This window comes from Comamonas testosteroni (genome assembly GCF_014076415.1).
Classification (GTDB): domain Bacteria; phylum Pseudomonadota; class Gammaproteobacteria; order Burkholderiales; family Burkholderiaceae_C; genus Comamonas; species Comamonas testosteroni_F.
On sequence record NZ_CP043568.1, the window covers coordinates 4,792,585 to 4,849,147 of the forward strand.

The window sequence follows — 56,563 nt, forward strand, 5'->3', positions numbered from 1 at the left end:
GGCGCTTGGCGAGGTTCTCGTAATAGATGTCGTTGGGAGCGGTCAGCAGCGGAATGCCGGCCATCTGCAGGCTGTCGATGGCCGTGGGCAGGTCTTCGCACAACAGCGCAATGTGCTGTATGCCCTCGCCGTTGAACTTCATCAGGAATTCCTCGATCTGGCCACCGCCCTGCTTGGCTTCTTCATTCAGAGGAATGCGGATCAGGCCATCAGGCGCAGTCATGGCCTTGGAGGTCAGGCCCGTGTACTCGCCCTGGATGTCGAAGTAGCGGATCTCCTGGAAGTTGAACAGCTTGTTGTAGAAGTCGGCCCAGTAGGCCATGCGGCCGCGGTAGACGTTGTGCGTGAGGTGATCGACGACCTGGAAGCCGTGGCCCTTGGGATTGCGGTCCACACCGGGTAGAAACTCGAAGTCGATGTCGTAGATGGACTTGCCGTCTTCGTAGCGGTCGATCAGGTACAGCGGCGCACCACCGATGCCCTTGATGGCGGGCAGGCGCAGCTCCATGGGGCCGGTGGGAATGTCCACGGGCTGCGCGCCCAGCTCCAGCGCGCGCTTGTAGGCCTTGTGCGCATCCTTGACACGGAAGGCCAGGCCACAGGCACTGGGACCGTGCTCGGCCGTGAAATAGGCCGCCTGGCTCTTGGGCTCGCGGTTGATGATGAAATTGATGCCACCCTGGCGATACAGCACCACGTCCTTGGAGCGATGCTTGGCCACCAGCGTGAAGCCCAGCTTCTCGAACAACGGCTCCAGCACGCCGTCGGCAGGCGAGGCGAACTCGACGAACTCAAAGCCGCACAGGCCCATGGGGTTTTCGAACAAATCGGTCATGACGAGGTTTCCTGCAAAAAAAATGAAATTGATGATGGCGCGATCAGGCGGTTTTATCCAGTGCCTGGACTTCGATCTCAACGCCAACGCCGAAAACCAGCTGGGCCTGCACCAGGCTGCGCACGGGATAACTGCCTTCCTTGAAATAGCTGGCGTAGACCTTGTTGAAGGCATCGAAATGAGCCAGGTCGCTGAGCCAGATATTGGCCTTCACCACGTCGTCCAGCGAGCTGCCCACGGCCTCCAGCCGCGCCGCGATAGCCTTGAGCACGGCATGAGTCTGCTCTTCGATGGGGCCGGTAAGCGGGCGCTTGTCCTCGCCGAAGGGGATCTGCCCCGACAGCATCAGAAAGCCGCCTGCGCGGACTGCGGAAGAGAAGGGCATGCCGCCGGGCGCGGGATAAAAGGTTGCAGTGGAGTTCATCGAAGGGCTCTCATGGTTCAGGGGTTACAACAGGCTGGCGCAAAGGTCTGCGCAAGTCCTCATTCACACGACTTACGCAAATCAGGTTCAGGCAAGCGCTTTTCCTCAAAAAAACAGTCCTGGCGCATCCTTGTTTGCGTAAGTCCTCTTTCAATCAAACCGCAGTCTGCACCAGCCGAACGGGCTGGCGAAAAACCATGCGGTACATGGCATAGACCGCCAGCACCCACACCGGAATTGCATAGGCGGAGGCACGTACTCCGGGCGTGAGCAGCATCACGACCACCACCAGCACCATGGCTGCCAGACAGATGTAGTTGGTCAGCGGGAACAGCGGCGCCTTGAAGCTGCGCGGCGTGCCCTTGGCATCATGCAGCTTGCGATAATTCAGGTGCGAAATGATGATGATGGTCCAGATGATCACTAACGCCGCCGTGATCAACGAGATCAGCAGCTCGATCACGCCGGCAGGCGCCACATAGTTCAGCACCACGCAGAAGGCAGTGACGATGCCGGGGTAGACGATGGCCTTCACGGGCACACCGCGTTTGTTGACTTCACCCAGCGACTTGGGAGCGTTGCCTTCCTGGGCCATGCCATACAGCAGACGGCTGGAGCTGTAGACCATGCTGTTGTAGACCGACAGCGTAGCGGTGAGGATCACGAAATTCAGCATATGCGCAGCCAGGTGCTCGCCCATACCCGAGAACACCAGCACAAAGGGACTGCTGCTGTAGGTGCCGCCACCGGCCTTGAGCTGGGCCACCAGGTCAGTCCAGGGCGTCAGCGACAGCAGCACGGCCATCGAGCCCACATAGAACAGCAGCACGCGCACCATGAGCTGGTTGATCGCCTTGGGAATGACCTTGCGCGGCTCTTCGGTTTCTGCAGCGGCAAAGCCCAGCATTTCCACGCCGCCGAAGGCGAACATGATGAAGGCAAAGGCCATGAACAGCCCCTTGAAGCCGTTCGGCAGGAAACCGCCTTGCGTCCACAGATTGCTGATCGTCTGCGTGGGGTTGTGCGTGGTGGACAGCAGGTAGATTCCGGTGGCGATCATCGCCACCACGGCCACGATCTTGATCAGCGCGAACCAGAACTCAAACTCGCCATAGGCCTTGACGTTGATGAAGTTCACGCCGTTGATAAGCACAAAGCAAACGGCTGCCGTCACCCAGACCGGGATATCGGGCCACCAGAACTGGATGAACTTGCCCACAGCGGTCAGCTCCAGCATGCCCACCAGCACATAGAGGGCCACGCAGTTCCAGCCCGACAGGAAACCGGCAAAGCGCCCCACGTAGCGGTTGGCGAAATAGCTGAACGAACCGGCAGAGGGCTCCTCGACCAGCATCTCGCCCAGGAAACGCATGATGAAGAAGATCAGCAGGCCGCCGATGGCATAGCCCAGCAACACGCCAGGGCCGGCCAGCTCGATGATGCCGGCCGATCCCAGAAACAGCCCGGTGCCTATGGTGCCGCCCAGCGCAATCAGCTGGATATGGCGGTTCTTGAGCTTGCGCTCCAGATGCCCGTTGGAAGAAGGGGTATGCATGGTTTGTCTCCTGTTATCTATATCTACCTATGCGGATCCGAAAAGCGCTTACTGCTCGGCCCGGCCACGCCACATATCCCATGCCAGCGTGAGTCCCACGCCGACGTCGCGCAGCGGGCGCGGCGGGATGTAGTTGGCAGTGCCCTCGATGAGGAAGTCGTCGATCAGCGGGTTCTTGCGGCCCAGCGCCAGGTCGGCGATGAGCATGCCGGCAGCGGTGTGGCGCACGATGCCCGATCCGTTGCAGCAGGACGCTGCCCAGGCGTTGTCGCCAATCCGGCCAAAGGCGGGCGCGTGGTTGTGCGAAACCGCCAGCCAGCCCATCCAGAAATGCTCAAGCTCGATGGCCCCGAGTTGTGGAAAGCGGCGGCGCAGCAGCGCCTGATTCATGGCCCTGGCCTTGGCGCGGCGCCCGTCAGTGGTGCGCAAGCTGGGTGAATACTCGAACCCCTGGCGGATCATCAGCCGCCGGTCGTGCGTCAGACGTACCGTGGAACCCGCCACGCCATGCGCGGGTGTCACACCCCAGGCTGCATCCGTTCCCAGCTGGGCGATCTGGGCATCGCTGAGCGGGTGAGTGAGGCTGGCGAACAGCAGAATCGGTACCTGGCGCTCCTGGTAGACGCCGAATGACTGCGAGAAAGCATTGACTGCCAGAATGGCCTTGCGCGCACGGATGCTGCCCTGGGCCGTGCGGACAAAGGGAGCCTCGCCTTCGAGCTTCGCCTCGATGACCGGCGAGTTCTCGAACAGCTGCACCTGGGACGGCAGGCTGTCGGCCAGACCACGCACCAGCGCCGCAGGATTCATGAGGCGCGTGCCCGGCGTGTAGACGGCTGCCGCGTAGTAATCGGAGCCTATGCGCTGGCGCAGCGCATCACGGTCCAGATATTCATGGGACTCCTGCCAGGCATCCAGATTGCGTGCATAAGGCTTGAGCGACTTTTGCGCCACCTCCTCCGTCACCGCCACGTGGTAGCGGCCCCGCTTTTGCCAGCCACAGGAGATGCTGTGCTCAGCCACCGCCCGCTCCAGGGCATCCACGGCAAAGCGGTTGACGCGGATCACGCGGCGGCCCGCCTCCACCGCGGCGTCCGATGGCGCCGAGCTGTGCGGCAGATCGATCGCGAAGCCCGAGTTGCGGCCCGAGGCGTTCTCCCCCACCACGCCCGCATCCACCACGGCGATGGAAGCATCAGGTTGCTGTTGCGCCAGCTGGCGTGCTGCCGCCAGCCCTGCATAGCCGGCGCCCACAATGACCCAGTCCACCGCCACATCGCCCTGCAGCGGCGCCTTCGGCTGACGAGTTCCCAGCAGCGCGCTCCATCCATTGGTGCGGTCGTCGGCGGGAAGGCGGTAAACAGAGCGTGACATGGCGGTTTCCAATAAGAGCCCTCGGAAGCTGACTCGCTCTCCAAGGTCGCTGATGAACAACAATGGAGGCGGAGTCTAAAACATAAAACATTAAACGTTTAATCTTTATTTATCATGGATTACCCGAGGGTGAAATTACCCAGACAGGCCCATCCAGCCATCAGAGCCGGAGCGTGTAGCATCTGGTGTGGTGCGTCATCGACGCCTTATGAATCACACACGCAGCCCATGAATCAAACAGGAAGCAAAACCGCCCCCCGCCGTACCCAGGCAGAACGCAGTCAGACCACCCAGCGCAAGATCATCAAATCCGCCATACGGCTGCTACAGAAAGTTGGGTTTCAGCAGACCAATCTGCAGGAAATTGCGCGTGGCGCCAAAGTCACGCTGGGGGCGGTGCAGCACCAGTTCGGCAGCCGCCAGGCGCTGATGGAGCAGGTGGTCGATGAAATCATGGCGCCGCTGGCGGCTGCGGGCGCAGGCTGGCCCGAAGATGCCGCGCAGCTGCCGCTGGAGCCGCGCGCTCGCGAATTCGTGCGCAGGGCCTGGCAAAGCGTCTATGCCCAACCCAGCTATGTGGCAACCTGGAGCATGTTTTTCGGCTGCAAGAGCACGCCGCTATTCGAGCGCATCAACGCGCACCGCTCCCAGCATGACCCCGCCTCCTTTGAGCACTTCGTGAAGGTTTTCCCGGAAATCGCCGAGCGCCATCCTCAGCCCAGCCACTTTGCATCTGTGGTGTTTGCTGCGCTGCGAGGCCTGGCCGTCATGCGCCTCTTCGAGATCGACGATGCAGCAGCCGAACATCAGTTGGAGGTGATCTCCCAGATGATCGTGAACGCAGGCACGATCAATCAGGCTTGAGCCGCAGGCAGCAGCGGCTTTCGTCCCCTGAACAAGCCAGGCCCATATTCAGCCAAAGCAAATTGAAACGCTTTCTGCAAAAGCGCTTCATGCCATCAAATATGAAGACCGACCTCAGGCTGTTGACCGACGCCCCCAGTTCATCACGGCCGTGCCCAGCACCGCCATGGCACCGCCGAGCACCATGGAGCCTTCAATGCTCTCGCCCAGCAGCAGGGCTGAAAGCAGAACGCCGATCACCGGCACCAGCGTGATATAGCCCGAGGCGGCACCCGCGCCCAGCGATTTGACGCCCGCGAAGTACCAGGCATAGGCCAGGGCCGTGGAGCCATAGGCCATGAAGACCATGGCAGTCCAGGCCGTGCCACTGGCCTGAAATGCCGAAACCAGCCCCTGCAGGCCTTCCAGCACCAGACTGGTGGCCAGAAGCAGCAAGGCACCGAAAATGGAAGTCACGGTGGTCGCAGCCAGCGCATCCACGCCTGCCAGCATGGCACGGCCGATCAGCGTGTAGCAAACCCAGCAGGCCACGCAGCCCAGAATCAGCATCTCGCCCACCCCTACCGTTCCGTTGAGCAATTGCATGGGATCGCCATGCGAGATGACCACCACGGCACCGCAGGCCGCCAACAACATGCCCAGCGCAATGGTGGCGTTGATGCGCTCCTTGAAGAGCCACACGGCGAACGCCAGCGTGACCACCGGATTGAGCGTGATGAGCAGCGCCGCCTTGCCCGCGGGCAGATGCTGCAGACCCGTGAGGAAAAAGCTGGCGTAGCCGAACACCCCGGTCGCGCCTGCGGCAAACATGCCCAGCCAGGTCTTGGCAGACCAGTGCCGGAGAGCCCCCAGCCCGCCCGAGAAATACAGCCAGGGCAGCAACAGGGTCGCGGCCAGCAAAAAGCGCAGCGCCGATGCTGCCAACGGCGGCATATTGAGCGCCAGAATGCGGCCTGCCGGCCAGGAAGCTCCCCACATCAGGGCCATGCCGAGCAGGCGCAGATGTGCGCTCATCAAAGAGCTCTTGACGGATTCGGAAGTCATGAAGATGGCCAATAAAAAAGCCGCGGCCATTCGATCGCGGGCAGCGGCTCAGATCAGGGATCTGAAAACCAATATACCCGCAACGGGCGCAGAGGCTGCTCTTTTTCAGTGCGCAGCGCTATGTCTGCACATGCCCCAGCATTGCCGCATGCTTGTGCAGCGCGTCGCGCACCAGAGGCCGCAGCTGCGCAGCCTCGGAAGGCTCATTCAAGGCCGCCAGAATCCGAAGCCGCATGCGCGGTTCCCAGAACTTCTGAATATGCTGGGCAACACCGTCGAGCGCTTCCTCATGTTCGGGCATGGCCTCGAAGAACTCGGCTATGCGATTGGCCATGCGGATCAGGTTGCTCACATCCATCACTGACTCCCCATCTCCAGCTGCGCCGCGGCCAGATGACCGAGCTGCTGGTCGTTGAAACGCTTGTAGCCTTGCTGCCAGCTTGAAGGCTGTGCCACGGGCAATACCTGCACGGCCGTCACCTTGTACTCGGGACAGTTGGTGGCCCAGTCCGAGCTGTCGGTGGTGATCACGTTCGCGCCCGACTCGGGGAAATGGAAGGTGGTGTAGACCACACCGGGCTGTATGCGCTCGGTCACCGTGGCGCGCAGCACCGTCTGGCCGGAGCGGCTTTCAATGCCCACCCAGTCGCCATCGCGGATGCCGCGATCCTGTGCGTCATGCGGATGAATCTCGAGTCTGTCTTCACCGTGCCACTGGCTGTTGGCCGTGCGCCGCGTCTGCGCGCCCACGTTGTACTGCGAGAGAATGCGCCCCGTGGTCAGCAGCAGCGGAAAGCGCTGCGTGACCTTTTCATCGGTGGCCACGTACTGCGTGATGATGAAGCGGCCCTTGCCACGCACGAACTGCTCCTTGTGCATGATGGCCGTTCCCGCCTCTTCGGTGCTGTCGTTGCACGGCCACTGCACGCTGCCCAGGCGCTCGATCTTCTCGTAGCTCACGCCTGCGAAAGTGGGGGTCAGCTCCGCAATCTCGGCCATGATTTCGCGCGGATGGCCGTAGTTCATGGGATAGCCCAGCGCCTTGGACAGGAGCTGCGTCACCTCCCAGTCGGCATAGCCGGCCAGCGGCTGCATGAGCTGGGTCACGCGCGAGATGCGGCGCTCGGCATTGGTGAAGGTGCCGTCCTTTTCCATGAAGGACGATCCGGGCAGGAACACATGGGCGTACTTGGCGGTTTCGTTGAGGAAGATGTCCTGCACCACCACGCACTCCATGGCCGACAGCGCTGCCGTCACATGCTGGGTGTTCGGGTCGGACTGCACGATGTCCTCGCCCTCGCAGTACAGACCCATGAAGCTGCCTTCCAGCGCGGCCTCGAACATATTGGGAATGCGCAAGCCCGGCTCGGGACTGAGCTTCACGCCCCAGGCGCCTTCAAACTCGGCGCGTGTGATGCTGTCCGAGATATGGCGATAGCCCGGCAGCTCATGCGGAAAGCTGCCCATGTCGCAGGAGCCCTGGACATTGTTCTGCCCGCGCAAGGGATTCACGCCCACACCTTCGCGCCCCACATTGCCCGTGGCCATGGCCAGATTGGCAATGCCCATGACCATGGTCGAGCCCTGCGCATGTTCGGTCACGCCCAGGCCGTAGTAGATGGCCGAGTTGACCTGCCTTCCCTGCGGATGATCCATCGCCCCTCGCGCATACAGCCGCGCCGCGCCGCGTACCAGCTCGGGAGCCACGCCGGTGATGTCGGCCGTGGCCTCGGGCGAGTTCTCCGGCCTGGCAACGAACTCCTTCCATTGCGCAAAGGACTTGGCATCGCAGCGCTCGTCAATATAGGCATCGGCCAGCCAGCCCTCAGTGACGATCACATGGGCCAGCGCCGTGATCATGGCCACATTGGTGCCGGGCTTCAGCTGCAGGTGGTAGTCGGCCTTGACATGGGGCGAGTTGACGAGTTCGATCTCGCGCGGGTCGATCACGATCAACCCGGCGCCGGCACGCCGGGCGTCGCCACGCAGCCGCTTTTTCATGCGCGAGCCAAACACAGGGTGCGCCGCCGTGGGATTGGCGCCGATCACCATGATCACATCGGAGTGCTCGACCGACTTGAAGGTCTGCGTGCCTGCCGACGTGCCATAGGTCTGGCCCAGGCCATAGCCCGTTGGCGAGTGACAGACACGCGCACAGGTATCGACATTGTTGTTGCCGAAGGCGGCGCGGATCAGCTTCTGCACCAGATAGGTTTCCTCGTTGGTGCAGCGCGACGAGGTGATGCCGCCAATCGAGTCCCTGCCATGCTTGGCCTGGATGCGGCGGAATTCGCTGGCGGCATGACCAATGGCCTCCTCCCAGCTCACTTCGCGCCAGGGGTCGGTGATCTTTGCGCGGATCATGGGTTGGGTGATGCGGTCCTTGTGCGTGGCATAGCCCCAGGCAAAACGCCCCTTGACGCAGGCATGGCCTTCGTTGGCCTTGCCGTCCTTCCAGGGCACCATGCGCACCACCTGCTCGCCCTTCATCTCGGCCTTGAAGCCGCAGCCCACGCCGCAGTATGCGCAGGTGGTGATCTCGCTGTGCTCGCTCTGGCCCAGCTCGACCACGGTCTTTTCCTGCAAGGTGGCCGTGGGGCAGGCCTGCACGCAGGCACCGCAGCTCACGCAGTCGCTGGCCATGAAGCCGTCGCCCTGGCCTGCCGTGATGCGTGACTCGAAACCGCGCCCGCTGATCGTCAGCGCAAACGTGCCCTGCGTTTCCTCGCAGGCGCGCACGCAGCGATTGCAGACAATGCACTTGCTGGGGTCGTAGTTGAAATAGGGATTGGAGGTATCGACCTCGGCCCTGGCTTCGCCCTTGAAGTGGTTGGCTCCATCCATGCCATAGCGCACCTCGCGCAGACCGACCACTCCGGCCATGTCCTGCAGCTCGCAGTCGCCGTTGGACGAGCAGGTCAGGCAATCGAGCGGGTGGTCGGAGATATAGAGCTCCATCACGCCCTTGCGCAGCTCCTGCAGCTGCGGGCTCTGGGTGCACACCTTCATGCCTGCTTCGGCAGGCGTGGTGCAGGACGCAGGAAAGCCCTTGCGCCCCTCGATCTGCACCAGACACAGCCGGCAGGAACCAAAGGGCTCCAGCGAATCCGTGGCACAGAGCCTGGGCACCTTGATGCCGCCATCGACAGCGGCACGCATCAGCGATGTGCCCTTGGGCACGGTGACCTCGCGGCCGTCGATATGCAGCGTGACCAGTTCCTCGGACAGGCTGGCAGGCGTTCCGCAATCGGTGTTCTTCAGATGTTCCAGCATGGCTCTCTCCTCAGGCGGGGTTCACGGTCTGCACGGGCTCGATACCGAAGTCCTGCGGATAATGCTGCAGCGCAGAGCGCACCGGATAGGGGGTCATGCCGCCCATGGCGCACAGGCTGCCGTGCTGCATGGTGTCGCACAGGCTCTCGAGCAGCGCCACATTGGCCGCATGCTCGGCGCCGCCTTGACGCGTGATGCGGTCTATCACCTCCACTCCCCGCGTGGAGCCAATGCGGCAGGGCGTGCATTTGCCGCAGGACTCGATGGCGCAGAACTCCATGGCGTAGCGCGCCAGCTGGGCCATATCGGCGCCGTCGTCATGCACGACCAGACCGCCATGGCCGACCACATTGCCTTTTGCGGCATAGGCTTCATAGTCCAGCGGATCGTCCCAGTCCTCGGGCGCCACATAGCTGCCCAACGGTCCGCCCACCTGAATGGCCTTGACGGGCCGGCCGCTGGCCGTGCCGCAGCCAAAATCCTGCACCAGCTCGCGCAGCGTAAGACCGAAGGCCTTTTCCACCAGGCCGCCTTGCGCAATATTGCCTGCCAGCTGGAACGGCAGCGTGCCACGCGAGCGACCCATGCCATAGCCCTGATAGAAGGCCGCGCCCCTGGCCAGGATGATGGGCACGGTCGCCAGCGTGATCACATTGTTGATCACCGTGGGCTTGCCGAACAGGCCTTCGATCGCGGGCAGCGGCGGCTTGGCACGCACAATGCCGCGCTTGCCTTCGATGCTCTCCAGCATGGCGGTCTCCTCGCCGCAGACATAGCTGCCCGCACCCTTGCGCACCTGCAGATAGAACGCCTTGCCGCTGCCGGCCACATTGCTGCCCAGCCAGCCCGCGGCACTGGCACGTGCAATCGCCTCGTTCAGCACCTCAATCGCATGCGGATATTCGCTGCGTACATAGATATAGCCCTGCGTCGCGCCGGCGGCCAGACCAGCGATCGCCATGCCCTCGATCAGGCAGAACGGGTCGCCCTCCATCAGCAAACGGTCGGCGAACGTGCCCGAATCGCCTTCGTCGGCATTGCAGGCAATGTATTTCTGCGGCTCGGGTGTAGCCGCAACGGTCTTCCATTTGATCCCCGCCGGAAATGCCGCCCCGCCGCGACCGCGCAGGCCGGAGTCCAGCACCTGCTGGACGATGGCTTCTGGCGCCATGGCCGCAGCGGCCCTGAGGCCTTGCCAGCCGCCATGGGCCTCGTAGTCCCGCAGGCTCAGCGGATCGACGATGCCCACGCGCGCAAAAGTCAGGCGCTCCTGGCGTGCCAGATAAGGGATTTGTTCGGTCAGCCCATGGCATAGCGCATGGGGCCGTCCCTGCAGCATGCCGGCATCCAGCAGACCCGACACATCAGCCACCTGAACCGGGCCGTAGGCCACGCGGCCCTGTGCAGTCTCGACCTCGACCAGGGTCTCCAGCCACAGCAAGCCGCGCGAGCCATTGCGTACCAGCTCCACCGCCAGGCCTCGCGCCGCGCACTCATGCTGCAGCGCCTGGGCCACGGCATCCGCGCCCACGGCCAGGGCTGCGGCATCGCGCGGCACATAGATGCGCGTGGCAGGAACAGCTTCACTTTCGATAGCCGGCTGCGTTTCATCGGCCTTGGTTTCAAGTTGGTTCTGCTGAATTTCCTCCAGCAGGGCATCAAACCGGTCCGCAGTCATCTGCGCATGGACTTTGCTCTCGTCGACCATCACGGCCGGCGACTGGGCACACAGCCCCAGGCAGTAAACCGGCTCAAGCGTCACGCTGCCATCGGCGCTCGTTCCATGGGCCTGGCAGCCCAGTGCCTCTTGCGCATGGGCGAACAGTGCATCGCCGCCACGCGACTTGCAGGCTTCGGCCCGGCAGATCTGGATCAGCGTCCTGCCGTGCGGCTGCTCGCGCAAATGCGGGTAATAGCTGACAACACCATGGACCTCGGCACGCGAAAGATTCAGGGCCTCCGCAATGACTGGCACGGCGGCACGCGGGATAAAGCCCAGCGCATTCTGCAGAGAGTGCAGCAGCTCGATCAGTGAACCGGGGCGCGATGCATGCTCGGCAATGGCGTGCTCGAGGGCTTCGCGTTCATGGCCACCGAGTGCAGAACCGGCACTGGCGGCTCCGTCGAAGGTGATGGGAATGATCTTCCCTTGAATGGCTGGCATGGGTGTCCCAACTGGCTTTCATTGTGGAAGCGAGGCGGCCTGTTCCGCAGACGCTTTGTCTCTCCTGCCATTTCAAGCCCTGACCGGCAAGCCGTCAAATTCATATTCCTGATTGCACCATTCAATGCGCGAATGAGCTGGCAGCCTGCGCCGATGTACTCTCAAGCCCCGCTGCTCCTCCTTGCTGCACGTGCTGCTTTGACGCGGTTTTGCAGCGTCTCGCCCATAGACCTGGCTTGTCGCAAATCACGGTAATTGGCGTGATTTTTGGTAAGCTCCAACGCATCATGATTCACCAGCCATCAGCCATGACGTCACAGGATGGCTATCACTTCTCGGACCAGATCGGCCATCTGCTGCGACGCGTCTATCAAAGGCATGCCGCGCTTTTCCAGCAGTACATTCCTGACTCTCAGCTCACGGCGGCGCAATTCGTGGTGCTGTGCTCCGTGCGTGACAACAAAGGCAGCTCGCTGGCCGACATCGTCAAGGCCACGGTGATCGACCAGGCCACCATACGCGGCGTGGTGGACCGGCTCAAGCAGCGCGAACTGGTGCAGGTGGAGCATGACCGCATAGACCGGCGCAAGGTCGTCATCAACCTCACCGAAGCCGGTCAGGATCTGGTGCACGACATGGAGCCCTTTGCCAAGCAGATCACCGAAAGCACATACGGCAAGCTCAATCCTGCGGAGCGTCTGGCGCTGGATTTCCTGCTCAGGAAGATGCTGGAAGGCAGCGACTCCGAATGAGCTGCTGCGGCCCCAAAAAAGCAAAGGCCAGAAGGAGCAATCCTTCTGGCCTTTTTGCTGAGCCGGCCGCTCAGACCGTCATCAGTCCAGCGCCCGGTTGCGCGACTCCACGTCCACCGCCCAGATCGACAGCGCACCACCGACCAGCATCGCCGACAGCACGGCCAGAGCCATGGTGAAGTGGGTGGCCATGATGGGCGCAATGATGGCCGGGGCGAACAGGCCACCGAAACGCGCCACGGCCCCCGCCATGCCCATGCCGCTGGCGCGCAGGTCGGTCGGGTAGACCTCGGGCGTGAAGGCATACAACGCGCCCCAGGTGCCCAGCAGCGAGAAGCTCATCAGCAGCGTCGATCCGATCACCACGAAGGGCGAGGAGCCCAGGCTGTAGAGCATGCAGCCCACGGCACTGAGCAGCAGAAACCCGATCAGCGTAGGCTTGCGGCCCCAGCGTTCCACGCCATAAGCCGACAGCGCAAATCCGGGCAGTTGCACCAGCGCCAGCACCACCAGGAAGACCTGGCCACGCATGAAGGCAAAGCCTTCGCTGCTGAGCTTGACGGGCAGGTAGACAAAGACGCCGTAGTAGGCGATGGAGATCAGCGCCCAGGCCAGGAACAGCGAGAAGCTGCGACGGCGCAGATCCTGCGAGAACAGGGCGAAAAGAGACTTGCGCTCCTGCTTTTCAGGCTGCAGGGCCGGGATGTCGACCGTGTTTCCGTTGACCTTGGCCACCCGTTGCAGCACCTTGCGCGCCTCTTCGGACTTGCCGTTGCGGTTCAGGTACATGGGCGATTCGGGGATGTAGAAGCGCAGCACCACGCCGATCAGCGCCGGCAGTCCGGTCACGAAAAAGATCACGCGCCAAGCATCCTCGCCCCAATATACGGCCACCAGCGCCAGGATGGCCAGGAAGATGGTGCCCACGGCCCAGAACGACTCCAGCAGCACCAGCCAGCGGCCACGGCGGTCGCTGGGCAGGAACTCGGCCATCATGGTGTAGTCCACGGGCAGCGTGCCGCCCACGCCGATGCCTGTGATGAAGCGAAGCACCAGCAGCCAGGCGAACTCTGGCGCAAAGGCCGAAGCCACCCCCGCAAGGGCGTCGATCACCACGGCCATCATCAGCACCGGGCGGCGGCCTATGCGGTCTGCCAGTCTGCCGAAGACGAAGGCACCGATCAGCATGCCGATGAAGAAGAAGGTGCCGGTCTGCAGCGCCTCGGGCACAGTCTTGCCGAAAGTCTTGGCAATGGACGGCGCACTGAAACCAATGGACAGCACCTGCATGGCGTCCGCCAGCCAGACCAGGCCGAAGATCACGAACAGCCGATACTGAAACTTGCCCACACCCGCAGTCTGGATGCCTTTTTCCACTGAAATATATGTAGATGACATGCAGGAACTCCTTTTTTAGCCATCGCAATTGTTGAATCTGTCTTTCTTGCAAGCACCGCCATTCGGCCCGGCCTATTCGTGCAGTGCTTCCCACCCATCACACATCCAGAGCGAACCACTCCCTCGGCGCCATTTCCATGGACCGATGAAAAAGATTCCAGATGTCGGTATCTGCATTCAGGCGATGGGCACAGTCCACACGGTCGGCATATCGATAGCTCCGTCCGTGGCTGTCCATCCCCTGTCCCCAGCATCAGATGTCCGGACCCAGACCCTGGAGAGATTCCAGGGCAAGAGATCCATATCCGCGGCATCGCCCGTGCCGCCGCCCATTGCAGCCCCTAGGGCGCATGCGCCTGCACCTTCGCGCGCAGCCGCTTAATCGTCTTCGTATCGTCTGGCCAAGCTTTCTCCTCCGGTGCAAATCGTTGACGCAAATATCCGAGCAGGTCCGCAATCTGCCTGTCGTCCAGGCTGTCCCTGAAGCCGGGCATATAGCCCAGCGCGTCGTCGGCTGGTGTCTGGACGCCGTTCAGGATGACCTGGAGCAGGTTGTCCGGGCTTGCTGCATGCAGGTTGGTGTTCAGCCCCAGCAGCGGCTTGACGCCGAACAATGTGGGACCGCTGCCCGCCTCATGGCAGACCGCGCAGGCGTTCTGGTAGATGCGCTCGCCATTGACCTGACGCTCCATCGCCGGGGCCGGCGTGGCCACGGGGGCGGCCACCGTTGTAGCAAGAGGAGCGACGGGCGCGGCCTGGGCCGGTGCGGACTGCGCATCCTGGCCCGGCAGCTCCATCAGATAAGTGGTCATGGCGCGCACATCGGCTTCAGGCAACTGAGCCAGGCCGTGGATGACGGGCGCCATGGGGCCTGCCGCCACGCCATGGCGGGCCGAGAAGCCGGTGCGCAGGTACTGGTAAAGCTCCTCACGGCTCCAGGGCAGCTTGCCGCCGGCCAGATGGTTGAGCGCGGGGGCGCTCCAGCCTTCGGCCTCGCCACCGCCCAGGTAGTGAATGCCGCTTTTTTCGGCACCCAGCGCATTGCGCGGCGAGTGGCAGGCCGCGCAATGCCCCGCGCCTTCGACCAGGTAGGCGCCCCGGTTCCATTCGGCACTGCGCGCGAGATCGGCCTTGAAAGGCGTGGCGTCGTGGAACAGCAGGTTCCAGCCCGCCATGGCCGGGCGCAGCTTGTAGGGGAAGGCCAGCTGCGTCTCGGGCGCCTTGGCCTTCACGGCGGGCTGGGACATCAGGTAGCCGTAGAGGGCCTGCAGATCGCCATCGCTGAGCTTGGCGAAGGCCGTGTACGGGAAGGCCGGATACAGCTGATGCCCATCCTGGTGGATGCCGTGACGCATGGCGCGCTCGAAGGCCGCGTAGGACCAGCGGCCGATGCCGGTTTCCTTGTCGGGTGTGATGTTGGTGGAGTAGATGGTGCCGAACGGCGTCTCCAGCCCCAAGCCGCCGGCATTGGCCGCGCCGCCCGGGGCGGTGTGGCAGACCACGCAATCGCCCGCAGCGGCCACCAGGCGGCCTCGCTCCAGGGCCTGCGGCGAGTACAGGGAAACGTCGGGCCCGTCGGTCAGCGGCAGGGCTGGCTTCAGTGGCCAGGCCATGGCGGCCATGCCGGCAAGGCCTGCGGCGCCTGCGGCCAGCCAGCCCCAGCCGCGCCCGGGCTTTGCCATGGAGGGCCTGCCCGCCACATCGCCCGCCAGCGCCAGGCGCAGCTGCTCGGGCTGGAAGGGCACTTCGCGCAGGCGTACGCCTGTTGCATGGCGGATGGCATTGGCAATGGCGGCGGCGGCGGGCAGCGTGGCCACGCCATCCAGCGCCAGATCGCCCTGGCGGATGACCGAGACATCGCCGGGCGCATGCTGCGCCAGGTCGGAGCCGGGCTTGGCGATCACATCGAAAGAAGCAGCAGAAGCTGTGGACCCTGCCCAGTCGTCAAAAGCGGGCACCGTGCCCAGCAGCCGGCGCGCATCGGCCAGCAATTGCGGGTCCTGCTGGACGATCTCGGGCCGCGTGCTGGCGGCCTGTACCGCCTGCAGGCTGCGACTGTCATGGCCGGCCACGACACGGATCACTTCGATCTCGCCCGTTTGCGGGTGCACGGCCACCTCGGCCACCCAGGCGCTCCAGGCATGCAGGTCGGCGCCTTGAGCATCCAGAGTCTGCAGCTGGGCAGTGGCGAAGCCCCGCCCCAGCAGGCGGCCACCGGCGTCCGGCTCGCTGGTGTCTTGCCGCGACGCCTGCGCACGATCGGCCACCTGCTGCGCCAGATCGCGCACCGGGCCTTCGGGCAGGTGCTGCAGACGCCATTGCAGCGGATCATGTCCCTGGGCCAGGGCCTGCTCATGCCAATCGCTTTCGCTCACGAAGATCTGGGCCGCATTCAGATCCTCAACACCGGCATGCCGCAGGCTGGCCAAGCCCTTGCGCTCGCGCACTTCGCCGGCATCGAGCACAGTGGCCAGCGCGACGGCATGCGTCAGATCGGGCTGACTCAACAGGCGCGCCATGCTGGGGCGCACGGCCCAGGGGGTGTCGGACAGCAGGTAGGGATGCGGCGATGCATTGCCTGCATGGGCCTGCACTGTCGTGCCGGCTTCAAGCGCCTGCGAAGACCGCAACTCCACGCGCAGCACGAGATCGCGGCTTTCGCCGACCCCCGCAGCCCCGACCTCGCAGGCCACGCTGACGGGCCGACCCACGGCATGTGACAACAGCACCGCGTCGGCGGCCGCATCCATGAGATCCAGCGGGTGCAGGCTGCCAGCCCCCGTCGTCGGCAGACTGAACAGCCGCAACGCGGATTCGGGCCATTGCAGCAGCGCGGCCAGTTCGCGGCCAATCATCTGCTGCACGTCGGCGCCGCAGGGCCGCAACCAGATGCTGGCATGGCCCTCCAGGCACCACGCGACCACGCGCGCAGGGCCTGCAGATCCGGCGTCTGCAGCGGCCATGCGCCAGACATAGCGGCCCGCTTCCGGAGACTCGGAGGAATGAGGAACGGGGCGGGCCGCCAAGGCCGCATGCGCGTCAAGCCAGACCGGTGCCAGGCCGGCAAGCGCCTGCCGCGCATGGACGGGCGCCACGGCCACCACGCCCAGAAAATGTTCACGCTGCACGGCGGCCACCACGCCAGCCATGGCCTGCGCCTGGTCCAGCCTCGCATGGGTGGGCACGCTGCCCTGGTAGCGCAGCCCGTCCCAGGCCGCGACGGGCGGGCGCAGCGTCAGGCCGTGCAGCAGGTCGGAAGGCAGGGCCGGGATGTTGTCGGCCGCGTTCATGGCTGGACCTCGCCCGTGCCGGAAGACGGAAAGCTCCGGGGTGCCTGCAGCGCGGCCCGTTCCGCACGCAGCTGCACGGCGCGCAGGGCTGCCTGCATGATTTCCACATGCGTTCCGCAGCGGCACAGGTTGTGGTGCAGCTCGTTGCGCAGTTCCTGCTCGGTGGGGTTCGGGTTGCGACGCAGCAAGGCCTCCACCGTCATGATCATGCCGCTCAGGCAGTAGCCACACTGGGCGGCCTGGCAGTCGATGAAGGCCTGCTGCGTGGGGCCAGGGCACTGGCGCGAGCCCAGACCTTCCAGCGTGGTCACTTCTCGGCCCACAACCGCCTTCACGGGAATCACACAGGAACGTGCGGCCACGCCGTCGATCAGCACCGTGCAGGCGCCGCACTCGCCCAGGCCGCAGCCGTACTTGGGCCCGTTCAGCTCCAGATCATTGCGCAGCACATGCAGCAGCGCCGTCCCGGGAGCGGCCGGTACCTCGCATGCGCGAGCGTTGACCTGCAGGGGAATGCGGTGGGTAAGACTGCTTGAGTGGACTGGGATTTCCATGGGACGAGGCTCTTGCAACTGCGGTTCAGGATGTCGGCGTTCTGCCGCCGGACAGGAGAGGGAGTCTCCCCTGCCCAGCTGGGCTGCGAGTATCAGGCAGTTGCCCTGACCTTGGGCTCGACCAGGGGCGCGTTGAACACGTCATAGCCGAAGCACCAGGACGGATCTTCGTTGGTTCGCAGCCAGGTGTTGTCGTGCGAGATGCGCTGCACCTTGCTGGCCCGCTCGGCGCGGTTGGCTTCATACAGCGCGAAGGCCAGTTCATGGTTGTGCGCGCCAACTTCCTTGAGGCAGCGCGCCAGCATGGCGCCGTCCTCGATGGCCATGGCCGCGCCCTGGGCCATGTGGGGCTTCATGGGATGGCAGGCATCGCCCAGCAGCACCAGGCGGCCACGGCTCCACAGCGGCAGCGGATCGCGTTCGAGCAGCGACCACTTGGTCACTTCCACGGTGGCGTCAATCAGCGCCTGAACTGTAGGGTGCCAGCCCGAGAAGGCCTCGCGCATCTCTTCCTTGCTGCTCTCCAGCCAGCGGTCGTTGAGGTCCCACTTCTCGACAGGCACGCCGGTCACGTAGTACAGCTCGTCGGCCTTGCCGGTAACGAAGTAGGTCATCATGTGGCGGTCATCGCTCCACCACTTCACGCAGGCGTCGAAGGGCAGCATGCCGGCCTTGACCTCGGGCGTGGGGAATACGGCACGGTGGGCCAGGTAGCCCGCGTACTTGGGCAGCTCGGGGCCCAGGAGTTCCTCGCGGATGCGGGAGTTCACGCCGTCGGCGCCGATAACGATGTCGGCCTCTTCGGTCGTGCCGTCGGCGAAGTGCATGACCACCACGTTGCCGCGGTCCTCCACCTTGGTGAGGAACTTGCCGTAGGCCATCACGCTGTCGGGCAGGGCCTCGACCAGCAGCGCATGGAAGTCGCCACGGTGCACGGTCAGGTAGCTGGCGCCGTATTCCTTGACGGCGTAGTCGCCCAGAGGGATCTGGGCCAGCACGTCGCCGGTCTGCCAGTGGCGGCTGTACCAGTAGTCAGGGTGGGAGCCCTGCTCGTTGAGCGCGTCCTCGATGCCAATGCGGCGCAGGATCTTCATCACATTGGGTCCGACGTGGATGCCGGCTCCCAGGCGAGAGAAGCTGGGCGCCTGCTCATAGACGCGGACATTGAAGCCTTCCTGGAGCAGCAGCTTGGCAGCAGCGGCCCCGCCGAGACCGGCACCGACAACGGCGATTCGAGGGGATTGAGACACAGTTTTTCTCCTTGCAGGAATGTTGAAAGCCAGACGGGGCAACCGTTGCTTCGGCGCGTCCATGAATGCTTAAAAGCAGGAAGCGTGCCAGGCAACAAAACGCTTAATTCAGGCGTATACACTTAAATTTTCAAAAATCATGCATGCACCATGGAGCGGCAGAATAAATTGGAATTCACCATTTTTGGTGCAATTTCCGCACCAAATAAGTACAAACACCGAGAAAACTCTCATTTGCAAGTCGGCATATCTTTTGCAAGAATAAAGCGTACACACTCAGTTGATTCTGATCAGAAACCCTCAAAACTCTGCAAAGGCAAGTCATGACCAAAACGTTCCGCATCGGCCAGATCGTCCCCAGCTCCAACACCACCATGGAGACCGAAGTGCCGGCCATGCTGCAGGCCCACTCCGCACTGCGCCCACAGGACCGCTTCACCTTCCACTCCAGCCGCATGCGCATGAAGAAGGTGCAAAAGGAAGAGCTGGCTGCCATGGACGCCGAGAGCGACCGCTGCGCGCTGGAGCTGAGCGATGCGCGGGTCGACGTACTGGGCTATGCCTGCCTGGTGGCCATCATGGCCATGGGCAAGGGCTACCACCGTGTCTCGCAGCAGCGCCTGACCGAGCGCACGGCCAGCAATGGCGCCATCGCCCCGGTGATCACCAGCGCCGGCGCGCTGGTGGAGGCGCTCAAGGTCATGGGCGCCAAGAAGATTGCATTGGTGGCGCCCTACATGATTCCGCTGACCCGGCTGGTCATGGACTACGTGGCCGCCGAAGGCTTCGAAATCGTGGACTGGCGTGCGCTGGAGATCCCCGACAACCTGGACGTGGGTCGCCATGACCCCGCCAAGCTGCCCGGCATCGTGGCCGACATGAACTACGCCGATGCCGATGTGATCGTGCTATCCGCCTGCGTGCAGATGCCCTCGCTGCCAGCCGTGGCCCAGGTCGAGGCCGAAACCGGCAAGCCCGTGCTGACCGCCTCCATCGCCACCACCTACGCCATCCTCAAGGAACTGGGTCTGGACCCCGTGGTGCCGGGCGCGGGCGCGCTGCTGTCGGGCGCCTATCCCTACGACAGCGGCACCAGCGCAGCCAAGGCCTGAGGAACACACGCATGACCAGCCACTCCAGCACCCCCAGCACATTCCGCTACGGCGGCAACGTCCACGCCAACGGCATCCGCCAGCACTACCTGCGCTACGGCGGCGCCGAGGGCGAACGCGCACAGCGCGACGCCGTCATCCTGATCCCCGGCATCACCAGCCCGGCCGTGACCTGGGGCTTCGTGGCCGAGCACCTGGGCCGCCAGTTCGACACCTATGTGCTCGATGTGCGCGGGCGCGGCCTGTCCTCGTCCGGCCCGGGCCTGGACTACAGCCTCGATGCCCAGGCCGCAGACGTGGCCGCCTTCGCCCAGGCCCTGGGCCTGCAGCGCTGGGCGCTGGTCGGCCACTCCATGGGCGGGCGCATCGCCGTGCGCGCCGCACGCAGCCAGCCGGCCGGGCTCACGCGCCTGGTCATCGTCGATCCGCCGGTCTCCGGCCCAGGCCGCCGCGCCTATCCGGCCGCCCTGCCCTGGTATGTGGACTCCATCCGCCAGGCCACGCTGGGCATGGATGCCGAGGCCATGCGCGCCTTCTGCCCCACCTGGACCGAAGAGCAACGCCAGCTGCGCGCCCAGTGGCTGCACACCTGCCACGAGCCCGCCATCGTGCAAAGCTTCGAGGACTTCGGCCGCGACGACATCCATGCCGATCTGCCCCGCATCCAGCACCCGCTGCTGCTGGTCACGGCCGAGCGCGGCGACGTGGTGCGCAGCGAGGACGTGGCCGAGTGGCAGGGCCTGGCCCCCCAGACCGAGCATGTACGCGTGCCCAATGCCGGCCACATGATTCCCTGGGACAACGAGGCCGGGTTCTACGTGGCCTTGGGCGATTTCCTCGGCGCGCGGGTGGACTGAATGTCCAACCGCAGCCCACTCCCATCCATCGCGACACCAAGGAGCCGACCATGTCCGTCAGCGATATCGATCTGATCCACGCCTGGAAGCAGGTGCTCACGCTGTCCCGGCTCGAAGCCGGCCAGACCGTCACCGTGCTCACGGGCGCCGACACGCACCCACAGACGCTGCGCTGCGCCATTGCCGCCTCCAGCGAAATGGGGGCGCGTGTCAACCGCCTGGACCTGCCGCCCGTCAATGCCGAAAAATCACTGAGCCGGGACTCGCTGGCCTACCTGGGGACGACGCCGCTGACCGGCAATCCCGCCGCCATCGCCGCGCTCAAGGCCAGCGACCTGGTGCTGGACCTGATGACGCTGCTGTTCTCGCCCGAGCAGCACGAGATCCTGCAGACCGGCACCAAGATCCTGCTGGCCGTGGAGCCGCCCGAGGTGCTGTGCCGACTGGTGCCCACCGAAGGCGACCGCGCGCGCATTCAGGCCGCGGCAAAGCTGATCGAGGCGGCCGGGCAGATGCACATCACATCCGCGGCGGGCACCGACCTGCGCTGCCGCCTGGGCAGCTTCCCTGCCATCTGCGAATACGGCTTCGTGGACCAGCCCGGCCGCTGGGACCACTGGCCCAGCGGCTTCGTGCTGACCTGGCCCGACGAGGGCGAGAGCAACGGCCGCGTGATCCTGGACCGGGGCGACATCCTGCTGCCCATGAAGGACTACGTGACCGAGCCCATCGAACTCGTCATCGAAAAGGGCTACGTCACGCGCATCAGCGGCGGCCTGCAGGCCGACATCCTCAAGGAGTACATGGCCTCCTACGAGGACCCCGAGGCCTATGCCGTCTCCCACATCGGCTGGGGCCTGCAGCCGCGCGCCCACTGGTCCATGCTGGCCCACTACAACAAGGAAACCCACATCGGCATGGACGCCCGCGCCTTCGAGGGCAACTTCCTGTGGTCCATGGGTCCCAACAACGAGGCCGGCGGCAGCCGCACCACGGCCTGCCACATCGACATCCCCATGCGCCACTGCTCGGTGGCGCTGGACGGCAAGCCCACCGTCATCGACGGCGTGGTGCAGGACGAGGAAGGACTGGCGCGCGCCACCAAAAGGTCCAAGCAAGGAAAGGACATCGCATGACTACGGCAACCACCAACGCGCAGAGCATCCCCACCAAGGGCGTGCAGGGCGACATCTCCGCCTACGCACGCCAGGGCTTCGGCACGCCGCTGCCGCTCAAGGCCCCCTTCGGCCTGCTCATCATCGACTTCGTCAACGGCTTTGCCGACCCGGCCGTCTTCGGCGGCGGCAACATCCACGAAGCCATAGTCCAGACGCAGCACCTGCTGGCCCATGCGCGCGAGCGTGGCTGGCCCGTGGCGCACAGCCGCATCGTGTTCTCGGACGACGATGCCGACCACAACATCTTCTGCCTGAAGGTGCCCGGCATGCTGACGCTGAAGGAAGACAGCCACCACAGCGCCATCGTGCCCGAGCTGGCCCCGGCCGCTGGCGAATACGTGGTGCGCAAGAGCACGCCCTCGGCCTTCTTCGGCACCATGCTCGCCCCCTGGCTGGCCCAGCGCGGCGTGCAGACCCTGCTGGTGGCAGGCTGCGTGACCAGCGGCTGCGTGCGCGCCAGCGTGGTCGATGCCATGCAGTCGGGCTTTCGCCCGCTGGTGGTGGCCGACTGCTGCGGCGACCGCGCCCTGGGCCCGCACGAGGCCAACCTGTTCGACATGGCCCAGAAGTACGCGGCCGTGATGCCGCTGAGCCAGGCCATCGCCGACACCGACGCCCTCTGCGCAGGCTGATCCCACCGCGCCAACGCGCCTATGGGGCCGGCCCTGCGCAGCCGGCCCCGGAGTGCATAACATGCACAGGGCACGCCTGAAAGCGTGCCTGCGAAGAACACTACCCCATGAACCTGCCCCAGCCCCAAGCCCTGCATGCGCAGTTGCTCACGCGCGCCGACACCCTGCTCGTGGTGCGCCAGCCCGTGGCGCCGCCGCTCCCTGCACCCGGCCAGCCCGGCACGGCCACCGACTATGTACAGTCCACGCCCGAAATCTTCGTCGCCGTACTGGCCGACGACAGTGCCCCGCAGGGCTGGCGCGCCCTGGCCTTCAACGGCCATGTGGACCTGGGTACGGGCATACGCACGGCGCTGGCGCAGGTCGTGGCGGAAGAACTCGAAGTGCCTTTGGCGCGCCTGGACATGGTGCTGGGCCACACGGCCGCCGCCCCCAACCAGGGCCCGACCATTGCCAGCGCCAGCATCCAGATCTCGGCCGTGCCGCTGCGCCGCGCCGCCGCCCAGGCGCGCGAGCAGCTGCTGGAGCTGGCCGCGCAGCAATGGAACGTGGCGGCGGACCGGCTCCAGGCACGGGATGGCGCGGTGCGCTTTGCCGATGGCAGCGATGCCCGCGAACTCGGCTATGGCGATCTGCTGCGCGGCCAGCAATTGCAGCTGACGCTGGCCCCGCCCGATCAGGAAGTGAAGCTCAAGCCCGCCAGCGAATACCGGCTCGTCGGCCGTGGCGCGGCGCGCGTGGACATTCCCGCCAAGGCCACGGGCGAACTGAGCTTTGTCCATGATGTGCGCGCGCCCGGCATGCGCCATGGCCGCGTAATCCGCCCTCCGCACCCGGGCCGCGACGGCGGCAGCTTCATCGGCCGCTGCCTGGTAGCCGTGGAGCGGGACTCCGTGGCCCACCTGCCCGGCAACGTACAGGTGGTCACCGAAGGTGACTTCGTCGGCGTGGTCGCCGACCGCGAGGAACAGGCCATTGCCGCCATGCGCGCGCTGCGCGTGCAATGGCAGGCCGTGCCGCCGGCGCCCGATCTGTCTGACCTGGCAAGCCTGGTAGGTGCCATCCGCGCCAACCCTGCCCAGCACCGCTCCCTGGTAGAGCAAGGACCCGTGGATGACGCCTTCACTGGCGCAGCCACCGTGCTGCGCCGCAGCTATGTCTGGCCCTACCAGATGCATGCCTCCATCGGCCCATCCTGCGCCGTGGCTGATTTCAGCGAGGGCCGCCTCAAGCTCTGGGCCGGCACGCAGAACCCCCACATGCTGCGCACCGACCTGGATCGCCTGCTGCAACTGGGCGAGGAGCGGATCGAGATCGTGCGCCTGGAAGCCGCGGGCTGCTATGGCCGAAACTGCGCCGACGACGTCTGCGCCGACGCCGCCCTGCTGTCCATGGCCGTGGGCGCGCCCGTGCGCGTGCAGCTCACGCGCGAGCAGGAGCACCAGTGGGAGCCCAAGGGCACGGCCCAGCTCATGGATGTGAGTGCTGCCATCGACGCCCGGGGCGAGCTGCTGGCCTACGACTTTGCCGTACGTTACCCCTCCAACGACGCGCCACTGCTGGCCCTGCTGCTCACGGGCCGCATACCGGGCCAGCCACGCACGCTGGAGATGGGCGACCGCACGGCCGTGCCGCCCTACCGCTATGCCAGCCAGCGCATCGCCTGCCATGACATGGCACCCATCGTGCGTTCGTCCTGGCTACGCGGCGTCTCGGCCCTGCCCAACTCCTTTGCCCACGACTGCATGATCGACGAGCTGGCCCACGCGGCCGGCGCCGACCCCGTGGACTACCGCGTTCGCCATCTGGACGATCCGCGCGCCGTCGAGCTGATCAATGCCACAGCCCGCCGTGCGCAATGGCAGCAAGGCCATCGCGGAAACCGGGGACAGCCCGGCGCCGACGGCCTGCTGCACGGGCGCGGCATAGCCTATGCGCGCTACATCCACAGCCGCTTTCCCGGCTTCGGCGCGGCCTGGGCGGCCTGGGTCATCGACATCACCGTAGACCCCGCCAGCGGACGCATAGCTGTGCGGCGACTGGTCGTGGGCCAGGACACGGGAATGATGGTCAACCCCGACGGCGTGCGCCACCAGATCCACGGCAACGTCATACAAACGCTGAGCCGCAGCCTGATGGAGAAGGTCGCCTTCAACGAGCAAGGCGTGGCCAGCCGCGAATGGGGTGGCTACCCCATCATCGGCTTCCGCGATCTGCCGCCCATAGAGGTCGTGCTGATGCCCCGCCAGGAGGAGCCGCCCATGGGCGCGGGCGAATCGGCCTCGGTGCCAGGACCCGCCGCCCTGGCCAATGCCTTGTTCGATGCCACGGGCCGGCGATTCTATGCAGCCCCGTTCACACCCGATGCGGTGCGTGCCGTGCTGCATTCCACGCCCCCACGCGGGCAAGGCCAGCCCGCCTGACCGCACTCACTCCTTCAGCGCACCCGCATGCCGCAGGCACTGCACGCGCCAATCGGCATCGTCCTGCAGCTCCAGCGCGGCCAACAGAGCCCGCGTGGGCGCCATGCCCTGCTGAGTCATGAAGCCTATAGGCGTGACCAACTCGGGCGATCGCAGCGGCCGTGCAATCAGGCCCGGCATGTGGCGCACAGTGGCCACCATGGCACCTGGCAGCACCGTAACCATGGCACTTCCATCCCCGGGGATGCTTTCGGCCACGGCCATGACCAGGCTCAGCACGGAATTCGTTTCCATGGCGGGCTGCACTTCGCGCTGCACGGCAGCGAAGGCCTCGTCGATCACCGCACGGTTGTGCATATCGGGCGTGAGCAGACACAGCGGCAGGGCTGCCACCTCGCTCCAGCCGATGTCGGCCCCAAAAGCAAAGGGGCGGCTGTCGCACTGCGTATCCCGGCACAGCAGATAGTAGTGCTCCTGGTACTGCAGCCAGGACTGCAGGCGCGGGCCACGCCTCGGCAGTCTGGCGCTGTAGCCCAGAGCCAGGTCAAGGGACAGATCCTCGAGCCCGGTTTCTATCTCGGCCGAACTCATGGACAGCACCACGGGCGTGATGCCGGGGTGGCGCTGGCGCAGCATGGCTGCAAAGCGCGTGAGCATGGGAATCGCCGTAGGCACCGCAGCCATGCGCAACAGCCCTTTGAGCTGGCCCGCCGCAGCACTCAGATCCTGCCTCAGCGCCTCCTCGGCCCTGAGCATGGACAGCGCCGTGGCCAGCACCTGCTCGCCCTCCGGAGTCAGCCCGCCAAACAGGCGACCGCGCCTGACGATGACGGCACCGAACTCATCCTCCAGCGCCTTGAGCGCATTGGACAGTGCGGGCTGCGTGATATGGCAGGCCTGCGCCGCCCTTGCGAAATGGCGGTGCTCATTGAGCGCCACCAGATAACGCATGGAGGTCAGAAGGTTCATCAGGTATTGCTGCTAACCGTGATCGTGGGGAACTTGCTGGAGAAGTCCTTGGCCTTGAGAGCCACCTTCACAGCCAGATCGCGCGCCACCTTTTTGTAGACCTGGGCGGCTTCGCTGTCGGGCTCGGCCACTACCGTGGGCTTGCCGCTGTCGGCCTGCAGGCGGATCTGCAGCGACAGGGGCAGCGCCCCCAGATAGTCGATGTTCTGCTCGCCGGCCATCTTCTTGCCGCCGTCGGCGCCAAAGATATGCTCGACATGGCCGCAGTTGGTGCAGACATGGGCGGCCATGTTTTCGACCAGACCGAGAATCGGCACGCCGACCTTCTCGAACATCTGAATGCCCTTCTTGGCATCGATCAGGGCGATGTCCTGTGGCGTGGTCACCACCACGGCGCCCGTCATGGGCACGCGCTGGGACAGCGTCAGCTGGATGTCACCGGTTCCGGGCGGCATGTCGACCAGCAGATAGTCCAGATCCTTCCAGTTGGTCTGGCGCAGCATCTGCTCCAGCGCCTGGGTGGCCATGGGTCCGCGCCAGATCATGGCCTGGTCGTTGTTGACCAGCAGACCGATGGACATGACCTGCACGCCATGGTTCTCCAGGGGCTCCATGGTCTTGCCGTCATGGCTTTCGGGCTTGCCCGAAACGCCCATCATCATGGGCTGGCTGGGGCCGTAGATGTCGGCGTCCAGAATGCCCACTCGGGCACCTTCTGCGGCCAGCGCCAGCGCCAGATTGGCCGTGGTCGTGCTCTTGCCCACGCCGCCCTTGCCGGAGGAGATGGCGATGATGTTCTTCACGCCGGGCAGCAGTTGCACGCCGCGCTGCACGGCATGCGAGGCCACCTTGGTGGTGATGTTGACCGAGACATTGCCCACGCCCGCCACGGTCCTGGCTGCAGCGATGAACTGGCTGCGCAGGGCAGGCTGCAGGCTCTGGGCCGGATAGCCCATCTCCACATCGAACGAGACATCGTCGCCGGCAATCTGCAGATTGCGCAGGGCGCGCGTGCTCACAAAGTCCTTGCCAGTGTGCGGATCAAGCACGGTGGCCAGCGCGCTCAGAAGCGCTTGTTCTGTAACAGCCATTGGATTTAGTTTTCCAGAGGTTTCTTCAATGATGGATAGTCTAGCGAAGCTGTCCAACCCCTGTGCACAGGAGACAATGCAGCCCTTTGCCCAAGATTTGAGAGACAGCCCGTGAAATTGAAGATGGCCGAAAATTCCCTGTTTGCAGTCCTGATGCGCTCGCGCTGGTGGATCAGCTTTGCGATCTGCGCTGCGGTGGTACTGGTGTCGCTGGCTGTGTTCCCCAAGGACATTTCGCCTTTTGCCGCTCTGGGAGCCTTCCCGTTCTTCGTCGTCGGCTGCATTGCCTGCTACAGGCAGCTGCGGGCCCCCAGCCCGGCAAGGCTGGAACAGATTCAACAGGTGATCGCAGAGCAGTCCTGGGCCGACTTCAGCGCACAGTTGCAGACGGCCTGGCAATCCGAAGGCTATGAGGTTCAGCGCCTGAACCAGGCCGGCGCCGACCTGCTGCTGACGCGCAACGGCCAGACCAGCGTGGTCGGTGCGCGCCGCTGGAAAGCCGCCGCCCATGGCGTGGAGCCGCTGCGCGAGCTGCAGGCCGCACAACACAAGCTGAAAGCCGATCTCTGCGTTTACGTGGCTCTGCAGCCTCTGGGCGAGAATGCCGCCAGCTGGGCCGCGCAGAATCAGTTGGTGGTGCTGGATGCCAAGTCCATCGCCACGCTGATTGCCAAGAACCAGAAAAAGAGCTGACAGCCACCGAAGTCGTCATCAGGATCGCCCGCGCCCCCAGGCACTATCCCTTGCCTTGAGCACCTACCGCCTGCGGTCCAATCCGGGCACACTGCTGCCATGGCGGCAGTGCAGTTCTCTCCCACCCTCCCCCCCAGTCTTGCCGAAGCAGAGCGGCAGAACTCCGTAGGCCCGAGCTCCAGCATCGGGCAGACCGGCCTGCTGCTCAGCGGCGGCGGCGCCCGGGCTGCCTATCAGGTCGGCGTGCTGGCCGCCATCGCCGAGCTGCGCCGCGCTCGCGGTCTGCAGCATGGCCCCAATCCCTTTCCAGTGCTTGCAGGCACATCGGCAGGCGCCATCAATGTCGCAGCCCTGGCTTGCCATGCCGATGCCTTTGACAGCGCAGTGCGGCGCATGCTGCATGTCTGGGGCCATATGCATACCGAGCAAATCTACAAGGCCGACTCGCTCAGCGTGCTGCGCAGCGGAGCACGCTGGCTGACGCTGTTGTCGCTGGGCTGGGCGCTGGCCCGCTGGAGCCGCATGCGCCCGCGCTCGCTGCTGGACAATACTCCGCTGAAAACCCTGATGAACAGCGGCCTCATGCCTTTCGAGCGCATTCCACAGCTCATCGACAGCGGTCATCTGCACGCCCTTGCCATCACCGCATCCAGCTACAGCAGCGGTCAGCACATCACTTTCTTTCAGACCCGCGAGGCCCTGAGCCCCTGGGTGCGCGACCAGCGCAAGGCCGTGCAGACCCTGCTGACCGCCGACCACCTGCTGGCCTCGTCGGCCCTGCCCTTCATCTTTCCAGCCATACCGCTGCCCATGGACGGACATCTCGAGCATTTCGGCGACGGCTCCATGCGCCAGACTGCGCCCCTGGCCCCAGCGATTCATCTAGGTGCCAGCAAACTGCTGGTCGTCGGCGCGGGCAGACGCCACGAGCCTGTGAGCAGCCAGCCGCAGGTCGATGCCAGCTATCCCACTCTGGCCCAGGTGGCCGGGCACGCGCTGTCCAGCATTTTTCTGGACACGCTGGCTGTGGACATAGAGCGTGCCGAACGCATCAATCACACACTGAGCCTGATTTCACCGGCAGAGCGCATTCACAGCCGGCTGCGCCCTATCGAGGTACTGGCCATCACCCCCAGCGAGCGCATCGACGATATTGCCACGCGCCACATCGACAAGCTGCCGCGGCCGGTGCGCACCCTGCTGGCCACGCTGGGCGTGCGCGCCGGCACGGGCAACCCCATGCGCGATGGCGCGCTGGCGAGCTACCTGCTGTTTGAGCAAGGCTATACCCGTGAACTGATAGCACTGGGCCGCAAAGACGCGCTGGCCCGAAGTGAGGAGCTGTGCGCCTTCCTGGGTTGGCCTCAAGAATGTAACAAATGTTAATGATGCGAAAGAAACCAGGCAAATGATGCGTGAGACACTTTGCATGATCTGCATCATCTTTTCTACAACCGCCTAGTGACTCCATCCCCACAGCCCATCCGCGCTTCCAAATCGCTCAAGCTTTCGCTGATCCTGCCTTTTGTTGCCCTGATTGCGCTGCTGACATCGGCCCTGGGCATGCTCTGGTACTGGACAGGCAGCAACACGGTGTCCGCCTTGTCCGAGCAGGTGATGGAAGAGAAAGCAGAGCGTATCGCGCTGATCGTGGATCGCCACCTGTACCCGTCCAGCGCCGTGCTGGAGGCTGCGTTTCCCAGCGGCCAGCCCGTAGCTGCCGATATCCGCGAACATATTCCCGACCTGATCTCCCGGCTGTGGGTGGCGACCTCGCTGCATACCCGGCCCAATGACTATGTGTACTACGCCAATATCGCGGGCCAGGGCATTGCTCTCAAGCGAGTGGCTCCAGAGCTGGGCCAGTTGCGCCTCAAGACTCAACCCGGCGAGCACCGCAGCTACTTCAAGGTCGCCGGCATGCATGCCGAGCCGATCTACGAATCCACCGAAACCAATCTGTTCGAGCCGCGCCAGCGCCCCTGGTTCAAGCTTGCGGCAGAGTCGGCCGATGTGATCTGGACTCCTGCCTATATCGACTTCAGTGCCAAGGACCTGGTGCTCACGCGCGCACGCCGCATTCTCTCCAGCAAGGGCAGTCTCGAGGGTGTGGTTGCCACTGATATTTCGCTTCGCGCGCTCAACGAATTCGTCAACCGATTGCACCTGAGCGAACATGGCCGAGCCTTCATCATCGAGGCCGACGGCTCCCTGATCGCCGCCACCGGCATGCCCAACATCCACCGGCGCGAGGACGGCAAGCTGGAGCGCATGAGCGTCGCCAACAGCCAGGACCCGCTGATTCAGGCGGTGTACGACAGAATCCAGGGTGCCTTCCAGTCCTCGCCGTCCAGCGGCGCCCCCGGCACGGCCCTGCTCGAGGATGACAGGCACAACCATATTCGCATTGCCTACCGGCGTCTGAGCAATGGAGCCGGTCAGGACTGGATGGCCGTGGTGGCCGTACCGCACAAGGACATGCTGGCCGGCGTCTACCGCCATATGGCCCTGGTGGGCAGTCTGGGCTTGCTGGCCCTGGTCGTGGCAGTCGTCATCGGAACCCGCATCTTCGGTGCCGTGGCCAACGATATGCGCTCGCTGACCCGCGCCGTGCGCAGCGTGGGCCAGGGCGAGATCGACACGCCGATCGAAGTGCAGCGCCGCGATGAAATTGGCGAGCTGGCCCACAATTTCCACCGCATGCGTCACAGCCTGTTTACCGATCCACTGACCGGAGCCAGCAACCGCAGCGCACTGCAGCATATTCTGACCACACTCACCCGCCCCCTGCCCGGCCAGAACATGGCCGCCCCATTCGCCCTGCTGTTTGTGGACCTGGACCGTTTCAAGCCGCTCAATGACCGCTGGGGCCATGACAACGGCGATCTGGCACTGGCCGAGATCAGCCTGCGCCTGCGCAATCTGCTGCGCCCCGACGATGTCGTTGCCCGCCTGGGCGGTGACGAGTTCATCCTCATCCTGCGCGGCGTCAGCGACGAGGAGCAGGTACAGGCCGTGCGCCTGAAGATAGAGCATGCGCTGCAACAGCCGCTGGGCACGCTCCAAGGCATTCCCGAGGGCGAAGCCGTGACCGTGGGCGCATCCGTGGGGCAGGCTCTGTATCCCAGAGATGCCCAGGATGCGCAAAGCCTGCTCAAGGTGGCCGACCAGGACATGTATCGCAACAAAAGGCCTTCGGTGGGCTGAACGCAGCCGAAGGCTATCGCTCCCAATATTGAAGCTGACAACGCTTTTTATACATAGAATTTTTATAGTTTTAATATAGAAAACTATAAAAATAATGCGAAATTAGCTATAAAAAACAAAGCAACCGCCGTTCCCGAACGATCTCGGCGGGCGCCGCAGCAAAACCCGCGCCCGCAGCCTGGAGCCAAGCCCTTCTAGAATGACGGGTTCTCTGTGAAAGCTGTTTCCTCATGACCGCACGCAAACTATTCGTCACCACCGCCCTGCCGTACGCCAACGGCAACTTCCACATCGGCCACATCATGGAATACATCCAGGCCGACACCTGGGTGCGTGCGCAGCGAATGCAGGGCAATGCGGTCAACTTCGTGGGCGCCGACGACGCCCACGGCGCCCCCATCATGATTGCCGCCGAAAAGGCCGGCAAGACGCCCCAGCAGTTCGTGGCCGACATCGCAGCCGGCCGCAAGCAGTACCTCGACGGCTTCCACATCGCCTTCGACAACTGGAGCAACACCGACAGCGCCGAAAACCACGAGCTGTCCAAGCAGATCTATCTGGACCTGAAGAAGGCCGGCTTCATCGAAACCCGCACCATCGAGCAGTTCTTCGATCCAGAGAAGAACATGTTCCTGCCCGACCGCTTCATCAAGGGCGAATGCCCGCGCTGCCACGCCAAGGATCAGTACGGCGACAACTGCGAAGTCTGCAGCTCGGTCTACGCACCCACCGACCTCATCAACCCGTTCTCGGCCCTGTCTGGCGCCACGCCGGTGATGAAGTCATCCGAGCATTTCTTCTTCAAGCTCTCCGACCCACGCGCCGTAGAATTCCTGACCGAATGGACGCAGAACGGCAAGCATGTGCAGCCCGAAGTGGCAGCCAAGATCAAGGAATGGTTCGGCGTGCGCACCAACCCCGACGGCTCGACCAGCGAAGGCCTGGACGACTGGGACATCAGCCGCGACGCGCCCTATTTCGGCATCGAAATTCCCGATGCGCCGGGCAAGTACTTCTATGTCTGGCTGGATGCGCCCGTGGGCTATCTGGCATCGCTCAAGGAACTGCTCAACCGACGCGGCGAAGACTACGACGCCTACATGGCCGACCCCGACCTGGAGCAGTACCACTTCATCGGCAAGGACATCATCACCTTCCACACGCTGTTCTGGCCCGCCATGCTCAAGTTCAGCGGCCGCAAGACGCCGACCAGGATCTGCGTGCACGGCTTCATGACCGTGAACAACGGCGAGAAAATGAGCAAGAGCCGCGGCACCGGCCTCGATCCGCTCAAGTACCTGTCGCTCAAGATGAACCCCGAGTGGCTGCGCTACTACCTGGGCGCCAAGCTCAATGGCAAGAACGAAGACATCGACTTCAATCCCGAAGACTTCATGCTGCGCGTCAACTCCGACCTGATCGGCAAGTACGTCAACATCGCTTCGCGCGCTGCAGGCTTTATCAGCAAGCGCTTTGACGGCAGGCTGGGTCATGTAAGCGAAGACGGCCAGGCCCTGCTGGCCGCGCTGCGCGAACAGCAAGCCGCCATCGTCGCCGCCTACGAAGGCCGCGACTCGGCCCGCGCTGCGCGCGAGATCATGCTGCTGTGCGACAAGGTCAACAGCTATGTGGACGCCAACAAGCCCTGGGAACTGGCCAAGAAGGAAGGCATGGATGCCCGCCTGCACGATGTGTGCACGACCTGCATCGAAGCCTTCCGCATCCTGACCATCTACCTGAGCCCCATCCTGCCCGGCGTGGCCGCAGAAGTGGCACGATTCCTCATCGTGCCGCCCGAGAGCTTTGCCGACGTGGTCAAGCCCCTGGGCGCGGGCCACCAGATCGGCATCTACCAGCATCTGATGCAGCGCGTCGATCCCAAGCAGCTCGAAGCCCTGTTTGAAGCGCCATCTTCTGCAGGCTCGGGCCAGGCAGCCCCCGCAGCCGAACCCGCCAAAGCCGAGAAAAAGGCCGCCAAGAAGGCCGAGCCCGTGATCGACCCCAATGCCCCCGGCGGTGAGCCGCTGGCCGAGACCATCAGCATCGACGACTTTGCCAAGGTCGATCTGCGCATCGCCAGGATTCTGGAATGCAGGGCGGTTGAAGGCTCGACCAAGCTGCTGCAGCTGACGCTGGATGTGGGCGAGAAGGACGAGAACGGCCAGCCCAGGACCCGCAATGTGTTCAGCGGCATCAGCAGCATGTACCAGCCCGAGCAGTTGCAGGGCAAGCTGACGGTGATGGTGGCCAATCTGGCACCACGCAAGATGAAGTTCGGCCTGTCCGAAGGCATGGTGCTGGCCGCCAGCCACGCCGACGAGAAGGCCCACCCCGGCATCTATGTGCTGGAACCCTTCCCCGGCGCCATGCCCGGCATGCGGATTCATTGATCTCATGATCCCCCCTGAGTCGCCTTCGGCTCCGTCCCCCCGGGGGGACGACACCTTCGCCGCGAGGCGGCGGGGCCGCCTCAGGCCCTTGCTCGCAGCCCCCGAGCTGGGCTCTTCCCTTTGCATGCCCCGCAAGCTCCCGCGCTTCCTGGCCCTGGGGGCTTTTTGCTTCAGCCTGGCGCTCCCGGGCTGCACCGTGATCGCCGTCACCGGCACCGCCATCAGCGTGACGGCCGGGGCCGTGGGTCTGGCCGCCGATGCCGCCATCGGCACGGCCAAGATCGTGGGCAAGGGCGTGGGCAAGGCTGCCGATGCCATGATGGATGACGACCCACCCGATACCAGCGGCGTGAATATTCGCTACCGCGATCCCTCGGCCACCGCTCCCACAGCGGCAGAAATGCCGGCAGCGACCGCCAACACCACGCCCTCCGCGCCCTCTGACGGACTGCCGCAGCAATACTGAAGAACCGCCTGCAACCTTTCACAGGAAACCGCATCGTGCTACATATAAGATAGCGAAATGCGGTTTTTTTCATGACCTCGCGCGCCCTCGCAAGCACAAGCGCAGTGCATAACTAAATAACCAATAACTTCCTGTTACACCACCGGGATATTGAGCTTGTCAGAGCTGGCCCGCTTCCTAGAATCCGACTCCATCAGCTCTGCCTGCGCCGCCCCTGCCCAGAAGAATGCCCGACATTCGCCACACATAACAAAGGCCGCGCACATTCAGGCATCGAGGTCATAAATCCCCCACGCGGCCTTGCGTGGGGACAACGGGAGGCCCCATGCGATCGAAACCCTTGCTCACTTCGGCGCGCTCTGCGCTATGGCTGGCTTTTGCCCTGGCAGCGCCGCTGCCCGGCCTGGCCAGCTCTGCCGCAACCTCTTTGCGTGTGCAGGATGTGGCCGTGCTGGCTGCCAGCTGCGCCAACTGCCACGGCCCGGACGGCCGCTCCACGGGCGTCATTCCTCCGCTGCGCGGTCTGCCTGAGGCTCATCTGCTGCAGCGCCTGCAGGCCTTCAAGGCCGGCACCGCCAAGGACGCCACCGTCATGACCCGTCTGGCCAAGGGCTACGACGATGAGCAACTCAAAGCGCTGGCCCAGTGGTTCAGCAAGAAGGGCCAGTAAATGCAGATCAATCGTCGTCAAATTCTCGGTGGTGCCGCCGCCGGCGCAGCCAGCTTCGCCGTGCCCGCCATCGTGCAGGCCAAGGCAGCTTCGGCCCATGTGGTCGTGATCGGCGGCGGCTTTGGCGGAGCCACGGCTGCGCGCTATCTGCGCCAGTTCGCGCCGCATATCCAGGTCACGCTGGTGGAGCCGGCCGAGCGCTTCCATACCTGCCCCTTCTCCAATCTGTACCTGGCCGGCCTGCGCAGCTGGGACAGCATAGGCCACGGATACGGCGGTCTGCGCAAGGCCGGCGTGAACGTGGTCCATGCAAGTGCCGACCAGGTCCTGACCGACTCCAGGCGCGTGCTGCTGTCCAACGGTCAGGCGCTGAGCTATGACAAGCTGGTGCTCTCGCCCGGCATCGACATGCGCTGGAATGCATTGGAGGGCTATGACGAGGCGGCCGCGCAGCTCGCCCCCCATGCCTGGAAGGCCGGAGCGCAGACCCAGCTGCTCAAGAAGCAGCTCGAAGCCATGCCCGACGGCGGCAAGTTCGTGATGGTCATCCCTGCCAACCCTTTCCGCTGCCCGCCCGGCCCCTACGAGCGCGCGGCCATGGTGGCCCACTACCTCAAGCAGCACAAACCAAAGTCCAAGATTCTGCTGCTGGACGACAAGGATGCCTTCTCCAAGCAAGGTCTGTTCATCCAGGGCTGGAAGGCGCTTTATGGCGACATGATCGAATGGGTCAAGCAGGCCGATGACGGCAAGGTCACACGCGTGGATGCCAAGAACCTGGAAGTGGAAACCGCGTTCGGCACCAGGCACAAGGCCGATGTGCTCAACGTCATCCCGCCCCAGAAGGCCGGCTTTATCGCCGACCGCGCCGGCGTGACCAACGCCAGCGGCTGGGTGCCCGTCAAGCCAGAGTCCTTTGAATCCACCCAGGTCCGGCATGTCTATGTGCTGGGCGACGCCACGATTGCGGCGCCCATGCCCAAGTCCGGCTTTGCCGCCAATACGCAAGGCAAGGTGGCTGCTGCCGCGATTGCCGCCGAGCTGAGCGGCAGCCCCCTGCCTGCAGCGGCCTTTGCCAACACCTGCTACAGCCTGATCGGCACCGACTACGGCATTTCCGTGGCCGGCGTCTACCGCACGGCAGCGGGCAAGCTGATTGAAGTGCCCGACTCCGGCGGCGTGAGCCCCATGAACGGCGATGCCGCCTTCCGCAAGGCCGAGGCCGACTACGGCGCAGCCTGGTACAAGGCGATCAGCGCGGATATCTGGGGTGGGTGAATAGAGGCTTCCCCCTGAGGCGCTGACGCACCTTCCCCCTTCTCTCGTGGCGCTTCGCTTGCGGGAAGGGGGACGCCGGCTTTGCTGCGGGGCGGCCCTTGCTCGCCAGCCCGAGCGAAGGTTCACGCTTCATGCGTCTGGTGCCAATCTCTGCCACCCGCCCTCATCTGCTTTATTGAACGACTGATATGTTGTTGTGGTCTGTTTGTTTGCTGGCCCTGAGGCGCTGACGCGCCCTCCCCAGCGCGTCCCAAGCCGGCAGCAGCCGTATTTCAAGGCGGCGCTGCCGCTTGCCTTGCTTGAGTCATCGATATGTTGTTGTGGTCTGTTTTTCTGCTGGGCATGGCCTTCGGCGTCGCCGCGCGGCTGGGGCGTTTCTGTCTGCTGCGCGGGCTGCGCCAGCAAATGGGGCGAGATACCGAAGTCGCTGCGGGCCAGGCACCTGCATTGCAGGCCTTTGCCCTGGCATTGGCCGTGGCCTTGCTGGCCTCCCAGGGGCTGCAGGCTCTGGGAATGCTCGATCTGAGCCAGGCCGCCATTGCGCGGCCCAGCTTCTCCATGGCTGGCGTGCTGATAGGTGGTTTGCTGTTTGGCGTCGGCATGGTGCTGGCCCGCGCCTGCGGGGCGCGCTCTCTGGTACTGCTGGCGGGCGGCAATCTGCGCTCTCTGATCACCCTGGTGTTTCTGGCGCTGGGCGCGCAACTGGCCATGACCGGTGTGCTGACGCCTCTGCGCCTGTGGCTGCAGGCCCTCGCCCCCCTCACGCTGGCCCAGGCCACCCTGCCCGCCTATCTGTCTTCCCTGAATAGATGGCTGCTGACGCTTGGGCTGGCCTTGCTGCTGCTGGCCTACGCCCTGCTGCGTCCCGGCCTGCGCCAAAGCCGCTTGCAGTGGGGCAGCGCGTTGCTCATAGGCCTGCTGGTGGCTGCCGGCTGGTGGCTGACTGCGCATATCGGGGTCGATGAGTTCGAGCCGGCCCGCCTCACCTCGCTAAGCTTCATCGGCCCGATTGCCGAGGCCCTGCTCTATCTGCAACTGTCCGTGGGACGCGAGCCCGGCATAGGCCTGGCGCTGACGGCGGGCGTGCTCTCCGGTGCCTTTCTCGCAGCCCTTGGCAGCCGCACTGCGCGCTGGGAGGGCTTTGACAGCACCAGCCGCCTGGCAGCCAGCGCCGGTGGCGGCCTGCTGATGGGAGTTGGCGGCGTGCTGGCCGCAGGCTGCTCCATTGGTCAGGGGCTGAGCGGGCTGTCCACGCTGTCGCTGGCCAGTTTTGCGGCCGTTGCCGGCATCCTGCTCGGAGCGCTTCTCAGCCTGCGCCTGCTGCGCCAGCAATAGCGCTGGCTTCGCTTGGGTATTCGCCGATTCCGGATCAGGGCCTGCTCCTAGAATCTCCAGCCACCAGCTCTGCTTGTGCCGCGTGTCGGCTGAGAGGCAATCCCATCGCGCTGCGCCCAAGCTTGCTTCCCTCCCCCGAATCCCGGGCCTCGATCAGGCCCCATTCTCATTAAAGGAGCAATGCTCATGCAACGTCGCCATTTCCTCTGGACTCCGCCCGCACTCGCCCTGGGCGCCGCTGCCGGCCCGGCAATGGCTGGACCCGCCATCGTCAGCAGCCAGTCGCCCATCCTGCCGCGCAAGGGCAAAGGTCCGCGCATCGTGATCTGCGGCGGCGGCTGGGGTGGCCTCACGGCGGCACGCTATCTGCGCGAGCTGATTCCTGCTTCCGACGTCGTGCTGCTGGAGCGCAATCCGACCTTCTGGTCCGGCCCCATGAGCAACAAGTGGCTGGTGGACATCGTAGGCACGGACTTCGTGAACCGCGACATGCTGCACCCGGCCAACAAATACGGCTACACGCTGCTGCAGACCGAGGTCACGGGCTTCGAGCGCGACAAAAAGCTGGTGCGCACGGCCCATGGCCTGATCGAGTACGACTTCCTGATTCTCTCGGGCGGCATTCGCAATGATTACGAGGCCTGGTTCGGCAACGACCAGCACGCCATCGAGTACACGCGCACCCATTTCCCCAACGCCTACATCCCCAACCAGGAAATGCTCTCGCTCAAGAGCAAGGTCAAAAACTTCAAGGGCGGCACGCTGGTGATGACACTGCCGCCTCCGCCGCATCGCTGCCCGCCCTCGCCCTATGAGCGCGCCTGCCTGATCGCCTGGCATATCAAGAAGAACAAGATTCCCGGCAAGATCCTGATTCTCGACCCCAAGCCCAAGATTGCACCTATCGGCGTGGGCTACAAGCAGGCTTTCGAAGAGCTGTACGCAGACATCATCACCCATGTGCCCAATGCCGGCGTCAAGGAAGTGGACCCCTTCAACAAGCAGATCAAGACCGCTGCGGGTGACTTCAGGTTCGACGACGCCATCCTCATGCCGCCCCACCAGGCCGCCGACATGGTCTGGAAGGCCGACCTGATAGGCAAGGATGCCGCCACCGGCAAGCCCACGGGCTGGGCCGACATGCACAATCGTCTGTTTCATGCCAGAAGCGATGACCGCGTGTATTTTGTCGGCGATCTGATGGGCGCGATCTCGCCTCAGTTCGGCCACTACCCCAAGAGCGGCCATGTGGCCAATTACATCGGCAAGATCGTCGCCCGGAACATTGCCGAGCGTGTGGCCGGCAAGGAGGTCGTTGCCCGGCTGCCCGACAACCTCTGCTACATGATGGTCAACGGCGACCCTCAGGAGGAAATTTCGGTGAAGTTCGAATACGAGGTGGACGCCAGCGGCCAGGTCAACCAGACCCAGATCGACATGGACGTGCGCACCTCCGAGCTGGTCAAGGAAGACTTTGCCTGGATCAACGGCAAGTTCGGTGATTTCCTGGGCACTTAAGTCTCCCCCTGAGCGGCTTTGCCGCTTCCCCCTCTCTCTTCGGGAGGGGGACGACGCCCTCGCCGCGAGGCGGCTCTTGCTTGGCGTCTCTCACTTGGAGCCGGTGTGAGTTTTGAAGTTTTGTTAATTGGATTGAAGAGAAGCAATGTTCAAGAACACCACCCGTAGAAGCATGGTGCTGAGCGCGGCGGCAGCCGGGGCCAGTCTGGCTCTGCCCGCATCGGCTCTGGCGCAAGCCAGCAGCGCCGCCAAGACTCCGCTGGTCGGGCCACTGGCGCCGAACCCGGCCGAGTTCAGGAAAGCCATGGAGCAGTTCACGGGCGGCAAGCCAGGCCTGGCCGAAGGCCTGCAGCTGGAGGTGCCCGTGCTGGCCGACAACCCCAGTGCCGTGCCCGTCAAGGTCAAGGTGACGCTGCCCGTCACCGATCAGGACTGGTGCGAGGAGGTCATTGTGCTGGCCGAACTCAACCCCTCGCCGCTGGCCTGCCGCATGCAGTTCACCGCAGCGGCCGGAGTGGCCGAGGCGGCGGTGCGCATACGCCTGTCCCAGTCGCAGACCGTTCACGCACTGGCGCGCATGAAGAGCGGCAAGATACTGGTCGCCAAACAGGCGACGACCGTGGCCGCCAGCGGCTGCGGCATGTGAATCTAGGAATCCCCCTGAGTCGCTTCGCGCCTTCTCCCACAGGGGGACAGCGCCAGCGCCGCAGGGCGGCCTTTGCGCGGCGCTTGCTGGACTCAGGCCCCCTGCTAATTCGGGCATAGCGGCTTCCAGATTCACCCTGGATGCGTGAACTGAAAGGAATTTTGATGAATAAACCACCCCGCGTCTGGGTCAGCAACGCCAACCCCAAGAAAGGCGAAGTGCTGCGCGTGCGCGCGCAGATGGAACATGTCATGGAAAGCGGTCTGCGCACCGACCCGGCCACGGGCAAGGTGCGCCCGCGCAATATCGTGAGCCGTTTCGAAGCCCGGCTGGGCAATACCTTGCTGTTCAGCTGGGAGCCCGGCATTTCGATTGCCCAAAACCCCTATATCGAGTTCACCTTTGTCGCCCGGGAAAGTGGCGAGCTCAATATGCAGTGGAAGGACGAGCAGGGCCAGACGCTGAGTGCGCAGAAGACGATCAGCGTCGCCTGATGACAAGCCCCATGAAAAATGGCTCCCCGCACTTGCCCACTATGTGGGGCCGTGGTCCCTCCAAGAGGGCCTAGGCGGCCCCGGCGTTTTCATCTTGGGGCGGCCCTGCGATGAAAAGCCCCGCCCGGCTTGCACCGGGGCGGGGCTTTTTCATGGATGGCAGGCCTCAGTTGCCCTGATAGCGACCTGGGCGATGGCTGATCCACAGGAACATGCTCATGATCACCGCCGCAAGCACCGAATACGCCACACGCTCCAGCGGCACGATGGCCAGCGCCAGCAGCACAACAGTGCAGTCGATCATCATCTGCACCTTGCCGGCGCGAATGCCGTAGCGGTCCTGCAGATAGAGCGAGACGATCGTGGCCCCGCCCAGGCTGGAATGGTGCCGCGCCAGGAACAGGCAACCCGACCCCATGAGCAAGCCTCCAGCCACGGCCGCATAGAGCGGATTCAGGTAGTCGATATGGATGAAGCGCGGGCCCACATCGGCCATCAGCGCCAGCATGGCAACCGAGACAAAGGTCTTGATCGTGAACTCCGCGCCCATGCGCTTCCAGGCAAACCAGTAAAACGGCAGATTGATGACGAAGAAGATGGCGCCGAAAGGCAGTCCCGTCACATAGTGCAGCAAAAAGGCAATGCCCGCCGTGCTGCCCGTGAGCAGTCCCGCCTGCGCAAACAGCATCATGGTGATGGAGACAAACAGCGAGCCCGTGAACAGGGCCTGCGCGTCCTCGAAGCGACCATGGCGCAGGCCCGGGCTGACAGACCCGGAAGCAGCGGCGGCATCGATGCTGCCGACCAGAGCAGAGCTGGCGGAAGAAGATAGCGGTGTGGACATGTCGGGTAAGACAGCAAGATTGATGCCCATGATCTCGATAAAGATCGGGGCGAGCCGGCGCGGATAACACCGGGAAACCCCTTAATTTTACGGATGGACTCATGCTGTATGCACATGATTTGCTGCAACGCAACAAATCTCGAAGGGGAATATCAGGCGCAGTTCCGTCGTAGGCTTCAAGCTTTTCGACTTCCATCACTTACAGGACAAGCACTAAAAGCTATCAATTCGGAAGCACCTCAACGCCCTCCGCCACTACAGCACTCATGCCCTCTTCCGACCGAAGGGAAAAAAGCCCTGTCTGCATCATCACAAACAGGGCTTTGGACAAATCAATCGGCTTTGCTGGCGATCAGCCTCGCGACTCGTCGGGCAGGCGTTCGCGGTTGAGTGTGCGCAGCACCCGGCCATCGGAGCCGAAGGTCACTGTGAACTGCATCTCGCGTGTGGGTGGATCGATGTAGTTCCAGTCCCAGTCTGTTTCCTGCTTGAGCTTGTAAGTCATCATCTTGGCGGGCCTGCCCAGCATGCGGCGCACCTCGTTCTCCTCCATGCCGGGCACGACCCTCGCAAACACATGCGGAGCCAGCACCTGACGCAGCGCGCTCATCTTGCCGTCCGTACCTATGGTGATCATGTAGTTCCTGGCACCGGCCGGCTGACGGTTGTACTCAAAGGTGCGCGAGCCATCCTCTTCGTTCCAGATGCGCTCGGGCTCGCCAAACTTCGCGCGCACATCGGCCTCGGTGGACAGGCCTTCCTCCAGCTCCTTGATCTTCTGATCGTCGCAGCCCAGCAGTGCCAGGGTGCTGATCGCCGCCGCCGCCAGGGCCGCCGTCACACGGGAAAAAATATTCATGGGCTTGAATCACAATGCTTGCCAGACAGAATGCGAATTCTGACAGCAAGCCACCCGCGCACGCGCGCCACTTTTGCAAACGCTTGTTAAAACGGAGCTACCCCTCGTGAACACAACCCTTGAGCAACTGTTCTTCCAATTCACCAACGCCGCGCAGGCGGCCCGGGACCAGCAGGACAAATGGCTGATCATCGATCCCGTCTACGAACACCTGGAGACACTGCAGGACGCCGCACTGGAGCAGGTTCTGCCGCATATCCTGACGCTGATTGAAACCTATCCCGAACTGGACTACGGTGGCCCCGGCCCGTTCGGCAGCCTGATCGAGGAGCACCCCATGGCCGCCTACACCCCGGCCTTGCTGGCATCGCTGGAGCGCCAACCCAGCGTGCAGGTGATAGGCTGGCTGGACCGCACCATGCGCGTGGATGAAGACTTTCAGCGCGGCGACCCGAACCCGGTCGGAGCCGCCGAATTTGCAGCCGTGCTGCGCAAGATCGTCGATTCGCCCCTGGCCTCGGACGACTGCAAGGAGTTCGCGCAGATCTGTCTCAAGGATCTATAAGAACGAGCTTGCAATTTCCTCGCGCCGCGACAGAGGCTTTGCGGGATGGGATGCAAGGGGGCGGCCCCCCGCGCGATACCGCAGCAATAGCCGTGCTATTCGAGGATTGGCGCGGCCGGCGAGGCAACGCCGCATACCGCCCCTGACCGGGCGTCCCTGACCGGGCGTCCCTGACCGGGCGTCCCTGACCGGGCGTCCCTGACCGGGCGTCCCTGACCGGGCGTCCGCAAAGACACGGTCCCGCAGGGTTGGCGCGAAATCGGGCGATTTCTGCGCGCAGTCTCTTGCTTGCACGCCGGTGCAAGCGGCGAGCCATCGCTTCGAACTCATCCCGATTGCGCTCCAACGCGGCCGCGTAGAGATCGCAAGCACGTTCTAATAGCCCAGAGCGGGCCTGGCGTCCGCGACGGGCTAAAATCCGCTGTTCTGAGAGGTTTTACACATATGTCTTTCTTCCGTCGCCCCGACTACCGTTCCGACACCACCAACTTCATCAACGACCTGAAGCAGCAAAAGCCCGAGCTGGACAAGCAACAGCAAGCCGGTCGCGCCCTGCTGTGGGACAAGGACGTGAACTATGAAGTCTGGGAAGATCTGCGCGCCGGCCGCGTGGAACAACAGCCCTACGTGTACCAGACCAACCACTCCTGATATTTTCGATGAAATCAGCCTCCAGCGCTTACTCATCAAGCGCGCTCAGCTCTGCAATCCATAGCAGACCATGAGCGAGGCTGAAGAACAGCCCCTGTTGCCGGGCCAGAGCCCGGACGCTCCTGACCCGTCGCCTTCGGTTGTCGATCAGGTGGCTCTTGCACGCCTGTATGGCGAGCCGCTGTTTGCGCTGCCCCAGGATCTCTATATCCCGCCCGATGCGCTGGAAGTCTTTCTCGAAGCCTTTGAAGGCCCGCTGGACTTGCTGCTCTACCTGATCCGCAAGCAGAACTTCAACATCCTCGACATCCCCATGCTGGACGTGACGCGCCAGTACATGACCTATGTGGACGAGGTGCGCAGCCGCAATCTGGAGCTGGCAGCCGAATATCTGCTGATGGCGGCCATGCTCATCGAGATCAAGTCGCGCATGCTGCTTCCGCCCAAGAAGCAGGAGGACGGCGAGGAAGCCGAGGATCCGCGCGCCGAGCTGGTGCGCCGCCTGCTCGAATACGAGCAGATGAAGCTGGCCGCCCAGCAACTGGGACAGCTGCCCACCTACGGGCGTGACTTTCTCAAGGCCACGGTCTATATCGAGCAAAGCCTGCAACCACGCTTTCCGGATGTGGAAATCGGCGAGCTGCAAGCCGCCTGGCGCGACATCCTCAAGCGCGCCAAGCTGGTGCAAAGCCACAAGATCACGCGCGAAGAGCTGTCGGTGCGCGAGTACATGAGCCAGATCCTCAAGCAGCTACAGGGTCAGCGCTTTGTGGAGTTCGAGCGCATCTTCAATCCGGAAAAAGGCTCGACTGTGCTGGTGGTGACCTTTATCGCCATGCTGGAGCTGGCCAAGGAAACGCTGATCGAAATCACCCAGGCCGAAGCCTATGCGCCCATTTATGTGCGTCTGGCCTATACCCCGGTGTGAGGCTTGAAACCGGTTGCAAGGCAACAGTTCTGTAACCCTATGGCCTACCAGAAGTTCAGCAAGGGCTTACATTCACATCCAGGGCTGCTGCGTAGCGGCCCCTTGTTCCACCGCGCTTTGACGCGACACATTCGACATGACATACAGCGTCAAAGAAATCTTCTACACCTTGCAAGGCGAAGGCGGCCAGGCTGGCATGCCCGCAGTGTTCTGCCGCTTTGCGGGCTGCAATCTGTGGACCGGCCGTGAACAGGACAGGCCCAACGCCATCTGCCAATTCTGCGATACCGATTTTGTCGGCACCGACGGCACCCTTGGCGGCAAGTTCTCCACGGCCGACGAACTGGCCGAGTGCATTCTGAGCCAGTGGCCTGCCGACGACAGCCAGCACCGCATGGTGGTGTTGACGGGCGGCGAGCCTTTGCTGCAGGTCGACCAGGCCCTGATCGCAGCCCTGCATGCGCGCGGTTTTCGTATCTCGGTGGAAAGCAATGGCACGGTGGCAGCGCCGGATGGCATTGACTGGCTGTGTATCAGTCCCAAGGCCGGTGCCGACTGGATTCAACGCAGCGGCCAGGAGCTCAAGCTGGTCTGGCCTCAGCCCACGTTCGATCTGGAAGCCATTGAAGCCAGCACCAGGTTCCAGCATTATTTTCTGCAGCCCATGGACAATGCCCAGCAGAGCAGCAATATTGGCGCCTGTATCGAGCAATGCATGCAGCGCCCCGGCTGGCGTCTGAGCCTGCAAACCCATAAGCTCACGGGAATTAGATGACCCCCCTGAGTCGCTTTGCGCCTTCCCCCCAGGGGGACGACGGCCTTTGCTGCGGGGCGGCCCTTGCTGGCCGTCCGCCATGGGGTCCGTTCCCAGCTCAAAGGCCGAAGGCAATGCTCAGCGTCACCGATCACTGATATGCAGTTCACCGTTCACCAGCGTTTTTTCTTCGATGCCGCCCATACCCTGGAGCGCGCTATCGAGACCGAGAGCAGCCGCCGCATTCACGGCCATACTTACTGGGCGGAAGTCAGCGTGAGAGGCCCGCGCAATCCGGACAACGGCATGGTCATCGACCTCGGCCACCTGCGCGCGCGCCTGGAGCTGCTGCGCGATCAGCTCGACCATCACTTTCTCGATGAAGTGCCGGGCCTGGGCAAGCCTACGCTGGAAAACCTCTGTCTCTTCATCGCCAATGCCCTGGCCGACCTCGAGCCTGCGCCCAGCCGCATCCGCGTCTGGCGCGACAGCATTGGCGACGGTTGCGTGCTCGATCTGTCCTGAATACAGCCCCGCATAGACCCCAAAACAAATCCCAAAAAAAGGCCCCGCTATTGCGGGGCCAGCTTGCTGAGAGTCAGAAGGCTTCCCCACCAGGAGGCCTAACTCGGCAAGATCATCAGGCAGGAGAGCGCGGCAGCCGCCGCAGCTCCCTGATGCCTATGCTCTTAGAAATTGTGGCGCAGGCCGATTTCGTAACCCGTCAGGCTCTTGCCCACAGCGGGTGTAGGGCTCAGCGACGAACCCAGCTTGCGGGCAGCCTTGTCGTCGTTGCTCATGCGTGCCACAGCAGCATAGATTTCGGTTCGCTTGGACAGCTTGTAGCCATAGCCCAGGGCCAGGCGCTGGGAGTCCGCATCGTTTTGCTTCTTGTCCTTGTACCAGGTGTAGGCAGCGCGCAGTTCGCCGGCTCCCAGAGGCATCTTCACACCCAGGCTGTACAGGTCTACGCGCTTGCCGTTGCCGCGATCGGAAGCGATCAGCAGCATGGGAGTGACAACGCCGAAGTTGTAGGAGGCGCCCAGATTCATGGTCTTGTAGTCCACGCCAGCAGCAGCCGTACCGCCGCGTGCGATACCGTAGGCTGCAGCAACGTTCAGAGGACCGTTGGCATAGCCCAGTCGCAGGCCGGTGGAGCTGGCCAGGCTGTGGTCGTCGGCCTGCTCGCCAAAGCTGTGGGTCAGCTGACCATAGACGCCGCCCAGCTTGGGCAGCAGATAGCTGATGGCGTTGGAGTTGCGCTTGGGGTTGGAGCCTTCGGAGGTGCCTGCAGCCGAACCGCTGATCAGGTTATGGCCGTTGATGGCCCCCATGCCGGTGTCACCGAAGGCGTGGAAGGTCTCCAGGTTCTGGTAGGCGGGGGTCTTGTCGCGACCCAGGCGGACTTCACCGAAGTTGCCCAGCAGGCTGACGGTGGAGCGGCGATCGAACTTGAAGCCGGAAGCCGTGCCGTCATCCACGCTCAGGCTGCCTTCCAGCCAGAAATCGGCCTTCAAGCCGCCGCCCAGATCTTCCACGCCGCGAAAGCCCAGACGGCTGCTGGAGTTGCCGCCGTTGGCCAGGCCGGAAACGCTTTTACCGGTCGTGGAGATGTGGGCCACCGACACGTCGGCCACGCCGAAGACGGTAACGCTGGATTGAGCCAGGGCACCGGCGGAGACGGTCAGGGCGGCAAGGGCGAGAAGAGTTCGTTTCATGCTGTTCACTGTGTTTGTAGAAATGAGAAAGCCCATGCAGTACGGCTACGGCCTGCCTTGGACGGGCCCCGTCTGGGACTAAAGTCATTAAACAAAGTGAAAATGAAACATTAGTTACAACCCTTAAAATCGCAACAAAACAACAATCACAACGACAATCGTCACATCGTCCTACATGAGCGGCTGGCAGAGCTATCGACATCGGGAATGCGCTGGCGCCGCATTTCCCTGTCAATGCCCTCAATGAACTACATGGGTTTTGCCGATCGCATTTAGACTTGCGTGATTTTTCGCAAGCACAGGCCTGCCCCATTCCAGCAACGCGCAAAGCGCCCCAGAGAGACAACCATGTTCCGCACCCTGCTCAAATCCAAGATCCACCGCGTCAAGACCACGCAATGCGAGCTGCACTACGAAGGCTCCTGCGCCATCGACGAGGATCTGCTGGATGCCGCCAACATTGCTGAAAACGAACAAGTCCATATCTGGAATATCGACAACGGCGAGCGCTTTGTGACCTACGCCATCAAGGGTGAGCGCGGCACGGGCATGATTTCCGTCAACGGTTCGGCCGCTCGCCGCGCCAGCGTGGGCGACCTGCTCATCATTGCCGCCTTCGCCCAGGTTCATGAAAGCGATGTGGCCGAGCACCAGCCCCAGCTGGTCTTTGTGGACGACAGCAACAAACAGGTCGAGCTGCGCCACAAAGTGCCCACCCAGATGCTGTAAAAACGGCTTTTGCCTCCAACACCGAGCGAGAGAACTCCATGCCTCATCTGCATATTGAATACACCGACAACCTGACCGGCCTGAACGAGCGCGCACTGATGCGCGATATCAACGCAGTGGTCTGTTCCCATCCCACCGTTCTCGATGAAGCCGATGTGAAGGCCCGTATTGCCCGCCTGAACATGGACCATGTCTATATCGGTACCCAGCCCGAAAAGCGCGGCTTTGTCCATGTGCACCTGCAGCTGATGGCAGGCCGCAGCACTGAAGCCAAGAAGCAGATGTCGGACGGCATCGCCGAAGTCCTGCGCCGCCTGGTGCCCCAGCCTGCCGATGTGGTGGTGCAGCTGAGCGTGGACGTATCCGATATGGACAAGGCCACCTACTTCAAGGGTCGCCTCTAAGTCCTTCACGACTCCCGCAACAGCGCCCGCAGCCCATGCTTGCGGGCGTTGTTGTATCAGGGACGTCGGCTTGAATAGAAATCACCTGCACCAAAGACGCAAACAGCTCTTGAATCATGAGCAGACCTGACCCTCGTCCCCGCTGCCCCCACTGTCACCGGGCGCTGCGCACCTGCATCTGCTCGCTGGCCCAGGCGGTTGCGCACCAGGTGGAGGTGCTGATCCTCATGCATCCCATGGAAGTGCATGAGGCCAAGGGCACGGGGCATTTGCTGCATCTGTGTCTGCCGCACAGCCGGGTCATGGTGGGCGAGGAATTCGATGCCGCCGAGCTGGAAGCGGCTCTCCATGGCAGCTGGGCCAGCTGGGCCGATACCGATGGTGCGCCACGCCACAGCCTGCTGCTCTACCCCGATACCGCAGAGCAGGATGCCGCCCTGGGGCTGGCTGCGGCCAGCCCCCTGCCTTTGCCCTGGCCGCAGCCGCCAGAGCGCCTTCGGCTGGTAGTCATCGACGGCACCTGGCGCAAAAGCCGCAAGATGCTCTATCTCAATCCCGCACTGCAGGCCCTGCCGCGCCTGCCCCTGCGCGACGTGCAGGACTCCGGCTACGCCATCCGCAAGGCCCATCTGCCCGGGCAGCTCTCCAGCTTCGAGGCTGCGGCCCTGGCCCTGGCACAGCTGCACAACTGGACCGCAGATGGGCCAGTCAATGCAACACTGCATGCAGTCTTCAAGCAGTTTGTGGCGCAGCAGCTGCAGCTGCGCCAATGCAATCAGGCGCCCCAAAGGAGCGCCTGAGATTCAGCGGTCAACCCGTTTTCCGGCTCAGCGGTTATTGACCACCTGCTCGGGCAGATCGGCAGACTTGGCGGGATCGGTCACTACCAGGGCAGGGCCGCTGCGCTCACTCTTGCTGCGCTTGCGCTCTGCTGTTCCATCGTCGGCGCTCAGACTGTCGCGGGTATTTTTCTGCACGGCAATCGCACCGAACAGGGCCAGTGCAAAAGCCATGGCATAGAAACCTTTTTCGCTGAGCTGCAACGTGGCGTTGAAGAGACCTGCGCCCAGAAGCAGCACCGCAATGATCAGCGCCACCCAGCTGATGCCGTAGTAAATGCCGGTCACGGCAACGCCCTCGAGCTTGTCTCGCACGGTTTTTTGCAGCGAGATGGCCGAGTACAGGCCCAGCACCAGCACGGCAAAGTAAAAGCCTTTTTCGTTGAGCTGCATGGCTGCATTCCACAACCCGACCAGGAAGGCGGCGATGCCCAGCAGCAAGGCGGCCCAGGATGCACCGACAAAGGCGGCTGAAGGCTTGTGGCTGGTGACGGCTTGAGAGTTCATGAGCTTGTCTCGGAAGTTGTGGTGAACGGATAGTAGAAAATCCATTCTCTCAAGCCAAGAGATTCTTCACAAGGTATCGCCAGAAGATACCCACAGAGCTGTTTCACTCATCAGCCACTGGCTTGCCTGAACGGGCCCAGCTACGCCCCCGGCGGCAGCGGCTTCATCCGGAGCACGGCCATCTGCCGTTTCATGCGCCACAGCGCCCATGCAGAGGCTTGCGTGAACGCGGCAACCGGGCGCGCAGGCGCTAATCCTCATCCTCGACTTCATCTCCATCCATGGCGGCATTGAGCTCCTCCTGGACATGGGGCGGCATCCCGTCTTCCCAGCCATGCTCGTCGACATAGGCATAGATATCGGGTTGCTCGCCGGGCACGGCCTGCAGCATGATGGCCGGAATCTGCCATTTGGCTTCATCGCCCTTGACGGCTTCGCTGGTCCAGTCATAGCCTGGGTGCTTTTCATTGCCCGTGGGCGAAGCCAGATCGTTGGCCGGATCCCAGCCGATGGTGGCGGGAGCAAGATTGCCCTGTTCAAAGCGCTGGCTCAGCGCCTGCACACGGGCCCAGCCTGGGCGGTTGATGCTGGGTACCTTGTCCTGCGAAGCATAGTGCTGGAAATAGCCCGGCTGCTGATACCAGTACAAGGCCTTGGCAACGGCCGGCTCCAGCTTGGGATGCTTGCTGATCCAGTCCGGCAGCGCGCTGCCGTTGTCGTAGTTCATGGTGGTGACCACGGCCAGCCACTGAAGGGGCGAAGCAGTGTCCAGGAATTCCTTCATCAGGTCCAGATACAGGGCATCAAAGTCGTCGTCATCCATGGCTGAGACTCCTCCAGGTTGCATACATCCGCACGATAACAAACCAGGCCTAGACGATCAAACGAGCATCCAGCCAGCCACGCAGGCTATTGATGAAGGCCCATCCGCTGGCATGGTTTGCCTCTTGCAGCGTCACCACCTGCTCTGTCAGCCTGCCCTGGGACAGGGCCAGTGCCCGCCCCACGCCAGGCAGCAGCCCGCATTGCAGCGGCGGGGTGACCCAGCGCCCATCCAGCTGCACGGCAATATTGCCGCGCGTGCCTTCGGTGATCTGACCGTCCTCGTTGAAAAGCACGATATCGAAAATGCCGGTGCCCTGGGGCTTGAAAGCGTCGTAATGCTGACGTACCGAGGTTTTGAAACGCACCACATCGCTATGCGCCACCGCGTTCGCAATGGGTTGATGTGCCAGCTGCAATGCCACAGGCTGGACCGTGGGCGGCAAGGGCTCGGCCGTGATCTGCACTTCACCCGTGATCGAAAGCGCCAGCCGCACGCGCCAGTCGCCCATGGCATGAGTCTGTCTGGCCATGCACTCCATATCGGACTCCAGCTGCCTCTGCATCAAGGGATAGCGAAAATGCTGCGCCGTGATCTGCAGGCGCGCCCAATGCAAGGCCCAGTTCTGCCAGTGGCCATCCTTGAGCGCCAGGGTTTCGAGAATCTCAAGATTCGTGTTCATGCTCCAGCACCTTCAGAAAAGCCTGCTTGTGTTGCCATTCCATCCATTCATCGGCCGCATTGGCGCTGGCCGTGATGCCGCTGCCTATGCCGCAGCTCAGGCGCCCGTTCCTGAGCACCACTGTGCGAATGGGAACATTGAAAGTTGCGTGAATACTCCCCGGCTTGGCCCCGGGTCGTACCACGCCCAGCGCACCGCAGTAGACGCCACGAGGCTCGGGCTCCAGTTCGCGAATCAGGCGCATGGCCTGGCGTTTGGGCGCACCGGTAATCGAGCCGCAAGGGAACAGCGCCCCGAATACATCCACCAGCCGCACATCCGAGCGCGTGCGTGCCACCACATCCGAGGTCATCTGCCAGACGGCCGGCAGCGCCTGGACCTGAAACAGCTGCGGCACTTCCACGCTGTGCGGCACGGCTATACGCGACAGATCGTTGCGCAGCAAATCCACAATCATCACGTTCTCTGCTCGCTCCTTGGCCGACTCGCGCATGGTTTGCGCAGCCCTCGCATCGGCTTCAGGGGTCTTGCCGCGCGCCGCCGTGCCCTTCATGGGGCGGGTCAGAATCCGCTCGCCGTCCCAGTCGAAAAACAACTCCGGGGACAGCGACAGCACCTGCATGTCACCGCTGTCGACCAGCGCCGCATAGCCTCCGGGCTGGGCCTGCTGCAGCCTTGCAAACAGCTCTTGGGCCAGTGCGGCAGTGTCGGACTCTTTCTCACCCGAAAGCTCTGCAGTCAAGGGGGCTGTGTAATTGATCTGATAGCAGTCGCCCGCCGCAATGGCCGCATGAATGCACGCCACATGGGCATCGAACTGTTCGCGGCTCAGAGCCGTCTGCCAATGTATTGCCGAAGAAGGCACGGGCGGGTTCTGCCCACAGGCAGCCAGCGGCGCGCGATGCAGGCCGAACCAGACCAGCGGCTGACCCGGTGGGGAGGCATGTACGGCATCGGCATAGGCACGGTCAAAAGCTGCAGCCGCCTCGTAGGCCAGCCACCCCACGCACCACAGGCCTTGCTCCGCAGCCTGCTGCACGGCTTCCAGCACGGCTGGCACGTCCTCGGGCCGATGCGCTTGCAAGACCTGCTCGGGCTGGCCAAAGCCATGCTGCAGACGGGCTGCACCCGCCTGCCAGGGAGCGGTGAAATCAAGAACGGTTTTCAAGTCAGATCACCTGCAAGCACACTATCGATATGCGCCGAATGCTATCAAACTTGCTATATCCATCAGCCTGGCATTGCCAGCATAAAAAAAAGCGCTGAAGGAATCCCTCAGCGCGCATCCACCAATAGGCCACCTCTGTCGGATGGCTAAGAGAGAACTCTGTTACTTGCCGCCCAGTTGCGACTGGTACTTGGCCACGGCAGCCGTGTAGGCGGGGCTGGCCAGCAGACGCTGGTATTCGGCATAGGCCTTGCGGTACTCGTTGCTGAATTCTGTTTCGACATAAGCCGCAGGCGTGGGCATATAGCCCAGACCTGCACGCTGGTACATCTCAAGGTCGGCCATCACTTCGGCACGACTTTTGCTGGAGGTTACGGAAGTTTGGGGGAGGTCTTGAGCCATGGCAACCGCGGCGCTGGCGGTCAGCACAGCTGCGGTCAACAAACGGGTGAGGGAGCGCATTTTCAATCCTTTCAACGGCGCAGCGGCGGAAAAAGACCTGCCGCGCGGTGCACGACTGAACTATGCGCCCGGCCTCCATGGGCCGTCTGTGCGTTTTCTCACGTAAAAACTCATTTCACATTGCGAGAAATCAATGCGCTTCTTCGAGCAGCAATCGCAGGCCATCGACGCGGCAAAGACGCAGATTGCGCCCCTCACGTCTGAGCAGGCCCAGGCGCGTGAGCCGCGACATCTCGCGTGCGACCTCTTCGCGGCTGGTGCCCAGCATCAGGGCCAGATCGTTCTGGCGCGGAGCCGGCGACAGCAGGGCCTCGTCGTTCTCGATTCCCGCCATCTCGGCCCGCTCCAGCAACTGGGCATGCAGGCGGCCGCGCACCGTGAGGGTTCCCAGGCTGACCACACGCCGCGCCAGCACCCCGGCCAGCTCGCTGAGCCGCTGGACCACGGCCCGCATGACCAGAACATCGCTCATGATCAATGCTTCGAGCTCTGCACTGGAAAGCGATGCCACCAGGCTTTCATGCGTGGCCTGCACCTGCACGGACACATGCCTGACCAGGGACTTGGGCGCGAAAGCACCAAAAAAGAAACCGGGCTCCAGATAACCCAGAATCATGGCCCGCCCGCTGGTGCTGTAGCTGCCGACACTGAGCTGGCCATTGATCAGCATGTATATGCGCTCATCGGTATAGGCCCCGTGCAGCACCTGTCCCGACTCCAGCCGGTGCCAAAGGCATTGCCCCGCCAGCACGGACAGCCTCTCGTCGGACAGCGACTCCAGCCAGCTCACGCTGCGCAATCCCTGCCAGGCAACGGCTGACACAGGCGCTGAAACCGAGGGCTGCGGGAACTCGAGCATGGACATGAACAACCTTGTGCAAAAAGAAATGGAAGGCCGCAGAACGCAGGGCCATGCAATGCATGGCCACACAGCATATTAAGGTGGCTGACAGCAGCCATACCCTTTTTCAACGTGGCGCTGCAGCGCAGCATCGCATAGACTCGCGGGCAAATTTGCCTGCAGGCTTTTCTGCGGGGCCCAGCCATAGACAAGACCAGGAGACACCCCATGACCGCTACCGGCACGCCTTACGGAACCATCCCCCCCTCTTCTCCCCAGCCCCAGCGCCGCCCCGTCAGCCTGCCGCGCCTGGCTCAGATGCGCGCGGCCGGTGAAAAAATCACCATGCTGACGGCCTATGACGCCACGTTTGCCGCGGTGGCCGACGCGGCCGGGGTGGAGTGCATCCTGGTCGGCGACTCGCTGGGCATGGTCTGCCAGGGCCTGCACAGCACCGTAGGCGTGACGCTTCAGGATATGGCCTATCACACGGCCAGCGTCACGCGAGGCCTGCACCGCGCCCAGGCCACGGCCTGGGTGATTGCCGACATGCCCTACGGCAGCTATGCCGAAAGTCCCGAGCAGGCCATGCGCAGCGCCTGCCAGCTGATGCAGGCCGGCGCCCATATGGTCAAGCTCGAAGGCGGTGGCTGGACCGCGCCCACCGTGCGCTTTCTCGTCGATCGCGGCGTGCCCGTGTGCGCCCACCTGGGACTGACGCCGCAGACCGTGCATGCACTGGGCGGCTACCGCGTCCAGGGCAAGGACGAAGAGGCCGCCGCTACGCTGCGCCAGCATGCGCTGGAGCTTCAGGACGCAGGGGCCTCCATGCTGGTGCTGGAGATGGTGCCCGCAGCCCTGTCCGCCCAGCTGACCGAGGAGCTGCCGCTGTGCCACACCATAGGCATTGGCGCGGGCAATGGCACGGCCGGCCAGGTTCTGGTGCTGCACGACATGCTGGGCGTGAACCTGGGCAAGATGGCCAGGTTCGTGCACAACTTCATGGCCGATGCCGGCAGCGTCAAGGGCGCCATGGAAGCCTATGTGCAGTCCGTCAAGAATGGCAGCTTCCCCGACAATGCCCTGCACGCCTGGTGAGCCCGGGCTTTTGTTTTTGTTTTCCCCCACTGTTTGAGTCATGCAAATCGTTCACACCATCGCCGACCTGCGCGCCGCACTGGCCGGTCGCGGCCGCCCTGCTTTCGTGCCCACCATGGGCAATCTGCACGAGGGCCATCTCTCCCTGGTGCGCCACGCCCGCCAGCATGGCGATGTGACCGTGGCCAGCATCTTCGTGAACCGCCTGCAGTTTCTGCCTCACGAAGACTTCGACAGCTACCCGCGTACCTTCGATGCCGACTGCGCCAAGCTGCAAGCTGAAGGCTGCGACATCGTCTTCGCCCCCAGGGAGAAAGACCTCTACCCCGAGCCGCAGACCTTCAAGATCCAGCCTGATGCGCAGCTGGCCGACATTCTGGAAGGCCACTTCCGCCCCGGTTTCTTCACCGGCGTCTGCACCGTGGTCATGAAGCTGTTCCAGGCCGTGTTTGCCACCACTGGCGGCGGCACGGCCGTTTTCGGGCAGAAGGACTATCAGCAGCTGATGGTGATCCGCCGCATGGTGCAGCAGTTCGCCCTGCCCATAGAGATCATCGGCTGCGCCACGGCGCGCGCCGACAGCGGCCTGGCCCTGAGCTCACGCAACAGCTACCTCAGCGATGAACAGCGTGTGCAGGCCATGGCGCTGTCCGAGGCGCTCAAGGCCCTGGCAGATGCCGCGCGCCGGGGCGGCAATCTGGCCGATCTCGAAGCGCAGGCCATGGCCGCGCTGCGCGCCAAGGGCTGGGAGCCCGACTATCTGAGCGTGCGCCAGCGCAGCGATCTGCAGACACCGGCCGATGCGCGTGGCGGCGAACTGGTGGCCCTGGGCGCGGCGCGCCTGGGCAGCACCCGGCTCATAGACAACCTGGAGTTCTAGGATTGCGCATCCCTCTTGGCGCTGTACGGCAAGGGCAGCCGGCCCTTGCCCGGCGCCTCTGATTCAGGCCGCGCCAGTGCCCAGTATCAAGAACAATGCAAAGGCGAGGAGCGCCATCAGCACTGGTAGGAGTCCACCGGCGACTGGCTGGGCAGGGCCTGCAGCGCAAGCCCCTGCCCCTTGAGCCGGCAGAACAGGCCGTCGCCCATTTCCAGCTCCAGCACAAAATCCGCATCGCTGGCAAAAGGCAGAGGCAGACCGCGCAGCCGCTGCCCGGCGATATGCAGCTGCGCTTGCCGAACACGGCCTGCGGCGGCCAGGACCAGGGTCAAATCCGCCTCCGAAGCTTTGTCAGTATGCGCGATGCGCCTGCATATCAATAGCAACGGCTGCCACAGGCCCTCGCCGGCCCCGGCTCGTTCACCGTCAAGCACACGGGCAGCGGAAAAGCGGATCTGCAACGCGCCGTTCTGCAGGCTGATTGCCGCGATCTCGGAATCTTCAAGCTCGAAATTCATGCGTCCAAGCATAGCGCTATGGCACCTTGGCAACAGCAGCCAGTGCCGCCGCCGCGCATACTGTCGAGCACCCTATACACCGCCATGAAAGAGGACGCCAATGAGCGAGAAACTGTATCTGGATGATCTGTACGTAGGCCAGAAGTTCGTCAGCGAGGGCTACCCGCTGGATGAGGCGCAAATCATTGCCTATGCCAGGCAGTTCGATCCCCAGGTCTTTCACCTCGACCCCGAAGCCGCCAAGCATACCTTCTTCCAGGGCCTGGCCGCCAGCGGCTGGCATACGGCCTCCATCAGCATGCTGCTGGTGACGCAAAGCATTCCCCTGGCCGACGGCGTGATCGGCGGCGGCATGGAAGAGCTGGCCTGGCCCCAGCCCACACGCCCTGGTGATGTGCTGCAGGTCGAGTCGGAAATTGTGGAGATCATTCCTTCCCAGTCCAAACCCAACCGGGCCCTGGTGCGTGTCCTCTCCCACACCAAAAACCAGCGCGGCGAGGTGCTGCAGCGCTTCAGGCCCAAGATGGTGTGCTTCAAGCGCCCGGCCTGACCCTTGCGCAGCAAAAGTCCTGGGCACTGCTTAATATCGCCCACCGGCGCTGCCTGCTCTGCACAGGCGGCGCATCACTTGCTGCTGCGATATGAATCCCCATTTTTCCCTGAGCCGATGGCGCGCCGAATGGGCGCCCAGCGTGCCGCGTGAGCTGCTGGCCGGCGCCGTCGCCACGTTTGCGCTGATTCCCGAGGTCATTGCCTTTTCCTTTGTCGCGGGTGTGGACCCGGCCGTGGGGCTGTATGCCTCCTTCATCATCAGCATCGTGATTGCCGTGTTCGGCGCACGTCCGGCCATGGTCTCGGCAGCGGCCGGCTCGGTGGCCCTGGTGGCGGCTCCGCTGGTCGCATCGCATGGTCTGCCATATCTGCTGGCCGCAGGCTTGCTGGCGGGTGCCATGCAGATCATCTTCGGCCTGTGCAAGATGGGCAGCCTGGTGCGCTTTGTCTCCAGCTCGGTGCGCACGGGTTTTGTCAACGCGCTGGCCATTCTGATCTTTTCAGCCCAGTTGCCGCATCTGCACGGAGCCAACACCGCCACCTGGGCCATGCTGGCCCTGGGCCTGGCCCTGATCTACGGCCTGCCCTGGCTGGGACAGAGACTGCAGCTCAAGGCGCTGGGCGCCATTCCCTCACCACTGATCTGCGTGCTAGTGCTGACGCTGCTCGCCAGCTTCATGGGCCTGCCCCTCAAGACCGTGGCCGATCTGGGCCATCTGCCGGACAGCCTGCCGCTGTTTGCACTGCCCGAAATCCCCGCGAGCCTGGAGACGCTACGCATCATCGCCCTGCCAGCCCTGGCGATTGCCATGGTGGGTCTGCTGGAGTCGGTGCTCACAGCCGCCGTGGTGGACGACCTGACGGGCACGCCCAGCAACAAGAGCCGCGAATGCACGGGCCTGGGCCTGGCCAATGTCTCGGCCAGCCTGTTCGGCGGCATTGCGGGCTGCGGCATGATCGGCCAGGCGGTTGGCAACGTGAAATACGGCGGCCGCGGTCGTCTGT

Annotated in this window: 54 protein-coding genes (2 of these 54 running past the window's edge); 30 read left to right on the forward strand and 24 right to left on the reverse strand. The window is 63.7% G+C overall.

Translation table 11 applies throughout. The features are described 5' to 3' along the window. The 4 genes from hppD to F0P97_RS22105 all read right to left on the reverse strand — a co-directional run. Positions 1-835, reverse strand: the 5' portion of a protein-coding gene (hppD, locus tag F0P97_RS22090; protein WP_003072755.1) for a 4-hydroxyphenylpyruvate dioxygenase. 254 nt of this gene lie to the left of the window's left edge; only the first 835 of its 1,089 coding nucleotides appear in the window; the start codon lies at positions 833-835; its stop codon lies beyond the left edge, outside the window. Positions 836-878: 43 nt separating this feature from the next. Then, the gene (locus F0P97_RS22095) at positions 879-1,259 is read right to left on the reverse strand and encodes a RidA family protein (RefSeq protein ID WP_182284261.1); all 381 of its coding nucleotides are present in this window, start codon (positions 1,257-1,259) and stop codon (positions 879-881) included. 154 nt (positions 1,260-1,413) lie between these two features. Beyond that, positions 1,414-2,814 carry an amino acid permease gene (locus tag F0P97_RS22100; protein ID WP_182284263.1) on the reverse strand — a complete coding sequence of 467 codons (1,401 nt, stop codon included), beginning with the start codon at positions 2,812-2,814 and terminating at the stop codon, positions 1,414-1,416. Positions 2,815-2,862: 48 nt separating this feature from the next. Then, positions 2,863-4,188 carry an NAD(P)/FAD-dependent oxidoreductase gene (locus F0P97_RS22105; protein WP_182284265.1) on the reverse strand — a complete coding sequence of 442 codons (1,326 nt, stop codon included), beginning with the start codon at positions 4,186-4,188 and terminating at the stop codon, positions 2,863-2,865. 228 nt (positions 4,189-4,416) lie between these two features. Here F0P97_RS22105 and F0P97_RS22110 point away from each other — a divergent pair, with 228 nt between their 5' ends. Beyond that, positions 4,417-5,052: a TetR/AcrR family transcriptional regulator gene (locus tag F0P97_RS22110; protein WP_034355669.1), complete on the forward strand. Its 636-nt coding sequence runs from the start codon at positions 4,417-4,419 to the stop codon at positions 5,050-5,052. A 114-nt stretch (positions 5,053-5,166) separates the two neighbouring features. On the opposite strand, the gene F0P97_RS22115 is transcribed toward F0P97_RS22110, so the two are convergent. The 4 genes from F0P97_RS22115 to F0P97_RS22130 form a co-directional block, all read right to left on the reverse strand. After that, positions 5,167-6,096 carry a DMT family transporter gene (locus tag F0P97_RS22115; protein WP_232538016.1) on the reverse strand — a complete coding sequence of 310 codons (930 nt, stop codon included), beginning with the start codon at positions 6,094-6,096 and terminating at the stop codon, positions 5,167-5,169. A gap of 118 nt (positions 6,097-6,214) precedes the next feature. Next, positions 6,215-6,454: a formate dehydrogenase subunit delta gene (locus F0P97_RS22120; protein WP_182284269.1), complete on the reverse strand. Its 240-nt coding sequence runs from the start codon at positions 6,452-6,454 to the stop codon at positions 6,215-6,217. Then, a complete protein-coding gene (gene fdhF, locus F0P97_RS22125) occupies positions 6,454-9,369 on the reverse strand; it encodes a formate dehydrogenase subunit alpha (RefSeq protein WP_182284271.1) in 2,916 nt (971 codons plus the stop codon). Before fdhF ends, F0P97_RS22120 begins: the two co-directional genes overlap by 1 nt. Before the next feature lie 10 nt (positions 9,370-9,379). Further along, positions 9,380-11,533: a formate dehydrogenase subunit gamma gene (locus F0P97_RS22130; RefSeq protein WP_182284273.1), complete on the reverse strand. Its 2,154-nt coding sequence runs from the start codon at positions 11,531-11,533 to the stop codon at positions 9,380-9,382. 308 nt (positions 11,534-11,841) lie between these two features. On the opposite strand from F0P97_RS22130, the gene F0P97_RS22135 reads away from it, so the two are divergent. Then, on the forward strand, positions 11,842-12,285 hold the full coding sequence (locus F0P97_RS22135; protein ID WP_182284275.1) for a MarR family winged helix-turn-helix transcriptional regulator: 444 nt from the start codon (positions 11,842-11,844) through the stop codon (positions 12,283-12,285). Positions 12,286-12,366: 81 nt separating this feature from the next. Here the strand turns inward: F0P97_RS22135 and F0P97_RS22140 are convergent, their stop codons facing one another. From F0P97_RS22140 to F0P97_RS22155, 4 genes are all read right to left on the reverse strand, one after another. Next, a complete protein-coding gene (locus F0P97_RS22140; RefSeq protein ID WP_148748156.1) occupies positions 12,367-13,683 on the reverse strand; it encodes an MFS transporter in 1,317 nt (438 codons plus the stop codon). A 341-nt stretch (positions 13,684-14,024) separates the two neighbouring features. Continuing rightward, on the reverse strand, positions 14,025-16,973 hold the full coding sequence (locus F0P97_RS22145) for a cytochrome c (protein WP_182284277.1): 2,949 nt from the start codon (positions 16,971-16,973) through the stop codon (positions 14,025-14,027). Further along, the gene (locus F0P97_RS22150; RefSeq protein WP_232538017.1) at positions 16,970-17,527 is read right to left on the reverse strand and encodes a (2Fe-2S)-binding protein; all 558 of its coding nucleotides are present in this window, start codon (positions 17,525-17,527) and stop codon (positions 16,970-16,972) included. The genes F0P97_RS22145 and F0P97_RS22150 overlap by 4 nt, the downstream gene beginning before the upstream one ends. Before the next feature lie 92 nt (positions 17,528-17,619). Further along, positions 17,620-18,777 carry an FAD-dependent monooxygenase gene (locus F0P97_RS22155; protein ID WP_182284279.1) on the reverse strand — a complete coding sequence of 386 codons (1,158 nt, stop codon included), beginning with the start codon at positions 18,775-18,777 and terminating at the stop codon, positions 17,620-17,622. A 323-nt stretch (positions 18,778-19,100) separates the two neighbouring features. On the opposite strand from F0P97_RS22155, the gene F0P97_RS22160 reads away from it, so the two are divergent. From F0P97_RS22160 to F0P97_RS22180, 5 genes are all read left to right on the forward strand, one after another. After that, complete coding sequence (locus F0P97_RS22160; RefSeq protein ID WP_269780064.1) at positions 19,101-19,889, forward strand: Asp/Glu racemase; 789 nt, start codon at positions 19,101-19,103, stop codon at positions 19,887-19,889. A gap of 11 nt (positions 19,890-19,900) precedes the next feature. Beyond that, positions 19,901-20,746: an alpha/beta fold hydrolase gene (locus F0P97_RS22165; protein WP_182284281.1), complete on the forward strand. Its 846-nt coding sequence runs from the start codon at positions 19,901-19,903 to the stop codon at positions 20,744-20,746. 50 nt (positions 20,747-20,796) lie between these two features. After that, a complete protein-coding gene (locus tag F0P97_RS22170; RefSeq protein WP_182284283.1) occupies positions 20,797-21,882 on the forward strand; it encodes a 2,5-dihydroxypyridine 5,6-dioxygenase in 1,086 nt (361 codons plus the stop codon). Further along, positions 21,879-22,556: an N-carbamoylsarcosine amidohydrolase gene (locus F0P97_RS22175; RefSeq protein ID WP_182284285.1), complete on the forward strand. Its 678-nt coding sequence runs from the start codon at positions 21,879-21,881 to the stop codon at positions 22,554-22,556. The genes F0P97_RS22170 and F0P97_RS22175 overlap by 4 nt, the downstream gene beginning before the upstream one ends. A 107-nt stretch (positions 22,557-22,663) precedes the next feature. Further along, entirely contained in the window at positions 22,664-24,979 is a 2,316-nt protein-coding gene (locus F0P97_RS22180; protein WP_182284287.1) for a xanthine dehydrogenase family protein molybdopterin-binding subunit, read from the forward strand. Positions 24,980-24,985: 6 nt separating this feature from the next. Here the strand turns inward: F0P97_RS22180 and F0P97_RS22185 are convergent, their stop codons facing one another. Both F0P97_RS22185 and apbC read right to left on the reverse strand, forming a co-directional pair. Beyond that, positions 24,986-25,948: a LysR family transcriptional regulator gene (locus F0P97_RS22185; RefSeq protein ID WP_182284289.1), complete on the reverse strand. Its 963-nt coding sequence runs from the start codon at positions 25,946-25,948 to the stop codon at positions 24,986-24,988. Then, positions 25,948-27,039 carry an iron-sulfur cluster carrier protein ApbC gene (gene apbC, locus F0P97_RS22190; protein ID WP_182284291.1) on the reverse strand — a complete coding sequence of 364 codons (1,092 nt, stop codon included), beginning with the start codon at positions 27,037-27,039 and terminating at the stop codon, positions 25,948-25,950. Before apbC ends, F0P97_RS22185 begins: the two co-directional genes overlap by 1 nt. Before the next feature lie 123 nt (positions 27,040-27,162). Here apbC and F0P97_RS22195 point away from each other — a divergent pair, with 123 nt between their 5' ends. From F0P97_RS22195 to soxZ, 11 genes are all read left to right on the forward strand, one after another. Next, on the forward strand, positions 27,163-27,732 hold the full coding sequence (locus F0P97_RS22195) for a restriction endonuclease (protein WP_003072730.1): 570 nt from the start codon (positions 27,163-27,165) through the stop codon (positions 27,730-27,732). Between the two features lie 99 nt (positions 27,733-27,831). Continuing rightward, complete coding sequence (locus tag F0P97_RS22200) at positions 27,832-29,118, forward strand: patatin-like phospholipase family protein (RefSeq protein WP_182284293.1); 1,287 nt, start codon at positions 27,832-27,834, stop codon at positions 29,116-29,118. 75 nt (positions 29,119-29,193) lie between these two features. Continuing rightward, positions 29,194-30,939 carry a sensor domain-containing diguanylate cyclase gene (locus F0P97_RS22205; RefSeq protein WP_182284295.1) on the forward strand — a complete coding sequence of 582 codons (1,746 nt, stop codon included), beginning with the start codon at positions 29,194-29,196 and terminating at the stop codon, positions 30,937-30,939. 230 nt (positions 30,940-31,169) lie between these two features. Beyond that, positions 31,170-33,329 (forward strand): methionine--tRNA ligase, encoded by a 2,160-nt coding sequence (gene metG, locus F0P97_RS22210; RefSeq protein ID WP_182284297.1) that lies wholly within the window; start codon positions 31,170-31,172, stop codon positions 33,327-33,329. Between the two features lie 124 nt (positions 33,330-33,453). Continuing rightward, complete coding sequence (locus tag F0P97_RS22215; RefSeq protein WP_182284299.1) at positions 33,454-33,795, forward strand: hypothetical protein; 342 nt, start codon at positions 33,454-33,456, stop codon at positions 33,793-33,795. 325 nt (positions 33,796-34,120) lie between these two features. Further along, on the forward strand, positions 34,121-34,465 hold the full coding sequence (locus F0P97_RS22220; RefSeq protein ID WP_232538018.1) for a c-type cytochrome: 345 nt from the start codon (positions 34,121-34,123) through the stop codon (positions 34,463-34,465). Then, positions 34,466-35,743 carry an NAD(P)/FAD-dependent oxidoreductase gene (locus tag F0P97_RS22225; RefSeq protein WP_182284301.1) on the forward strand — a complete coding sequence of 426 codons (1,278 nt, stop codon included), beginning with the start codon at positions 34,466-34,468 and terminating at the stop codon, positions 35,741-35,743. 312 nt (positions 35,744-36,055) lie between these two features. Further along, complete coding sequence (locus tag F0P97_RS22230) at positions 36,056-37,078, forward strand: YeeE/YedE family protein (protein WP_182284303.1); 1,023 nt, start codon at positions 36,056-36,058, stop codon at positions 37,076-37,078. A gap of 186 nt (positions 37,079-37,264) precedes the next feature. Beyond that, complete coding sequence (locus F0P97_RS22235) at positions 37,265-38,596, forward strand: FAD-dependent oxidoreductase (RefSeq protein ID WP_182284305.1); 1,332 nt, start codon at positions 37,265-37,267, stop codon at positions 38,594-38,596. Between the two features lie 145 nt (positions 38,597-38,741). Continuing rightward, positions 38,742-39,242 (forward strand): thiosulfate oxidation carrier protein SoxY, encoded by a 501-nt coding sequence (locus tag F0P97_RS22240; RefSeq protein ID WP_182284307.1) that lies wholly within the window; start codon positions 38,742-38,744, stop codon positions 39,240-39,242. A gap of 164 nt (positions 39,243-39,406) precedes the next feature. After that, positions 39,407-39,736: a thiosulfate oxidation carrier complex protein SoxZ gene (gene soxZ, locus F0P97_RS22245; protein WP_182284309.1), complete on the forward strand. Its 330-nt coding sequence runs from the start codon at positions 39,407-39,409 to the stop codon at positions 39,734-39,736. Between the two features lie 166 nt (positions 39,737-39,902). Here soxZ and F0P97_RS22250 read toward each other — a convergent pair whose 3' ends face one another. Together F0P97_RS22250 and F0P97_RS22255 are read right to left on the reverse strand one after the other, a co-directional pair. Then, a complete protein-coding gene (locus F0P97_RS22250; RefSeq protein WP_182284311.1) occupies positions 39,903-40,610 on the reverse strand; it encodes a YitT family protein in 708 nt (235 codons plus the stop codon). 322 nt (positions 40,611-40,932) lie between these two features. Next, complete coding sequence (locus tag F0P97_RS22255) at positions 40,933-41,439, reverse strand: outer membrane protein assembly factor BamE (RefSeq protein ID WP_182284313.1); 507 nt, start codon at positions 41,437-41,439, stop codon at positions 40,933-40,935. A gap of 106 nt (positions 41,440-41,545) precedes the next feature. On the opposite strand from F0P97_RS22255, the gene F0P97_RS22260 reads away from it, so the two are divergent. The 5 genes from F0P97_RS22260 to F0P97_RS22280 all read left to right on the forward strand — a co-directional run bounded on the left by F0P97_RS22260 (position 41,546) and on the right by F0P97_RS22280 (position 44,862). Next, on the forward strand, positions 41,546-42,004 hold the full coding sequence (locus F0P97_RS22260; protein ID WP_182284315.1) for a hypothetical protein: 459 nt from the start codon (positions 41,546-41,548) through the stop codon (positions 42,002-42,004). A 444-nt stretch (positions 42,005-42,448) separates the two neighbouring features. After that, entirely contained in the window at positions 42,449-42,655 is a 207-nt protein-coding gene (locus tag F0P97_RS22265; RefSeq protein ID WP_003051953.1) for a DUF3460 family protein, read from the forward strand. A gap of 70 nt (positions 42,656-42,725) precedes the next feature. Next, positions 42,726-43,583, forward strand: a complete 858-nt coding sequence (locus F0P97_RS22270) for a segregation and condensation protein A (protein WP_182284317.1) — start codon at positions 42,726-42,728, stop codon at positions 43,581-43,583. A 136-nt stretch (positions 43,584-43,719) separates the two neighbouring features. Further along, positions 43,720-44,358, forward strand: a complete 639-nt coding sequence (gene queE / locus F0P97_RS22275; RefSeq protein ID WP_182284319.1) for a 7-carboxy-7-deazaguanine synthase — start codon at positions 43,720-43,722, stop codon at positions 44,356-44,358. A gap of 138 nt (positions 44,359-44,496) precedes the next feature. After that, positions 44,497-44,862, forward strand: a complete 366-nt coding sequence (locus F0P97_RS22280) for a 6-pyruvoyl trahydropterin synthase family protein (protein WP_003065792.1) — start codon at positions 44,497-44,499, stop codon at positions 44,860-44,862. A 164-nt stretch (positions 44,863-45,026) separates the two neighbouring features. Here the strand turns inward: F0P97_RS22280 and F0P97_RS22285 are convergent, their stop codons facing one another. After that, entirely contained in the window at positions 45,027-46,055 is a 1,029-nt protein-coding gene (locus F0P97_RS22285; RefSeq protein WP_182284321.1) for a porin, read from the reverse strand. A gap of 348 nt (positions 46,056-46,403) precedes the next feature. On the opposite strand from F0P97_RS22285, the gene panD reads away from it, so the two are divergent. From panD to F0P97_RS22300, 3 genes are all read left to right on the forward strand, one after another. Further along, positions 46,404-46,784 (forward strand): aspartate 1-decarboxylase, encoded by a 381-nt coding sequence (gene panD / locus F0P97_RS22290; protein WP_003051941.1) that lies wholly within the window; start codon positions 46,404-46,406, stop codon positions 46,782-46,784. A gap of 38 nt (positions 46,785-46,822) precedes the next feature. Continuing rightward, positions 46,823-47,188, forward strand: a complete 366-nt coding sequence (locus F0P97_RS22295; RefSeq protein WP_182284323.1) for a 5-carboxymethyl-2-hydroxymuconate Delta-isomerase — start codon at positions 46,823-46,825, stop codon at positions 47,186-47,188. Between the two features lie 116 nt (positions 47,189-47,304). Then, on the forward strand, positions 47,305-47,988 hold the full coding sequence (locus tag F0P97_RS22300) for a tRNA-uridine aminocarboxypropyltransferase (RefSeq protein WP_182284324.1): 684 nt from the start codon (positions 47,305-47,307) through the stop codon (positions 47,986-47,988). Between the two features lie 27 nt (positions 47,989-48,015). On the opposite strand, the gene yiaA is transcribed toward F0P97_RS22300, so the two are convergent. The 6 genes from yiaA to F0P97_RS22330 all read right to left on the reverse strand — a co-directional run bounded on the left by yiaA (position 48,016) and on the right by F0P97_RS22330 (position 52,534). Next, entirely contained in the window at positions 48,016-48,534 is a 519-nt protein-coding gene (gene yiaA, locus F0P97_RS22305; RefSeq protein ID WP_182284326.1) for an inner membrane protein YiaA, read from the reverse strand. Positions 48,535-48,784: 250 nt separating this feature from the next. After that, a complete protein-coding gene (locus tag F0P97_RS22310; RefSeq protein WP_182284328.1) occupies positions 48,785-49,357 on the reverse strand; it encodes a DUF4274 domain-containing protein in 573 nt (190 codons plus the stop codon). Positions 49,358-49,406: 49 nt separating this feature from the next. Further along, a complete protein-coding gene (locus tag F0P97_RS22315) occupies positions 49,407-50,039 on the reverse strand; it encodes an aminotransferase class IV (protein WP_182284330.1) in 633 nt (210 codons plus the stop codon). Continuing rightward, positions 50,023-51,207: an aminodeoxychorismate synthase component I gene (gene pabB, locus F0P97_RS22320; RefSeq protein ID WP_182284332.1), complete on the reverse strand. Its 1,185-nt coding sequence runs from the start codon at positions 51,205-51,207 to the stop codon at positions 50,023-50,025. Before pabB ends, F0P97_RS22315 begins: the two co-directional genes overlap by 17 nt. Positions 51,208-51,369: 162 nt before the next feature. Next, positions 51,370-51,669 (reverse strand): DUF4148 domain-containing protein, encoded by a 300-nt coding sequence (locus F0P97_RS22325; protein WP_182284334.1) that lies wholly within the window; start codon positions 51,667-51,669, stop codon positions 51,370-51,372. A gap of 130 nt (positions 51,670-51,799) precedes the next feature. Beyond that, complete coding sequence (locus F0P97_RS22330) at positions 51,800-52,534, reverse strand: Crp/Fnr family transcriptional regulator (protein WP_182284336.1); 735 nt, start codon at positions 52,532-52,534, stop codon at positions 51,800-51,802. Between the two features lie 204 nt (positions 52,535-52,738). Here F0P97_RS22330 and panB point away from each other — a divergent pair, with 204 nt between their 5' ends. Next, positions 52,739-53,608, forward strand: a complete 870-nt coding sequence (gene panB, locus F0P97_RS22335; protein ID WP_182284338.1) for a 3-methyl-2-oxobutanoate hydroxymethyltransferase — start codon at positions 52,739-52,741, stop codon at positions 53,606-53,608. Positions 53,609-53,648: 40 nt separating this feature from the next. Then, the gene (panC, locus tag F0P97_RS22340; protein WP_182284340.1) at positions 53,649-54,488 is read left to right on the forward strand and encodes a pantoate--beta-alanine ligase; all 840 of its coding nucleotides are present in this window, start codon (positions 53,649-53,651) and stop codon (positions 54,486-54,488) included. Between the two features lie 116 nt (positions 54,489-54,604). Here panC and F0P97_RS22345 read toward each other — a convergent pair whose 3' ends face one another. Then, the gene (locus F0P97_RS22345) at positions 54,605-55,006 is read right to left on the reverse strand and encodes a hypothetical protein (protein ID WP_182284342.1); all 402 of its coding nucleotides are present in this window, start codon (positions 55,004-55,006) and stop codon (positions 54,605-54,607) included. 100 nt (positions 55,007-55,106) lie between these two features. On the opposite strand from F0P97_RS22345, the gene F0P97_RS22350 reads away from it, so the two are divergent. Together F0P97_RS22350 and F0P97_RS22355 are read left to right on the forward strand one after the other, a co-directional pair. Next, positions 55,107-55,556 carry a MaoC family dehydratase gene (locus tag F0P97_RS22350; RefSeq protein WP_012839648.1) on the forward strand — a complete coding sequence of 150 codons (450 nt, stop codon included), beginning with the start codon at positions 55,107-55,109 and terminating at the stop codon, positions 55,554-55,556. Between the two features lie 91 nt (positions 55,557-55,647). Further along, positions 55,648-56,563, forward strand: partial view of a SulP family inorganic anion transporter gene (locus tag F0P97_RS22355; RefSeq protein ID WP_182284344.1) — the 5' portion only. Its footprint extends 566 nt past the window's final position; the window shows 916 of its 1,482 coding nt (coding positions 1-916); the start codon lies at positions 55,648-55,650; its stop codon lies beyond the right edge, outside the window.

Coding starts and splice junctions, on each gene's coding strand:
- panD (WP_003051941.1), top strand. CDS start 46,404: ATGTTCCGCACCCTGCTCAAATCCAAGATCCACCGCGTCAAGACCACG.
- panC (WP_182284340.1), top strand. CDS start 53,649: ATGCAAATCGTTCACACCATCGCCGACCTGCGCGCCGCACTGGCCGGT.
- apbC (WP_182284291.1), bottom strand. CDS start 27,039: ATGGCTGTTACAGAACAAGCGCTTCTGAGCGCGCTGGCCACCGTGCTT.
- F0P97_RS22200 (WP_182284293.1), top strand. CDS start 27,832: ATGGCGGCAGTGCAGTTCTCTCCCACCCTCCCCCCCAGTCTTGCCGAA.
- F0P97_RS22345 (WP_182284342.1), bottom strand. CDS start 55,006: ATGAATTTCGAGCTTGAAGATTCCGAGATCGCGGCAATCAGCCTGCAG.
- F0P97_RS22315 (WP_182284330.1), bottom strand. CDS start 50,039: ATGAACACGAATCTTGAGATTCTCGAAACCCTGGCGCTCAAGGATGGC.
- F0P97_RS22095 (WP_182284261.1), bottom strand. CDS start 1,259: ATGAACTCCACTGCAACCTTTTATCCCGCGCCCGGCGGCATGCCCTTC.
- F0P97_RS22105 (WP_182284265.1), bottom strand. CDS start 4,188: ATGTCACGCTCTGTTTACCGCCTTCCCGCCGACGACCGCACCAATGGA.
- F0P97_RS22110 (WP_034355669.1), top strand. CDS start 4,417: ATGAATCAAACAGGAAGCAAAACCGCCCCCCGCCGTACCCAGGCAGAA.
- F0P97_RS22330 (WP_182284336.1), bottom strand. CDS start 52,534: ATGTCCATGCTCGAGTTCCCGCAGCCCTCGGTTTCAGCGCCTGTGTCA.
- F0P97_RS22140 (WP_148748156.1), bottom strand. CDS start 13,683: ATGTCATCTACATATATTTCAGTGGAAAAAGGCATCCAGACTGCGGGT.
- F0P97_RS22215 (WP_182284299.1), top strand. CDS start 33,454: ATGCCCCGCAAGCTCCCGCGCTTCCTGGCCCTGGGGGCTTTTTGCTTC.
- F0P97_RS22350 (WP_012839648.1), top strand. CDS start 55,107: ATGAGCGAGAAACTGTATCTGGATGATCTGTACGTAGGCCAGAAGTTC.
- F0P97_RS22300 (WP_182284324.1), top strand. CDS start 47,305: ATGAGCAGACCTGACCCTCGTCCCCGCTGCCCCCACTGTCACCGGGCG.
- F0P97_RS22225 (WP_182284301.1), top strand. CDS start 34,466: ATGCAGATCAATCGTCGTCAAATTCTCGGTGGTGCCGCCGCCGGCGCA.
- F0P97_RS22150 (WP_232538017.1), bottom strand. CDS start 17,527: ATGGAAATCCCAGTCCACTCAAGCAGTCTTACCCACCGCATTCCCCTG.
- F0P97_RS22255 (WP_182284313.1), bottom strand. CDS start 41,439: ATGAATATTTTTTCCCGTGTGACGGCGGCCCTGGCGGCGGCGGCGATC.
- queE (WP_182284319.1), top strand. CDS start 43,720: ATGACATACAGCGTCAAAGAAATCTTCTACACCTTGCAAGGCGAAGGC.
- F0P97_RS22310 (WP_182284328.1), bottom strand. CDS start 49,357: ATGGATGACGACGACTTTGATGCCCTGTATCTGGACCTGATGAAGGAA.
- F0P97_RS22120 (WP_182284269.1), bottom strand. CDS start 6,454: ATGGATGTGAGCAACCTGATCCGCATGGCCAATCGCATAGCCGAGTTC.
- F0P97_RS22250 (WP_182284311.1), bottom strand. CDS start 40,610: ATGGGCATCAATCTTGCTGTCTTACCCGACATGTCCACACCGCTATCT.
- F0P97_RS22135 (WP_182284275.1), top strand. CDS start 11,842: ATGACGTCACAGGATGGCTATCACTTCTCGGACCAGATCGGCCATCTG.
- F0P97_RS22185 (WP_182284289.1), bottom strand. CDS start 25,948: ATGAACCTTCTGACCTCCATGCGTTATCTGGTGGCGCTCAATGAGCAC.
- F0P97_RS22235 (WP_182284305.1), top strand. CDS start 37,265: ATGCAACGTCGCCATTTCCTCTGGACTCCGCCCGCACTCGCCCTGGGC.
- F0P97_RS22270 (WP_182284317.1), top strand. CDS start 42,726: ATGAGCGAGGCTGAAGAACAGCCCCTGTTGCCGGGCCAGAGCCCGGAC.
- F0P97_RS22130 (WP_182284273.1), bottom strand. CDS start 11,533: ATGCCAGCCATTCAAGGGAAGATCATTCCCATCACCTTCGACGGAGCC.
- F0P97_RS22295 (WP_182284323.1), top strand. CDS start 46,823: ATGCCTCATCTGCATATTGAATACACCGACAACCTGACCGGCCTGAAC.
- F0P97_RS22180 (WP_182284287.1), top strand. CDS start 22,664: ATGAACCTGCCCCAGCCCCAAGCCCTGCATGCGCAGTTGCTCACGCGC.
- soxZ (WP_182284309.1), top strand. CDS start 39,407: ATGAATAAACCACCCCGCGTCTGGGTCAGCAACGCCAACCCCAAGAAA.
- F0P97_RS22115 (WP_232538016.1), bottom strand. CDS start 6,096: ATGACTTCCGAATCCGTCAAGAGCTCTTTGATGAGCGCACATCTGCGC.
- F0P97_RS22240 (WP_182284307.1), top strand. CDS start 38,742: ATGTTCAAGAACACCACCCGTAGAAGCATGGTGCTGAGCGCGGCGGCA.
- F0P97_RS22165 (WP_182284281.1), top strand. CDS start 19,901: ATGACCAGCCACTCCAGCACCCCCAGCACATTCCGCTACGGCGGCAAC.
- yiaA (WP_182284326.1), bottom strand. CDS start 48,534: ATGAACTCTCAAGCCGTCACCAGCCACAAGCCTTCAGCCGCCTTTGTC.
- F0P97_RS22160 (WP_269780064.1), top strand. CDS start 19,101: ATGACCAAAACGTTCCGCATCGGCCAGATCGTCCCCAGCTCCAACACC.
- fdhF (WP_182284271.1), bottom strand. CDS start 9,369: ATGCTGGAACATCTGAAGAACACCGATTGCGGAACGCCTGCCAGCCTG.
- F0P97_RS22230 (WP_182284303.1), top strand. CDS start 36,056: ATGTTGTTGTGGTCTGTTTTTCTGCTGGGCATGGCCTTCGGCGTCGCC.
- F0P97_RS22175 (WP_182284285.1), top strand. CDS start 21,879: ATGACTACGGCAACCACCAACGCGCAGAGCATCCCCACCAAGGGCGTG.
- F0P97_RS22220 (WP_232538018.1), top strand. CDS start 34,121: ATGCGATCGAAACCCTTGCTCACTTCGGCGCGCTCTGCGCTATGGCTG.
- F0P97_RS22145 (WP_182284277.1), bottom strand. CDS start 16,973: ATGAACGCGGCCGACAACATCCCGGCCCTGCCTTCCGACCTGCTGCAC.
- F0P97_RS22195 (WP_003072730.1), top strand. CDS start 27,163: ATGGCCGAAAATTCCCTGTTTGCAGTCCTGATGCGCTCGCGCTGGTGG.
- F0P97_RS22285 (WP_182284321.1), bottom strand. CDS start 46,055: ATGAAACGAACTCTTCTCGCCCTTGCCGCCCTGACCGTCTCCGCCGGT.
- F0P97_RS22100 (WP_182284263.1), bottom strand. CDS start 2,814: ATGCATACCCCTTCTTCCAACGGGCATCTGGAGCGCAAGCTCAAGAAC.
- F0P97_RS22280 (WP_003065792.1), top strand. CDS start 44,497: ATGCAGTTCACCGTTCACCAGCGTTTTTTCTTCGATGCCGCCCATACC.
- F0P97_RS22325 (WP_182284334.1), bottom strand. CDS start 51,669: ATGCGCTCCCTCACCCGTTTGTTGACCGCAGCTGTGCTGACCGCCAGC.
- panB (WP_182284338.1), top strand. CDS start 52,739: ATGACCGCTACCGGCACGCCTTACGGAACCATCCCCCCCTCTTCTCCC.
- metG (WP_182284297.1), top strand. CDS start 31,170: ATGACCGCACGCAAACTATTCGTCACCACCGCCCTGCCGTACGCCAAC.
- F0P97_RS22265 (WP_003051953.1), top strand. CDS start 42,449: ATGTCTTTCTTCCGTCGCCCCGACTACCGTTCCGACACCACCAACTTC.
- F0P97_RS22170 (WP_182284283.1), top strand. CDS start 20,797: ATGTCCGTCAGCGATATCGATCTGATCCACGCCTGGAAGCAGGTGCTC.